The sequence below is a fragment of the Shewanella indica genome, from assembly GCF_002836975.1.
Taxonomy (GTDB): domain Bacteria; phylum Pseudomonadota; class Gammaproteobacteria; order Enterobacterales; family Shewanellaceae; genus Shewanella; species Shewanella indica.
Genome location: NZ_NIJK01000052.1, coordinates 57,672 through 113,362, shown reverse-complemented (window position 1 = coordinate 113,362; position 55,691 = coordinate 57,672). Strand labels below are relative to the sequence as shown.

General features: G+C 51.6%; 47 protein-coding genes and 1 pseudogene (1 of these 48 only partly in view). 32 read left to right on the top strand and 16 right to left on the bottom strand.

All coding sequences use genetic code 11. The annotated features are described in order from the left end of the window. Positions 1-662: 662 nt before the first annotated feature. The gene (locus CX650_RS18565; RefSeq protein ID WP_101096690.1) at positions 663-3,506 is read right to left on the bottom strand and encodes a TonB-dependent receptor; all 2,844 of its coding nucleotides are present in this window, start codon (positions 3,504-3,506) and stop codon (positions 663-665) included. A gap of 337 nt (positions 3,507-3,843) precedes the next feature. On the opposite strand from CX650_RS18565, the gene agaR reads away from it, so the two are divergent. From agaR to CX650_RS18530, 7 genes are all read left to right on the top strand, one after another. Continuing rightward, complete coding sequence (gene agaR / locus CX650_RS18560) at positions 3,844-4,626, top strand: transcriptional repressor AgaR (protein ID WP_025009833.1); 783 nt, start codon at positions 3,844-3,846, stop codon at positions 4,624-4,626. A 14-nt stretch (positions 4,627-4,640) separates the two neighbouring features. Continuing rightward, positions 4,641-6,011 carry a Gfo/Idh/MocA family protein gene (locus tag CX650_RS18555; protein ID WP_028780309.1) on the top strand — a complete coding sequence of 457 codons (1,371 nt, stop codon included), beginning with the start codon at positions 4,641-4,643 and terminating at the stop codon, positions 6,009-6,011. A 7-nt stretch (positions 6,012-6,018) separates the two neighbouring features. Further along, on the top strand, positions 6,019-7,293 hold the full coding sequence (locus CX650_RS18550; RefSeq protein ID WP_101096689.1) for a class II D-tagatose-bisphosphate aldolase, non-catalytic subunit: 1,275 nt from the start codon (positions 6,019-6,021) through the stop codon (positions 7,291-7,293). Positions 7,294-7,297: 4 nt separating this feature from the next. Beyond that, entirely contained in the window at positions 7,298-8,503 is a 1,206-nt protein-coding gene (locus CX650_RS18545; protein WP_101096688.1) for an SIS domain-containing protein, read from the top strand. A gap of 3 nt (positions 8,504-8,506) precedes the next feature. Then, complete coding sequence (locus CX650_RS18540) at positions 8,507-9,514, top strand: ROK family protein (protein ID WP_101096687.1); 1,008 nt, start codon at positions 8,507-8,509, stop codon at positions 9,512-9,514. Between the two features lie 49 nt (positions 9,515-9,563). Further along, positions 9,564-10,685 (top strand): N-acetylglucosamine-6-phosphate deacetylase, encoded by a 1,122-nt coding sequence (nagA, locus tag CX650_RS18535; RefSeq protein ID WP_373297502.1) that lies wholly within the window; start codon positions 9,564-9,566, stop codon positions 10,683-10,685. 88 nt (positions 10,686-10,773) lie between these two features. Next, entirely contained in the window at positions 10,774-12,141 is a 1,368-nt protein-coding gene (locus tag CX650_RS18530) for an MFS transporter (protein ID WP_101096685.1), read from the top strand. A gap of 4 nt (positions 12,142-12,145) precedes the next feature. Here CX650_RS18530 and CX650_RS18525 read toward each other — a convergent pair whose 3' ends face one another. Beyond that, the gene (locus CX650_RS18525) at positions 12,146-12,448 is read right to left on the bottom strand and encodes an AzlD domain-containing protein (RefSeq protein WP_025009838.1); all 303 of its coding nucleotides are present in this window, start codon (positions 12,446-12,448) and stop codon (positions 12,146-12,148) included. Next, entirely contained in the window at positions 12,445-13,215 is a 771-nt protein-coding gene (locus CX650_RS18520) for an AzlC family ABC transporter permease (protein ID WP_264184811.1), read from the bottom strand. Before CX650_RS18520 ends, CX650_RS18525 begins: the two co-directional genes overlap by 4 nt. A 234-nt stretch (positions 13,216-13,449) precedes the next feature. Between CX650_RS18520 and CX650_RS18515 the strand changes: the two genes are divergently transcribed. Next, positions 13,450-15,264 carry a DUF6538 domain-containing protein gene (locus CX650_RS18515; RefSeq protein WP_101096683.1) on the top strand — a complete coding sequence of 605 codons (1,815 nt, stop codon included), beginning with the start codon at positions 13,450-13,452 and terminating at the stop codon, positions 15,262-15,264. Between the two features lie 57 nt (positions 15,265-15,321). Here CX650_RS18515 and CX650_RS18510 read toward each other — a convergent pair whose 3' ends face one another. Next, entirely contained in the window at positions 15,322-17,994 is a 2,673-nt protein-coding gene (locus CX650_RS18510) for a phage/plasmid primase, P4 family (RefSeq protein WP_101096682.1), read from the bottom strand. 142 nt (positions 17,995-18,136) lie between these two features. Beyond that, on the bottom strand, positions 18,137-18,454 hold the full coding sequence (locus CX650_RS18505) for a helix-turn-helix domain-containing protein (protein WP_101096681.1): 318 nt from the start codon (positions 18,452-18,454) through the stop codon (positions 18,137-18,139). Between the two features lie 593 nt (positions 18,455-19,047). Between CX650_RS18505 and CX650_RS18500 the strand changes: the two genes are divergently transcribed. The 14 genes from CX650_RS18500 (at position 19,048) to CX650_RS18435 (ending at position 31,807) form a co-directional block, all read left to right on the top strand. Continuing rightward, positions 19,048-21,048: a type I restriction-modification system subunit M gene (locus CX650_RS18500; protein ID WP_101096680.1), complete on the top strand. Its 2,001-nt coding sequence runs from the start codon at positions 19,048-19,050 to the stop codon at positions 21,046-21,048. Next, complete coding sequence (locus tag CX650_RS18495) at positions 21,048-22,418, top strand: restriction endonuclease subunit S (protein WP_101096679.1); 1,371 nt, start codon at positions 21,048-21,050, stop codon at positions 22,416-22,418. The genes CX650_RS18500 and CX650_RS18495 overlap by 1 nt, the downstream gene beginning before the upstream one ends. Then, positions 22,400-23,140 carry an FRG domain-containing protein gene (locus CX650_RS18490; RefSeq protein ID WP_101096678.1) on the top strand — a complete coding sequence of 247 codons (741 nt, stop codon included), beginning with the start codon at positions 22,400-22,402 and terminating at the stop codon, positions 23,138-23,140. Before CX650_RS18495 ends, CX650_RS18490 begins: the two co-directional genes overlap by 19 nt. Then, positions 23,137-24,081 (top strand): DUF5655 domain-containing protein, encoded by a 945-nt coding sequence (locus CX650_RS18485; RefSeq protein WP_101096677.1) that lies wholly within the window; start codon positions 23,137-23,139, stop codon positions 24,079-24,081. Before CX650_RS18490 ends, CX650_RS18485 begins: the two co-directional genes overlap by 4 nt. After that, on the top strand, positions 24,081-27,260 hold the full coding sequence (locus tag CX650_RS18480; RefSeq protein WP_229799958.1) for a type I restriction endonuclease subunit R: 3,180 nt from the start codon (positions 24,081-24,083) through the stop codon (positions 27,258-27,260). Before CX650_RS18485 ends, CX650_RS18480 begins: the two co-directional genes overlap by 1 nt. Before the next feature lie 112 nt (positions 27,261-27,372). Further along, on the top strand, positions 27,373-27,540 hold the full coding sequence (locus CX650_RS20190) for a hypothetical protein (protein ID WP_167388660.1): 168 nt from the start codon (positions 27,373-27,375) through the stop codon (positions 27,538-27,540). A gap of 83 nt (positions 27,541-27,623) precedes the next feature. Then, positions 27,624-28,076 (top strand): acetyltransferase, encoded by a 453-nt coding sequence (locus CX650_RS18475; RefSeq protein ID WP_229799960.1) that lies wholly within the window; start codon positions 27,624-27,626, stop codon positions 28,074-28,076. A 48-nt stretch (positions 28,077-28,124) separates the two neighbouring features. Beyond that, on the top strand, positions 28,125-28,298 hold the full coding sequence (locus CX650_RS18470; protein WP_157823086.1) for a hypothetical protein: 174 nt from the start codon (positions 28,125-28,127) through the stop codon (positions 28,296-28,298). A 688-nt stretch (positions 28,299-28,986) separates the two neighbouring features. Beyond that, on the top strand, positions 28,987-29,481 hold the full coding sequence (radC, locus tag CX650_RS18460) for a RadC family protein (RefSeq protein ID WP_229799961.1): 495 nt from the start codon (positions 28,987-28,989) through the stop codon (positions 29,479-29,481). Beyond that, positions 29,478-29,915, top strand: coding sequence for a DUF2787 domain-containing protein (locus tag CX650_RS18455; protein WP_101096674.1), 438 nt, complete (start codon positions 29,478-29,480; stop codon positions 29,913-29,915). Before radC ends, CX650_RS18455 begins: the two co-directional genes overlap by 4 nt. A 59-nt stretch (positions 29,916-29,974) precedes the next feature. After that, positions 29,975-30,166, top strand: a complete 192-nt coding sequence (locus CX650_RS18450; protein WP_025886710.1) for a hypothetical protein — start codon at positions 29,975-29,977, stop codon at positions 30,164-30,166. Between the two features lie 134 nt (positions 30,167-30,300). Then, on the top strand, positions 30,301-30,846 hold the full coding sequence (locus CX650_RS18445; protein ID WP_025009846.1) for a recombinase family protein: 546 nt from the start codon (positions 30,301-30,303) through the stop codon (positions 30,844-30,846). 8 nt (positions 30,847-30,854) lie between these two features. Further along, positions 30,855-31,385 (top strand): hypothetical protein, encoded by a 531-nt coding sequence (locus CX650_RS18440; protein ID WP_101096673.1) that lies wholly within the window; start codon positions 30,855-30,857, stop codon positions 31,383-31,385. A 71-nt stretch (positions 31,386-31,456) separates the two neighbouring features. After that, positions 31,457-31,807 carry a hypothetical protein gene (locus CX650_RS18435; protein ID WP_157823084.1) on the top strand — a complete coding sequence of 117 codons (351 nt, stop codon included), beginning with the start codon at positions 31,457-31,459 and terminating at the stop codon, positions 31,805-31,807. Positions 31,808-31,852: 45 nt separating this feature from the next. Here the strand turns inward: CX650_RS18435 and CX650_RS18430 are convergent, their stop codons facing one another. From CX650_RS18430 to CX650_RS18395, 5 genes and pseudogenes are all read right to left on the bottom strand, one after another. Then, complete coding sequence (locus CX650_RS18430) at positions 31,853-32,458, bottom strand: GIY-YIG nuclease family protein (RefSeq protein WP_101096671.1); 606 nt, start codon at positions 32,456-32,458, stop codon at positions 31,853-31,855. Positions 32,459-32,995: 537 nt separating this feature from the next. Then, positions 32,996-34,034, bottom strand: a pseudogene (locus CX650_RS18420) (IS630 family transposase). Positions 34,035-35,641: 1,607 nt separating this feature from the next. Further along, positions 35,642-36,649, bottom strand: a complete 1,008-nt coding sequence (locus tag CX650_RS18405) for an ArsA family ATPase (RefSeq protein ID WP_101096670.1) — start codon at positions 36,647-36,649, stop codon at positions 35,642-35,644. A 26-nt stretch (positions 36,650-36,675) separates the two neighbouring features. Continuing rightward, positions 36,676-36,948, bottom strand: a complete 273-nt coding sequence (locus CX650_RS18400) for a cory-CC-star protein (RefSeq protein WP_025009799.1) — start codon at positions 36,946-36,948, stop codon at positions 36,676-36,678. Continuing rightward, positions 36,948-38,627 (bottom strand): carbon starvation CstA family protein, encoded by a 1,680-nt coding sequence (locus CX650_RS18395; protein WP_039033918.1) that lies wholly within the window; start codon positions 38,625-38,627, stop codon positions 36,948-36,950. The genes CX650_RS18400 and CX650_RS18395 overlap by 1 nt, the downstream gene beginning before the upstream one ends. Positions 38,628-39,023: 396 nt before the next feature. Here CX650_RS18395 and CX650_RS18390 point away from each other — a divergent pair, with 396 nt between their 5' ends. Next, positions 39,024-39,995 carry a nucleoside hydrolase gene (locus CX650_RS18390; protein WP_101096669.1) on the top strand — a complete coding sequence of 324 codons (972 nt, stop codon included), beginning with the start codon at positions 39,024-39,026 and terminating at the stop codon, positions 39,993-39,995. A 79-nt stretch (positions 39,996-40,074) separates the two neighbouring features. Here the strand turns inward: CX650_RS18390 and CX650_RS18385 are convergent, their stop codons facing one another. From CX650_RS18385 to CX650_RS18375, 3 genes are all read right to left on the bottom strand, one after another. Then, the gene (locus CX650_RS18385) at positions 40,075-40,644 is read right to left on the bottom strand and encodes a DUF1415 domain-containing protein (RefSeq protein ID WP_093982697.1); all 570 of its coding nucleotides are present in this window, start codon (positions 40,642-40,644) and stop codon (positions 40,075-40,077) included. A gap of 138 nt (positions 40,645-40,782) precedes the next feature. Continuing rightward, positions 40,783-41,601: a DUF2797 domain-containing protein gene (locus CX650_RS18380; RefSeq protein WP_101096668.1), complete on the bottom strand. Its 819-nt coding sequence runs from the start codon at positions 41,599-41,601 to the stop codon at positions 40,783-40,785. 130 nt (positions 41,602-41,731) lie between these two features. Then, positions 41,732-42,235 (bottom strand): glycine cleavage system transcriptional repressor, encoded by a 504-nt coding sequence (locus CX650_RS18375; protein WP_101096667.1) that lies wholly within the window; start codon positions 42,233-42,235, stop codon positions 41,732-41,734. A gap of 175 nt (positions 42,236-42,410) precedes the next feature. On the opposite strand from CX650_RS18375, the gene CX650_RS18370 reads away from it, so the two are divergent. The 4 genes from CX650_RS18370 (at position 42,411) to phoU (ending at position 47,973) form a co-directional block, all read left to right on the top strand. Continuing rightward, positions 42,411-44,669, top strand: coding sequence for an ABC transporter permease subunit (locus CX650_RS18370; protein ID WP_101096666.1), 2,259 nt, complete (start codon positions 42,411-42,413; stop codon positions 44,667-44,669). Positions 44,670-44,731: 62 nt separating this feature from the next. Next, positions 44,732-46,387 carry a phosphate ABC transporter permease PstA gene (gene pstA / locus CX650_RS18365; protein WP_101096665.1) on the top strand — a complete coding sequence of 552 codons (1,656 nt, stop codon included), beginning with the start codon at positions 44,732-44,734 and terminating at the stop codon, positions 46,385-46,387. Positions 46,388-46,419: 32 nt separating this feature from the next. Then, positions 46,420-47,238 (top strand): phosphate ABC transporter ATP-binding protein PstB, encoded by an 819-nt coding sequence (gene pstB / locus CX650_RS18360; RefSeq protein WP_025009812.1) that lies wholly within the window; start codon positions 46,420-46,422, stop codon positions 47,236-47,238. 30 nt (positions 47,239-47,268) lie between these two features. Then, positions 47,269-47,973, top strand: coding sequence for a phosphate signaling complex protein PhoU (phoU, locus tag CX650_RS18355; RefSeq protein WP_101096664.1), 705 nt, complete (start codon positions 47,269-47,271; stop codon positions 47,971-47,973). A 155-nt stretch (positions 47,974-48,128) separates the two neighbouring features. On the opposite strand, the gene CX650_RS18350 is transcribed toward phoU, so the two are convergent. Then, entirely contained in the window at positions 48,129-48,512 is a 384-nt protein-coding gene (locus CX650_RS18350) for a VOC family protein (RefSeq protein WP_101096663.1), read from the bottom strand. Positions 48,513-48,701: 189 nt separating this feature from the next. On the opposite strand from CX650_RS18350, the gene CX650_RS18345 reads away from it, so the two are divergent. The 4 genes from CX650_RS18345 to CX650_RS18330 all read left to right on the top strand — a co-directional run bounded on the left by CX650_RS18345 (position 48,702) and on the right by CX650_RS18330 (position 53,898). Next, positions 48,702-49,295, top strand: coding sequence for a DUF502 domain-containing protein (locus CX650_RS18345; RefSeq protein ID WP_101096662.1), 594 nt, complete (start codon positions 48,702-48,704; stop codon positions 49,293-49,295). A 351-nt stretch (positions 49,296-49,646) separates the two neighbouring features. Then, positions 49,647-51,632 (top strand): BCCT family transporter, encoded by a 1,986-nt coding sequence (locus CX650_RS18340; protein WP_101096661.1) that lies wholly within the window; start codon positions 49,647-49,649, stop codon positions 51,630-51,632. 24 nt (positions 51,633-51,656) lie between these two features. Continuing rightward, positions 51,657-52,016 carry a YajD family HNH nuclease gene (locus CX650_RS18335; RefSeq protein WP_101096660.1) on the top strand — a complete coding sequence of 120 codons (360 nt, stop codon included), beginning with the start codon at positions 51,657-51,659 and terminating at the stop codon, positions 52,014-52,016. A gap of 355 nt (positions 52,017-52,371) precedes the next feature. Then, positions 52,372-53,898, top strand: a complete 1,527-nt coding sequence (locus CX650_RS18330; protein ID WP_039033932.1) for a peptide MFS transporter — start codon at positions 52,372-52,374, stop codon at positions 53,896-53,898. A gap of 90 nt (positions 53,899-53,988) precedes the next feature. Here CX650_RS18330 and CX650_RS18325 read toward each other — a convergent pair whose 3' ends face one another. Together CX650_RS18325 and CX650_RS20185 are read right to left on the bottom strand one after the other, a co-directional pair. After that, on the bottom strand, positions 53,989-54,243 hold the full coding sequence (locus tag CX650_RS18325; protein WP_101096692.1) for a DUF1289 domain-containing protein: 255 nt from the start codon (positions 54,241-54,243) through the stop codon (positions 53,989-53,991). 313 nt (positions 54,244-54,556) lie between these two features. Continuing rightward, entirely contained in the window at positions 54,557-54,736 is a 180-nt protein-coding gene (locus CX650_RS20185) for a hypothetical protein (RefSeq protein ID WP_101096659.1), read from the bottom strand. A gap of 27 nt (positions 54,737-54,763) precedes the next feature. On the opposite strand from CX650_RS20185, the gene CX650_RS18315 reads away from it, so the two are divergent. Then, positions 54,764-55,691, top strand: the 5' portion of a protein-coding gene (locus CX650_RS18315; RefSeq protein ID WP_226684639.1) for a class I SAM-dependent methyltransferase. It continues 374 nt past the right edge of the window; only the first 928 of its 1,302 coding nucleotides appear in the window; its start codon is at positions 54,764-54,766; its stop codon lies off the right edge, out of view.

The window sequence follows — 55,691 nt, the reverse complement described above, 5'->3', positions numbered from 1 at the left end:
GGTTGTCGTGTTTATCAAACTCAGTTTGATGCGACAAACGAACGCGCAGAGCTTGCTCGAAGCTGGCCATCGCCAGACGCCACTTTGGTTTTCACTTTTTACTCTTTATCAAAGAAATGAGTGAAGACAAAACAGTAACAAAAGGGCCCTAGCTAAATGCTAGGGCTTTTTTGTTTGTCTCGCTTCCAGCGAGCACGACTTAACATGCAGCCCAAAGCTGCTGGCANAAGGGCCCTAGCTAAATGCTAGGGCTTTTTTGTTTGTCTCGCTTCCAGCGAGCACGACTTAACATGCAGCCCAAAGCTGCTGGCACAGTGTGTGCCCCTCAGCTCGCAGCCAAGCTGCTTCGCGCTACAGCCATCTATCAAGCTGTGCTTGATGAGCAGATGTCTTTCGCCCCCATGTGAGATGCTGCTGTGGATATGTTGAGAATGGCTCGACCCGTTTATCTGGTCAGATTTATCGGGGGGATTACCTATCCAGTCTCTGGAGCACAGTGACTTCATCTGACCACTATCCTCAATAAAGGTATTCGAGACTCAAGCAGAGAAGCCACCTGAATCAGGTGGCTTTCTGTATTTGGAACGAGTTTATACCCACCTTGGGTTTAGTGCAGCTTGATTCAGTCAGATGGTTACTTATGGGGATCCATTTGGCTCTGTTTAGAAGCTGCCGCGAATACCCACGGCTATCTGGGTACCGAAGCGTTCCAGATAATTCACCTGATCTTCGCGCTTGACGTAACCGGAGTAGCGGTTGTTGGTCAGGTTGGAGGCTTCACTGAACAGGGTCAAGTTGTCTGTGATGTCGTAGCTGATGCTGGCATCCAATTGGCCGTAGTCGTCTATCCAGGCCGGGCCGCCCCAGGCATCCGGATCCACCAGGAACTTGCTGCGCCAGTTATAGGCAAGGCGCGCCTGCAAACCATACTGCTCATAGTAGAGCACGGCATTGTAGGAGTTCTCGGACATCCCCTTGAAGGGCAGATCCTTGGCTTTCAGCTCAGGATCGTCATAACTGCTGTCCACATAGGTGTAGTTAAGCTGCCAGCCAAAGCCGTTGAATGGCTCAGGCAACCACTGTTCGAGGGATTGTTGCCAGGCAATTTCAAAGCCCTGCACTTTGGCACCGTACTGACCGGAAACCGGCTGGCTTACCAGGTAACGGTTGCCATCGACCTCCATGGGGGTCTTTTCATCAGAGATAAAGGAGTCGATATCCTTGATGAATAGGGCGCCGCTCAGTGAACTGCTGTCGCCGTAATACCATTCCAGCGCTAGATCCGCCTGTTTGGCCTGCTCGGGTTCAACCCCGGGATTACCGCGCACCAGAGTTGGTAAGCCCTGCTCCTGACTGGTGAAGTTGGGCGCGGCCCAGACTCTGAGCGAGTAGAGTGATGGGCGGCTCAATACTTCGGCGGCCGAGATACGCAGCAGCAGATCGTCCTGCAGGTTCAGCTTGAAGTTGAGGCTTGGCAATATATTGGTATAGCTGTCGCTGTAGTTTACCGGGCTGACGGTGCGCCAGTCATCGTTGAGCGGCTGACCGGCATCATCCAGCACTACTTTGCTCAAGTCATAGCCAAAACCTTCGGAATCGACTTCGGTGCGACTGGCCCTGACCCCCAGATTGAGCATATAGGGCAGATCGAACAGCAGCTCTTCAATCGTTATCTGCACATAGGCCGAGGTCACAGCCTCGCTTACCTCATAAGTACCGGCCTGATTGGCACTGGCTACTATGGCCTCATTGGCGGCATCGGCGTTGATGGAGCGGTAGTATTCCAGCAACTTGTCATAGTCAAAGCTGGGCCAGGGATCCGGTGAGATGCTGTTTTCGCCGTCGAGGAAGTTATCGAAGTTGGCGGGAACAAACACATTGCCCGGAATTTGGAACAGCTCAAACTCGCCTTGAGTGAAGACTCCCGAGCCGTCAAAAGCATAACCGTCGCGGGTTAGATAGTAGCCGCCGCGACTGAATTGGCTGGGGTTTTTCGATCTGAACTCATTCTGGCTCTTGACCTGCTTGACATAGTTTATCCCGGCATCCAGCTTGCTGATAAAGCCGCTTTCCGGCAAATACTGGGTCATCAGCTTAAGATCCGTTACCTTGTCATCCACGCCAGTGCCACTGTTTAGGCTGTAGTGGGCACCATAGGTCTGCTCGCTGGTGAGTCCCGGGCCTATCACCACATCCGGCAGCATCTGACCATTGGTGTAGTCGATATCTATGCTGTCGACAAAGCCGCGGGCGACGATGAAGCGATTGTCGCCCTTGTTCTTGTTTTTGGCGGCCGAGTAGGCAAGATCGGCGGTGACCGACCAATTGGGGGTGATAAACAGCGCCGTATTCAGTGCCAGTTGGTAGGTGTCTGTCTTGCGCGGTGTGCTCAGGTTAAGCAGCTCCACCATAGTGTTGTCGCCCTGCTGACGCATGGAAACCACTCGCCCCAGCTCATCGAACTGCGCATCGCTGAACAGCGGGGTACCCGGTGTCCACTCCTCGTCATAGTTGACAAACCCTATCTGGTATTTGTGTCCATCGGTATTGTAGCGAGAGTAGAGGGCGTCGAAATTGACATCCAGATTATCCAGAGGCCGCCATTGCAGCGCCAGGGTGCCACCGATGCGTTCGCGTACGTCCTGGGCGTTGGCATAGTACATGTAACTGGGTATTTTGGAGGCGTAGATTTCGCCTTCATCAATCACACCATTGCCGTTGGTGTCTACCGGTACCCCGGCGCTGTCGACACCCCAGCCTTCCTCTTCATCGAAAAAACCATCGGCGGAATAGGTGTCGGCCCTGAGGGTTTTCTTGGAGTAAACGGCGGAAAACAGAGCGCCGAAACTGTCGTCATCGGACTTGTCGCCTATGATGAGAGATGCGTGCGGGTGCAGGTCTTCGGTGCGCGACTCATAGATACCCTTGGCCGAGGCCTGCAGGGTAAAACCGTCCAAATCCAAAGGCTTGCGGGTCTGAATATCCACAATTTCCCCTATACCTCCTTCGGTGAGCCGTGCTTCGGGAGACTTGTAAACCGCCAGCACATTGACCAGCTCCGAGGCTATGGTGTCAAAGTTGAAGTCCCGCCCGGCATTGTCCGACGCCAGCTTGCGGCCATTGAGGGTGGTGATGTTGTAGCCGTCCCCCAGGCCGCGGATCAGTATGTTCTGTCCCTCGCCGCCGTTGCGGGTAATGGTCACCCCGGGAATACGTTGCAGTGCTTCGGCCAGGTTTTCATCCGGAAACTTGCCTATGTCATCGGCCACCACAAGATCCACCACTGCGGTGGCATTCTGTTTCAGAAACAGCGACTCCTTAATGGCTGAGCGGATACCCGTTACCTGGATCCTTTCCAGCTCAGCATCCTGCTGTTGAGCTGAGTTTTGTTGTGTTTGAGCCTTGTTTTCCTTGTCGGACTCGTCATTGGCCGTAACCGGCTGTGTTGCCAGCGCACTGGCAACTGCCAGGGCAATTAGGGCTGGTTGGGTGGCTAAGAGCTTCATGGGTTCCCCGCTGTTTGTTTTTATCAGGCTTAATGCCTTTCGCTTTTGTTGTTTTTCGAAAGCATTGGAAACAGCGAAATACTTTCGATTGCTTATTTATAGCGTTAAAAACTCTGGGTGATCAATAAAAAAATGTAAAATGTCTTTTAATTGTTTTCGGTTTGGTGCATAGTTTAGCTAGTTGAAAGTGAAAATTTGTTGTTGGTTTTGGCTTAAGTCGTTGTGGTATAAGAATTGTTGTTATGATTTGACGACGTTGCTAGTAGATTGAAAGCTTTCGAAAGCCAGTGCAGGTTCACCTGCTCCAGAGCGCAACAAACAAAACAGGAAGAGTGCAGTGAATAATCTCAACACTATTGAGAGGCAGCAGGAGATAGTCCGGCTGACCCAGCAACAGGGAAAGGTGTCGGTCACCGAGCTGGCAAATCGCTTCGGGGTCTCGGAAGTCACCATACGCTCGGATCTGGCGGTATTGGATCAAAAGCAATTGTTGGTGCGCTCCCGCGGTGGCGCCATGGTCAACTCCGACCTTATTCGTGAACTGTCACTGAAAGAGAAGGGCCACTGCTACTCGGCACTGAAGCAGGAGCTGGGCAAGGTGGCGGCCTCTTTGGTTAATGATGGCGACCGCTTGTTGCTGGACTCGGGCACCACTACCCAGCAAGTTGCGGCCAACCTCCTTGAACATCAAGATCTTATCGTGATGACCAACGGCCTTAACATAGCCACTGAGCTGGCGCGTTCCGACGACGTTGAGGTGATGCTCACCGGCGGCTTGCTGCGTAAGAAGTCGATGTCTTTCTATGGTTCCATCGCCGAGAAGAGCCTCAGGGATTACAACTTCAACAAGCTGATCCTCGGGGTGGATGGTTTTGATCTCAAGGCAGGTCTCACCACCCATTTTGAGAAGGAAGCCAGTCTCAACCGCATGATGTGTGAGATTGCCAGCGAGATCATAGTGGTTACCGATTCATCCAAATTCGACCAACAGGCGTTTCATGTCATTTGTGCCAGTCGGCAGATCCAGCAACTGGTGACCGACAGCGGCATTCCCGAGCGCTATGTGGAAGAACTCACCAAGCAAGGGGTGCAGCTGCACCTGATAGATAAAAATAAATAACAAGGGGAGAAGTTATGTCTGGTTTTGATCGTCGTTCCTTTCTGAAAGCTTCGGTGGCCACAGCTGCTGCCTCGGCGCTGGCTGGCTGCGCCGCCAATGCCGGTTCATCTGCGCTGGCACCCAAGGCCAGTGGCCGATCTGTCATGGGGCTGGTGGTTCCGAAAATGGCTGAAGTGCGGGTGGGGCTAATCGGCGTCGGTGAGCGAGGTGTGGGGTTCATTCACCATTTCAACAACATAGAGGGCGCCAGGGTAACAGCTATCTGCGATACCGATCCCCTGGTCATAGAACGCGCCAAGAAGGTGATGAGTGACGCAGGCTTGGCCCAGCCCGGTTATTATTCCCAGGGCAAACACGCCTATCGTGAATTGTTGGCACGCCAGGATGTGGACATAGTGGTCATTGCCACACCTTGGGAATGGCACCACCCCATGGCCAAAGAGGCTATGCTGGCCGGCAAACACGCCTTTGTTGAAGTGCCTATGGGGATCACCATGGAGCAGCTCTGGGATCTGGTGGACACAGCCGAGCAAACCCAGCGCAACTGCATGATGATGGAAAACGTCTGCTACGGTCGCGACGAGCTGATGGTGCTCAACATGGTACGCCAGGGGCTGTTCGGCGAATTGCTGCACGGTGAGGCCGCTTATATTCACGAGCTGCGCTGGCAGATGAAGGAGATAGATCGCAAGACGGGCTCCTGGCGCACCAAGTATCACGCCTTGATTGACGGTAACCTGTATCCTACCCATGGCTTGGGGCCTGTGTCCCAGTACATGAATATCAACCGCGGGGACAGGTTCGACTATCTCACTTCCATGAGCTCTCCGTCGCTTGGGCGCGCAGCCTATGCCAAGCGTGAATTCCCCGCCGACCATGCCCGCAACAAGCTCAACTATATCTGCGGCGATATCAATACCAGTCTTATCAAGACGGTTAAAGGCCGAACCATCATGGTGCAACACGACACCACAACGCCGCGTCCTTACAGCCGCCATAACCTGATTCAGGGCACCAATGGGGTGTTTGCCGGTTTCCCCAACCGCATAGCGCTGGAGCAGGGCGGCAGTGGCAGCTTCCACCATTGGGACCAGGATATGACCCAGTGGTATGCCAAGTATGACCATCCGCTGTGGTTGCAGATGGGAGAGGCGGCCGAAAAGAACGGCGGTCATGGCGGCATGGACTTTTTAATGTGCTGGCGGATGATCTACTGCCTGCGTAACGGCGAGCCGCTGGATCAGGATGTGTATGATGGTGCGGCCTGGTCGGCGGTGCAGCCTCTGTCGGCGGCTTCAGTGGCCGATCGCGGTAACTCCAAGGACTTCCCCGACTTTACCCGTGGTGTGTGGCAGAGCGCCAAACCGCTTGGCATTGTAGGTTGAGGTAAGCATGTCTGCACTCAAATCCATTATTGAGGCCAACAAGGCCGGGCAGCAGGCGGGGATTTATTCCGTCTGTTCGGCCCAGCCGCTGGTACTGCGCGCCGCTCTGCGTCATGCGGCGCGGCAACGGACGCCCTTGCTGATTGAGGCTACGGCCAACCAGGTCAATCAGCACGGCGGCTATACAGGCATGACCCCCGCCGATTTTATCGCCTTTGTAAAGAGCCTGGCCCAAAGTGAAGGTGTTGCCGAAGCGCAGTTGCTGTTCGGCGGCGATCACTTGGGGCCGGTGGCCTGGAAGCACCTGACTGCAGAGCAGGCGATGGCTGAGGCCGAAGCCATGGTGCGGGCCTATGTCGAGGCGGGATTTTGTAAAATTCATCTGGATGCCAGCATGGCTTGTCATCAGGAACAAACGCCCCTTGCCGATGAGGTGATTGCCGCGCGCGCCGCCAGACTGTGCCGCGCCGCAGAAGCGGCCAAGGCGCCGGGGCAACAGCTCTGTTATGTGATAGGCACTGAAGTACCCGCTCCCGGTGGTGTCAGTTCGCTGGAGGAGGGGCTGCAGGTCACCCCGGTCGCGGCGATGAAACACACCATTAGCGCCCACAAACAGGCCTTTGCCGCCGAAGGGCTTGGGGCAGAGGTTTGGCAGCGGGTGATTGCGCTGGTGGTGCAGCCGGGGGTGGAGTTCGGCAATGCCCGGGTACATCAGTATGATGATACGCTCACCAAGGAGCAGAGCCGCTTTATTCGCGAGCAGCCCAACCTGGTGTTTGAAGCCCACTCCACAGATTATCAATTGCCGGAGCATTACGCCCAGTTGGTGGCCGGCCATTTTGCCATTCTCAAGGTGGGGCCGCAGTTGACTTTTGCCCTGCGCGAGGGGCTGTTTGCCCTGGATCATATCGAGGCCTTGCTGGTGCCGGCGGCGAAACGCTCAGGGCTTAGAGCACTGTGTGAGCAGAAGATGCTATCTGAGCCCAAATACTGGCAGTCGTTCTATACAGATCCTGCGCTGCGGGATTGGCAACTGGGATTCAGTTACAGTGACAGGATCCGCTACTATTGGCCCGAATTGTCACTGACCATAGACAAGCTGCTGGCCAATCTGGCAAACCCCATTCCCGAGCCCCTTATCAGCCAATATCTGCCGCTGGCCTATCCGGCCGTGATCAGAGGCGAGCTGCCTGCCACGGCGATTGAGCTGGTACTCCATCATATCGGCCTGGTGCTTAGCCGTTATGCCAGCGCCTGTCAGCCTGCTGCCATCGAAGGATAAATCAATGCAAGTCAGTGACCTATCAAAGACCCACTTGTATCCAAAATCTGTCGCCAACCCGCTTTGGCACGCGCCGGAGAGTGGTAAATGGACGGCGACCGAGATAGCCCAGCAGCCAACTCTCTGGCGCGAATTACAGGCCGATTTCAAACACAGGGAAGCGCAGCTCAGCGCTTTTCTCAATCCCTTGCTGGCCAAGGACAATCTGCGGATTATTCTCACCGGCGCGGGTACTTCGGCTTATATCGGCGAGGCGTTGGCAGCCTTTTTACAGCGGCAACTCAGATTGCCGGGCCAGAGGGTGGAAGCCTTGTCCAGCACGGATATTGTTTCTCACCCCAGGCTGCATCTCAACCCATTGCAGCCGACTCTGATAGTCTCCTATGGCCGCTCGGGAAACAGCCCTGAATCCCTGGCTGTGCTGGCGTTGGCCGATGAGTTGCTGACAGATGTCAGTCATCTGCTGCTGACCTGTAACCCTGAGGGAGCTTTGGCCAGCTATGCGGCCGAACACAGTCACAAGGCTTGTTTGTGGTTGATGCCTCAAGATAGCCACGACCGCAGCTTTGCCATGACCAGCAGCTTCAGTTGTATGTATCTGGCGACCCTGCTGTTGTTTGCCGAGGAAGACAAATCGCTATCCAGGGTGCTGACACTGACGGAGCAACTGCTCGAAACCCGGCTCGACGGGGTGCAGCAAACCGCGGGCCATTGCTGCAAGCGGATAGTGTTCCTCGGCGCCGGGCCGCTCAAGGCGGCGGCTCAGGAGGCGGCGCTCAAGTACCTTGAACTGACGGCCGGTATAGTGATCAGCAGTTTTGAGAGTCCGCTGGGGTTTCGTCACGGCCCCAAGTCACTGGTAAATGAAGATACCCAGATAGTGCTGCTCGGCAGCTCTGAGCCCTATGCCAGAGCCTACGATCTGGATCTTCTGGCAGAGCTGCGCGCCGATAAGCGGGCGCTGGATATCTGTTATCTGAGTGAAGAGGCTCTGGCGCAAGATGGTCAGGCCAGTCTGGAAGAGGCTTGGTTGACACTGCCCTTTATTGTTTACTGTCAGCTACTTGCATTTTACAAGGCGTTGGAGCTTGGGGTGTCACCGGATAATCCCTGTCCCAGCGGCCAGGTCAATAGAGTGGTGCAGGGGGTGAAGCTGCATTCGCTTGCGGTTTATACTCGGCCAGGCAGCCTGGATAACACAGAGGATTGAGCCATGTACTACGGTGTGGATATCGGTGGTACCAAGATAGAACTGGCGGTGTTCAGTCCACAATTGCGTCTGTTGGATAAATGGCGCATTGCGACTCAGGGTGACGATTATCAGAGCTTTCTGGCCTCACTCGCCTTGCAGATAAGCGAGGCCGACAGGCGCTGGCCGGCCGAGTCCGGCATCCCGGGCACTGTGGGGATAGCCCTGCCCGGGGTGATCCGCGCCGATGGCACTGTGGTCTCCAGCAATGTACCTTGCCTCAATCAGCGTAAAGTGGCCGAAGATCTGGGGGTCTTGTTGTCGCGTCCTGTGGCTCTTGGCAATGATTGCCGTTGTTTCGCCCTGTCCGAAGCCTTACTGGGAGCCGGGAAAGATCATGCCAGAGTTCTTGGGATCATACTCGGTACCGGGCTTGGCGGCGGGATCTGTATCGAAGGGCGACTGATCACCGGCGCCCACTGTCTGGCCGGTGAGTTCGGCCATCAGGGCATGGCGGCCAGCGTGCTGCTGCGCCATGGCTTGCCGCTTTATGATTGCGGCTGTGGCCTCAAAGGCTGCGCCGAAACCTATGTCTCTGGCACTGGCCTTGGTCGTATCTACCGGGCGTTTGGCGGCGAGGGTGATACATACGCTTGGCTGGCGGCGCTGCGCGCCGGTGATGCCATAGCCAAACGCAGTTTCGATGCTTATCTGGATGCCCTGGGCAGTGTGTTGGCCGGGCAGATCCTCAGTCTGGATCCGGACATCTTTGTCTTCGGCGGCGGCTTGAGCGAAGTGCCGGAAATTTTGGCGGCGCTGCCGCAGGCTACCGCCAGGCATATGTTCAATGGGGTGCAGTTGCCCGAGTTTTGCGCCGCTCAATTCGGCGCCGCCAGTGGTGTTCGCGGCGCCGCCATGCTGGGAAAGGCGCTGGCGACTAGAGTGGAACAGAGCAATAGCGTGAGCGCCAACGAGCAGGTAGCGGATATGGATACCCTGTTAACCGGAGGTTGGCATGAACAGCAACATTGACAAGGCCCCGTTCTGGATTGGTGCCGATGGTGCCCTGCTCGGGCCGCAAATGAGCCGCAGTAGTGAGGTTTGGCTGCGGATAGTCGATGGCCGTATTCATACCATTGCCAAGGCGCCCAAGGAAGGTGAGGCGGCAACTCACTATGCAGGCCTTCTGGTTCCCGGTTTTGTCGACACTCAGGTCAACGGTGGTGGTGGCCGCATGTTCAACCGGCAGGCCAGCGTTGAGACGCTTAAGCTGATGTTGGACGCCCATGGCCGTTTCGGCACCACCAGCATGTTGCCGACGCTTATCAGCGACGATATCAGCGTAATGCAAGCGGCACTTGCGGCGGCCATCAGCGCCAAGGAAGCCGGTCTTGACGGCATAGCCGGGATCCATTTTGAGGGGCCGCATCTGTCACTGGAGCGCAAGGGTTGCCACAGTGAAGCCCGCTTAAGAGAGCTTGGCGATATTGAGTTGGCGCTCTACGCCGAGGCTGTGTCCCAACTGGGTGTTTGTGTGGTGACTCTGGCTCCCGAGAGGGTAGGGCCTGAAGATGTTCGCCGCCTGGTGGCGCTCGGTGTCAGAGTGTCGTTGGGGCATTCCAATGCCAACGCCGAAACCGTGATGGCGGCGCTGGATGCCGGAGCCAGCGGCTTTACCCATCTTTATAACGGTATGTCACAGCTGGAGTCGCGTGCCCCCGGCATGGTGGGAACGGCGCTCAGTGACCCAAGGGCATTTTGCGGCATTATTCTCGACGGTCATCATCTGCACCCGGTCAGCGCCACTCTCGCCTGGCGTGCCAAGGGGAGTCGACGTTTGATGCTGGTGACAGATGCCATGTCGCCAGTGGGCTCTGAAGAGCAGGAGTTTGAATTTTTCGGCGGTAAAGTTGTGCGCCGCGGTACTGAGCTCAGGGATCTCAACGGCTCTTTGGCCGGCTCAGTATTGGAGATGACAACGGCGGTTCGCTATGCCGTCAAGGTGCTGGAGATCCCGCTGGAGCAAGCTGTTGCCATGGCCAGCAGTACTCCAGCGGCTTTTGCCGGGCTGAATGACAGAGGCATGTTGGCCGAAGGCATGCGGGCTGACTTGCTGCTGCTTGACGATGCCCTGTATCAGTCAAAGCGCTGGCAAGGCGGCAGGCTCGCAGCGGGCGCCGAAGTTCGCAGCAAAAGCGTTTGAAAAATAAGTAGCTTCAAGGGACATCTGTCCTTGGCAGCAGCTGGATAATCATTGACAGAGAATAACAATAACAGAGGAGATGCCGACAATGGACAATAACACCCTGAATAAAGGAGGCGGCACTTTACTGCCCATGGTGCTGATTGGAATACTCTTTTTTGTATTCGGCTTCGTAACCTGGCTCAATGGTGCACTGATCCCTTTTCTGAAAATCGCCTGTGAACTCAATGAGCTACAAGCCTATCTGGTGGCCTTTGTATTCTACATCGCTTACTTCGTGATGGCCTTGCCTATGTCCGGGCTGTTGACCCGTTTCGGTTACCGTGCCGGGCTACAGATTGGCCTTGGGGTAATGGCGAGTGGCGCACTGCTGTTTATCCCGGCGGCGCTGAGCCACACCTTTGGCCTGTTTTTACTGGCGTTGTTTGTTCTGGGAACCGGCCTTACCATACTGCAAACCGCGGCCAATCCATACATTGTTTGCATTGGTCCGCGAGAAAGCGCCGCCATGCGCATCAGCTGTATGGGTGTGGTCAACAAGGGCGCCGGTTTTATTGTTCCTCTAGTGTTCAGTGCCTGGGTGCTGACAGGTATGGATGCTTTTACGCCGGAAGCGCTGGCACAGCTCAGTGAGCTTGAGCGCACTGCGGCATTGGAGCAACTGTCTGCCCGCTTGGTGCAGCCTTACCTGGCGATGGCGGTTGTCTTGGCTCTGTTGCTGCTGTATGTGCGATTTTCGCCTCTGCCCGAACTGCAACTTGAACAGGACAGCCAGGCCAAAAGCTGTGACAGCTTGGTACCGAGAACGGATTGGCGCGCCATTCTGGCCTATCCCCAGGCTATTCTCGGAGCACTGACACTCTTTATGTATATAGGTGCCGAAGTGATTGCCGGTGACAGCATAGGCCTCTATGGCCAGCATCTTAAAGTGGCCGAATTTGGCATTCTGACCTCCTACACCATGGGATTTATGGTGCTTGGCTATTTGCTCGGCATACTCTTGATCCCAAGAGTAATGAGTCAGCGCAGCGCCTTGGTGGGCTCGGCACTGGCTGGGTTGGTGTTTACTTTGGGGATCATGCTTGGAGATGAAACCAGCACGCAGCTGTCGAGTCTCTTGCTCGAACCTTTGGGGATAATGCCGCTGCCGGATCCCTTGCTTTACCTTGCGCTACTCGGCTTTGCCAACGCCTTGGTCTGGCCCGCTGTCTGGCCGCTGGCGCTGGAAGGGCTCGGCCGCCTGACTGCTGTGGCCTCGGCACTGCTCATCATGGGCATAGCCGGTGGTGCCTTGCTGCCCTTGCTCTATGGCGCCTTGGTGCACCAGGGTGTGCCCCATCAAAGCGCCTACGGGATCCTCCTTCCCTGTTATGGGATGATCCTTTATTACGCCGTTGCCGGCCACAAGCTGCGGGCCTGGTCGGGAGCGACCGCCACCAAAGCCGTGATTGACTGAGACCTCAGTAGATCCAGAAAAATACCGCCATGCTGACGATAGTGGTCAGCAGGGTGTTGCGGGTCAACAGTGCCAGTAAGGCCGCCAGCAGGGCGCAGCTGAGGTAGGGATTGCTCAGGCTCAGTTGCAACTCGCCGTCTCGCAGAAACACTATGGGGGCGAAGATGGCGCTTAATACCGCTGGCGCCGAAAAGCCAAGGAAAGCCTGGGTTTTCTTGCCAAGTCGTATCGGTAGCCCGGGCTCAAGCAGTAAATAACGGCTGAGTATCACCAACAGCGCCATGGTCAGTATGGTTAACCAAATCATGCCTGCTCCTTGCCTTTATCTTGCGTTGTCTCAAGCGGTTTAACTGGACTGCCGCCCAAGAGGCTTTGATAGAGATACCCCACAGCCATGGCGGTTACGGCGGCGATCAGCAGGCCACCCGGGATAGCCAGCGCTTCACACAGGACGCTCAGCAACATGGCCGTGAGCACACATAAGGCGGTGGCAATATTGACTATCCTCGGCACCACCAAAGCGATAAAGGTGGCTGCGATGGCAAAATCCAGTCCCAGAGAGCCGAGATTATCCATAGAGCTGCCGGCGAGAATTCCGGCCAGGGTTGCCAGATTCCAGCCAAGATAAAAACTCAAACCAGCTCCCAGGGCGTACCAGGGCCTAAGGGTACTTTCCTTGCTTTGATTGGCTACCGCAAAGAGTTCATCCGTGAGCAGAAAACCCAGTGTCAGGCGCCAGCGCAGTGGCAAGGGGCTGATGGCTGGACGCATCGCCATGGCATACAGCAGATGACGCGAGGTGATCAATGCCGTGGTAACCAAAATGGCCAGTAGGCTTGAACCTGCCTTTATCATTCCGAGGGCGACCAATTGCGCCGAGCCTGCGAAAACAAACAGGCTCATGGCTTGGCTCTCTAAGGCGCTGAGGCCGGTTTCCAGTGCCAGCGAACCGGCCAATATTCCCCAAGGGATAACAGCTAAAGTCAGCGGCATTACCGCCAGGGTACCCCGTAAAAATTCGCGGCTCCGGTTAAGTTCCTGAATGCGTGATGATTGCTGATTGTGAATGGTCAATCTTGACTCCATCTTGATGATTTTTCTGTTTTAACAAATTGGCCCGGAGTGGTGCCGAATGCCCGTTTGAATTGACGGTTCGAATACATCCGTCATTGCCAAGTCTAAAGACTCTGATCTTATGGTTAGGTTTTTGCTTTTATAATCATAACACTTTGAATTATAGTGGATGAATAAGTCAATGTTCCCAACCTTTGGCACCTTGGGGTGGTACAAAAAGGTGGTACAAAAGAGATGGCATTTATGATTCAACCTAAGCCCGATCCTAAGACCGGTGTATACAAGGTCAGGAAGGTCATTCCCGTCGAACTCAGACCCTTCCTTGAAGGTAAATCAGAGTTAAAACGCAGTCTCAATACCAAGGATGCCAAAGAAGCAAAGCAAAGGGCATCTGCAGTAGTTGCGGAATTTGAAGCGTTGGTTGCAATGGCGAGGATCAGGCTTGCTAACCAAGAGCAAGAATGCACCATCAGTAATAGCGACTTAGATGCTATCGTATCTCGTTGGGCGACTTATGAAGCCTCTAGGCTTCACCAGCCCGAGATATTGGCCCGTTACATCAGGGAGACTGATGAAGGAGTTGAGTACAATCATGACTTGTTTGAGGAGCTTGAAGAAGCAGCTCTCAGCAATTACTACGGACATGACAGGGAAGCCGTAGAGAAGAAATTTGTTGAACATATGGCATCATTCATCGATGAAGCCCTGATGTTATCTGGGCTCAGTCTATCTGCTTTCAAACCGAGGTTCTACCTTGCCAAGGCTCTTGCAAAGCAATGTAAAACGCTTTGTAGTTCGGCTTTTGATAGGGAAGGGGTGGCACGTCGTGATGCAATACGAGGCTTGCCCTATCGGGGACCTTTCACTCAAACATACGCTGTTTCTAACCAGTCGACTCTGCTAAAAGGTATTCATCAAGAATTGGCCGACATGGGATTTACGGTCCTTTCTGATGCAAACGAGTCATACCGAGCTCAAGTAGATAGTCCAGAGGGGGCTATCTCTAACCAGTCAACCCTCCGTCAACTGTTTGAATGGGTTAACACCCAAAAGGGAATGACTTTTGATGGTTTCAAGTTACACAGATGGTTGCAAGATAGGACGCAACCTTGTAATCGAGCAGTTGAGTTCTTCGGTGATAAACCTATAGGTAGCATTGGCAAGCTTGAGCTCCGGAGCTTCTTTACCTTTATCATTACATGCCCAGTAAAGCCTAAAGCAGATATCAGAAGGTTGCCTTTTGCAGAGCAAGCCAAAGCAGCCAAAGCTCAAGGGCTGGCTACGATCACAGTTGCTACGGCTAAGAAAGAGTTAAATCTGATTTCAGGATACTTCCAAGAGGCGGTGAGGTTAGACGTTATCCCTTCCAATCCGTGCCATGGTGTATCCCCTAAGCCCCAAACCAAGTCATCATTGAGAGAGCGAGGCTATTCAGAATCCGAGGTGGCCAGGATCTTCTCCTTATCCATGTTTCGTGAGCTTGAACCTAAAACACTGGCTCGATATGGTGCAGCACCTTATTGGTTACCCGTTCTATTAGCCTACACGGGTGCTAGAGCTGAAGAAATCGCACAGCTATACGTTCGTGATATCGAGCAACTAGAGGCTAATAACTCGTTTTGGTACATCCACATTCGTGACGCTAGAGAAGGGCAGTCAGTGAAAAATAATGAAGCGAGAAAGGTGCCGATATGTGATGCATTGATTGAACTCGGTTTCATTCGGTACGTTAAATCACTTCCGCCAAATGGTCGCCTGTTCCCGCTCTTGAAAGCAAATGCGGCTGGTAAGCTTCACAATGGGGTCGCGGTGTACTTAAAGCGGAAGTTTCAGGAAGCCAACATCGAATTGTTTGAAGAGCTTAAGCCTTTGCATGCGTTTCGCCACCGATTTATTACCCAGGCCCGTCAAGTTATGCGGGAGGATATTCAGAATGCAATCACAGGTCACTCCAATGCCGGTAATGTTGGTAGAAGATATGGAAGCTACGCAGATCTACACACCGCCATCAATAAGATGCCCCGTATAGCAATCCCTCAAATGTATTAGGAATACTAAGTGCTGTCAGGGGGCCTTCCCCCCTGACGTACACTTTATTACCAATCTTTAGGCATGGTATTTAGGCTCAGGTGCAGTAACAACAGAGCTGTAGAAGTCATGGTTACCTTCCATCCTGGGTTTTAACATCAATCCCTGAATACAGGCCTTGTTCTGCTTCCTAACCTTGGTAAACCCTTTATCCTTTAGCCGTTTAGTCATGATGTTGCGAGTCATCTTCCAGTCACTATCTCTCTCTGCCCAACGACGGAAGGCGTCGTATAGCTCATCTGTTGCGATATAGCTCTCCGGCTCGTTTATGGTCATTTCTTCCAAGAAGTTTGCAAGCAGATCTGACTCATGACGATACTCATCAATTCCTGCTTGAATACTTGCTGGTAATGAGCCCTTAATGCTTCGCTCAAGCCACATTTGTACTCCCTTAATGGCCCAGTTGAGGATGCCCGGCAGCTCTGCGTAGAGCTTTTCCATAAGCTTTGGGTCTAACTGGTTACCAGTAAAGCTGGCGTTAAAGGGGAGCAAAATCATCCGTCGCCACATCCCAGGACTGGTATCACGGATAACCGGTTTGTGGTTACCGATTATCATCAGGGTGAACATGGGTCTGTACTCCAGCTCATGCTTGGCGTAGAGGTGCCTGGCAACAATGATGTCATCCCCAGTCATGGACTTAACCAAGTTCTCATCCATACGAGAGCCTTCAGGGAGCTCGTTGGCCACCACCAGCCGACTACCCACCAGCTTGGCAAGGGATGGATTGGGACCTTTACCACTGCCATTGGTTTGCAATAGCACATCACTGCTTATCTGGTGGTAGTAACTCCCCATCAGTCGTTGCAAGATGTTCATAAAGGTGCTCTTGCCGTTACAGCCATGGCCATGCAAGAAGAACATCACTTGCTCATCAGTACGGCCGGTTAAAGTGTAACCAACAATCCGTTGCAGTAGCTGGCCATACTCCTTATCCCCACAGGTAATCTCATCGATAAACTGCTCCCAACGAGGGCAGATAGCCGATTCGTCATAGCTGACCTCGCTACAGCGGCTAATATACATCTCTGGGCTTGGTGCCAAGGGTTTTGCTGTATTGAGGTCTATGACACCATTCCGGACACCAAACTTCATTGGATCACAGTTAAAAGTACTCGCTTTGATCTGGTGGCTCGATTTGTATATCTCCAGCATATCCGCCAGCTTCTTACGCTCTAGGCTTTTGCGTCCAAACTGAATGTATTTATCGGCGAGTTTGAAAGCCTCCTCCTCATTGGCTGCTGCCGCTGCACACTTTTCCATCATACCGTGCTTGATGATATTGTTTCCTACCTCGCTGGCTGCCTGTAATTCAGAATCCATTGTAGGTTCCCAGATGTGGTGCTTGAAGCGATACATCTGACCAAACTCAGTAACAAAAGCAACGACGCGACCCCATAAAGTACTGAGCCGTTTGGCATTGCCAACGTCATTGAAGGTGTTTGGGTCTATGGAGTCCCAAATACTTGCAGTGGCTGCTGGTGTATCTTCAGCCTCAGCCGACGCTTCCTCTGGGCTGGCTTCCGCTGGTGGATAATGCGTACCGCACGTGCTGACTAACTCTTCAAGACTCAACGGGCTCTCGCCGCGAAGGTATTCATCGATATCCTTGCCATGGCCTTCTGGCAAGGTCACTTGGATTAAGGATGGCAACCCTAGAGCGGCGACTCGTTCTCGATACTTGTTACCGGCATCATCATTATCGAAGAAGGTAACCAGTTGCCGATCTTTTAGTCGTTCAGCGAGCCAATTCAGTTGTGACTGACCCAACTGGCCATTGGTTGCCAGCACAGGACCTTGCCAGGCATGCTCTACCAAAGCCAGTAGGTCATGTTCACCTTCAACCAAGGCAACACAGCCCGAGCGGTCCATTGTATCTTGCCCATAAAACTGGATGTCGTTCAGCCAGTACTTCTTGGGCAATTGAAACTGCTTGGCTTTAGTAGGATCCTTAAAGGTAAAGCGGCAAATGTGTTTCTGCTCATCATAGTGAGGGAAGATGTAGACATCCTTGGGGAAGTAGTCCCTGGGGCTAAATTGGCCTTTTTGCACCAGTCCAGAATCATAGAGCTCATCAAGATCGTATCCTTTAGCTGTTAGATGGCGCCAGAGTTCACCGCGGCTGTATCCAATTCCTAGGTCAATCAAAGTGTCTGAACTCAGCTTTCGCTTAGCCATCAGCCACGATAACGGCTTGCTGTCTTTCTCAATCATGGGTTCCCAATAGTACTCCCATGCATCCTCCAGCAACGCCTGACGTTGCTCCAACTGCTCCGGGGTCAACTGAGGCACGTTTTGAACTGCTCTGGTGGTTTGTGGGCGGGGCTGGGTGTTGATGGTAACCCCTTTAATCTCACCACTTAGCAGCTTGTTGGCGGCATCATAGGCATTTTTAGCGAGCTTACAGGTTACTAAAAAGCCAAAGATGTCCCCATGCTTATTACATGAATAGCAGTGGTAGTGCTGCTCTTCAGAGTCGGTATGGTAAATCTTAAAGCAGCCTTTATGACCACAGAAGGGGCATACATCGTCGTCAAGTTGGCAGTAGTCGGATTGCGTTGGCTTGATCTCACTGCCAGTTAACTGGCAAATCAGTTCTGGCAGATCGAACATGGCCTTAATGCCATCATATCCGTGCTCTTTCAGCATCAGAGGGGTGTTGCTAGGGTTAACTTTATATAGTGATGTCATAAGGACATCTCCTTGGAAATAAGGCCAGCAGATTAAAATAGTTATTGAGAAAACCTGCTTTTTTGTGGCCTTCGAGCCTTGTTTGGGCTCTTCCCCGGCAGGATCACCTTCCTAGGTTGCCTGCTGGGGCATTTACACCTCATCAATCGAATCTACGTTGATAAAGGTTAACCGACTGCATTCCGGCAGCGGTGATACTAGCCTGTCTGGTGATTAAGCCAGCCAGTTCCAAACGCCTGATATGACGCCTGGCAGTTCTTAGTGAGTATCCACAACGCCTGGCCAACAGTTTGGCGAGGCTGATATTGCCGGTTTGCAGTAATCCACTTTGGACTGGCAATCGGCTAACCTCGAAGAGGGTCTTTCCCAACTGGTTCTTCAACAGCTCAAAGGGCACTTTGAAGTTATCAGTTGTATTACCTTGTACCGACACCTCCTTGCTAACATCTTGATTAAACATAGTGATCTCCCAGAGGGCATTTTGTGTCACCCCCTTGTTACTTATAGTTTTAATCGATTTTGACAAGCCATGAAAGCCCCTAAATGACGTTTACAGGAGGATTCGGCAAAACCGCAAGCTAGACTTGGAGATTTGCTTATATGAAATTTATTCATGAATATGAAGCATGATTTTCGAAATGGTTATAACGCAGGTATCACAATGGGTTAGCGGAGTTGTAGGTCAGTTGATGTCATACCTTACTCAGCCATCCTGACCCTCTGCTGAAAAATCGGCAATCTGACTAAAGTATTCTTATCTTTATTCCCTTAGGGACTTTTAAGAAATCATTAGAAAATCGGCAGAGCAATGCCCTAAATCCTTCAAAATGCTGACTACTCTTGGGTTTTGGGGGAACAGGCTCCAAAGCAAAATCGGCATAGGCTGACTTGGGGAGATTGCGGGGAGAAGTGAGATGTGTCCATAGGGAAAATCTGTGAAATAACAACTGGTCAGCAAAAGGGGCTATTGGTAGACTTCCCGGTTAACATTGTCGTTAGAATGCTGCTCCCGGTGTCACCACATACACTGGTAGAGCTGTCAGCAGGAACTCCATGGAACACACAAGCATTAGCTCATTGGCCAGTTTTATCTGGTCAGTTGCCGACCTTCTTCGCGGTGACTTCAAACAATCACAGTATGGCCGCATCATCTTACCCTTTACCGTTCTCCGGCGTTTGGAGTGTGTGCTGGAGACAAACAAGGAAAAGGTACTGGCTCAGTTTGAAGCTACTAAAGATATGGCGGAGCTTGCTCGGGAAAAGCTACTGCTAAATGCCTCTGGTCAGTCTTTCTACAACGTCTCCAAGATGGATCTGACTAAGCTTGGTGAAACCAACACAGGTGATAACCTCGATGCCTATGTCAGAGCCTTCTCCAAAGATGCCCGTGAAATCTTCGAGCACTTCAACTTTGTCAATACTATCTATGCCCTTGATGATGCCAACCTGTTGTATCAGGTAGTGAAGAAGTTTCGAGGAATAGACCTGTCTCCGGACAAGATAACCAACTACCAAATGGGATTGGTGTTTGAAGAGCTTATCCGCCGCTTTGCAGAGAGTTCCAATGAGACGGCCGGGGAGCACTTTACCCCCAGAGACATAGTAAGACTCACCACTTCTCTGGTTTTCAGTGCCGATGATGAGGCCCTTACTAAACCCGGGGCGGTTCGTTCTATCTATGACCCTACAGCAGGTACTGGCGGCTTTCTGTCATCCGGTATGGAGTACCTCAATGAAATCAATGGTTCAGCCCGTTTGGCTACTTTTGGGCAGGAACTGAACCCTGAGTCCTACGCTATCTGTAAGGCGGATATGCTCATCAAGGGACAGGAGATCAGTAATATCAAGCTGGGTAATACCCTGTCAGATGACCAACTCAGGTTCGAGCGGTTTGATTACTGCCTCTCTAACCCACCATTCGGAGTAGATTGGAAAAAGGTTGAGAAGCAGGTTAACGATGAGCACAAGCTCAAGGGACATGAAGGCCGTTTTGGTCCGGGTCTGCCAAGAGTGTCCGATGGCTCTCTCTTGTTCCTGATGCACCTCATCAGCAAGATGAAGCCAGTATCCGATAATAGCCCGGGAAGCCGCATAGGCATTATTCTTAACGGCTCGCCGCTGTTTACCGGCGGGGCAGGTAGTGGTGAGAGCGAAATCCGTCGTTATATCCTTGAGCGTGACCTCTTGGATGCCATAGTCGCACTGCCCACTGACATGTTCTACAACACAGGTATTGCCACCTACATCTGGGTGCTGTCCAACCACAAACCGGCTGAGCGTAAGGGTAAGGTGCTGCTGATTAACGCCAGTGACATGCATTCAAGTATGCGAAAGTCGCTTGGCAGCAAGCGTAAGTTCCTTGATGATGCAGCCATTAGCACCATTGTCGAGCTCTACAGCCGTTACGATGGCAAGGCGGTCGATAGTGCAATCGCCAAGGTGTTTAACACCACCGACTTCGGTTATCGCCGGATTACTGTGGAGCGGCCTCTTAAGCTTGCCATCTACCCCAAGGATGCAGTGAAACTAGAGACCTTACAACAAAGTAAAGCCTGGGAAAAGCTCGATGAAACCCTAAAAGCTACGGTACTTGAGGTGCTCTCAAGCCTCTCCAATGATAAGTTCCTCTGCCGTGAGGAATTCAAAAAGGTCTTCACCAAGGCGTTCAGTGCCATGTCAGCCGACAAGCTGCCAGCGGCAGTGCTTAAGCTGCTGTACTCAAGCCTGGGTGAACAGGATGACGCAGCCAAGGTCTGCCTTGCTAAAGGGGCTCCAGAGCCAGCCTCTGAGCTAAGAGATAACGAAAATGTGCCCCTGAATGAGGATATCAACGCTTATTTTGAGCGTGAAGTGTTGCCCCATGTGCCCGACGCCTGGATAGACACTAGCAAGACCGACCCGCTCGATGGCAAGGTGGGTATGGTTGGCTACGAGATCCCCTTTAATCGTCATTTCTACCAGTACCAGCCACCAAGGTCGCTACAAGAGATTGATGCTGATTTGGATACGGTGGCGAAGGAGATAATGAAGCTGCTCGCCGAGGTGCACTCATAATGGGAAAGCATAAAGCGTACCCTGAATATAAGGGCTCGGGGGTAGAGTGGATCGGTCAAGTACCTAACCATTGGGATATCCATTCTCTAAAACGGACAGTCAAAGGCTGTGTTAATGGTATCTGGGGGTCAGAACCAGATGGTGAATCTGATCTCATAGTTCTGCGTGTAGCAGACTTTGATCGAGTAAAACTTGATATTCGAGATGACAAACTTACATATCGTAGTATCCCAGCTAAGGATAGGAAGTCTCGTCTACTGAAATCGGGTGATCTTCTTATCGAAAAGTCAGGGGGCGGTGAGAAGACACTGGTTGGTTGTGTTGTCCGTTTCGATAAAGACTATCCGGCTGTAACCTCTAATTTTGTGGCAAAAATGTCGCCGTTGACTGGATACGACAGTGCATTCCTAAATTATGCGTTTGCCCACTTGTATTCAGGCAGGGTTAATTATCCCGCGATAAAGCAAACTACTGGTATCCAAAATTTAGACTCTGACGCCTATCTGATGGAGCGGTTTGCATTTCCGAGCTCAGAAGAACAACGCACCATAGCCGCCTTCCTTGACTACGAAACCGCCCGGATAGACAGCTTGATTGACAAGCAGCAGCGGCTGATTGAATTACTCAAGGAGAAACGTCAGGCGGTCATCTCCCACGCCGTCACCAAGGGCCTCAACCCCGATGCCCCCATGAAAGACTCCGGCGTCGAGTGGCTCGGCCAAGTGCCTGAGCATTGGGTTGTGGGACCCTTAAAATATCGCATAACTTCAATGGATCAAGGCTGGTCTCCACAGTGTGAGGCTAGATTGGCAGAGGAAGGCGAGTTCGGGGTATTGAAGGTTGGTGCTGTTAATGGTGGCATTTTTAAACCAATGGAACACAAGGCGTTGCCTTCAGAGTTAGAGCCCAAACTTCGATATCGGGTTACAAAGGGAGTTCTACTTATTTCTCGTGCTAATACCCGAGAGCTTGTGGGGAGTGCCGCTGTTGTAAATGACGATTACGATAACCTACTCGTATGTGACAAACTATATCGTCTGACTCTAAATCAAGACACTGATGCTGAATTTGTGGCGTTAGTGTTAGGAGTCCCGGCTTACCGTGAGCAAATAGAGTTATCCGCTACCGGAGCAAGTGACTCTATGCAGAATATTGGTCAGGGAACGATTCGAGAGTTAATTATAGCCATGCCATCCAAGCAAGAGGCGAAAGTGATTGTTGAATCGGTAGTGTTGATTAGTGAGAAATACTCTCGATTGATTGAATCAGCCTGTAAACAAATCGTGCTGTTAAATGAACGCCGTACAGCACTTATTTCCGCTGCTGTGACTGGCAAGATTGATCTGCGTGAATGGGTGAAGCCGACATGAGTTCGATTACATCAACCGTGAAGAGTGTTTCTGAGTATCTGGAATGGACAAGAGACAGTAAGCGAAAGACTGTCCATGTATTGTACAGGGGGCAACGGAAGCCTTGGAAAATGCTTCCAAGCATCTCGCGTATTGGAATGCCATCGGCCCTTCTAGAACACGAGAAGACATTATTGGAATGTTTTAAACGAGAGGCGGCTCGGTGTTTACACAAAGTCCCTGATAATGATTGGGATTGGTTGGTAGTAGCCCAACACCATGGGTTACCAACCCGTTTACTCGATTGGACGAGCGATCCCAAAGTCGCTCTGTGGTTTGCGTTGGAAAAGACTCAGGTAATCCCAGATTCAGAGCCGGTAGTGTGGCAACTCTGCCCGGATGCAAAGGATTATGTTACCAATCAGGCCAGCGGACGACCATTCCACGGAAAGCGAACCAAGCTATTTGAGACCACTTTTGATATCCCAAGAGTTCGTGCCCAGCAAGGATACTTTTCCCTTTCTAAACACAGTACTAAATGGAAATCAGGTTTTGTTGCATTGGAAGAGAATCGCTATTTGAAGGACATGCTGACTGGGGTTAGGGTTTCCTTAAAGTACGCCAGTTCGATGCTTTCTGAATTAGAGTCAGAGGGGTATACGAGGAATAAGATTTATCCTCCTCGAGTTGATGCAATTGCAAAAATGGTTAAAAACCATGTGATTAAGGGATTGGTCCAATGAGTGATATTAAGCTGTTTAAGTACCACTCAAGTGGGGTAACTGAATTAGAAGGCAAGGCAGCTGTGGTCGAGAGAGACTTACAGCAACTGATTGAGAGCAACATGGAAGCCTTCCTGGGTGTACGATTTCTCGCTAAAGAGTACAACACAGGTAAGACTCATAGGGGGCGTATCGATTCGCTGGGGCTCGATGAAAATGGCTGCCCGGTGATTATCGAGTACAAACGCCACACCAACGAGAACGTCATCAATCAGGGGCTGTTTTACCTGGATTGGTTGCTGGATCATCAGGCTGAATTCCAGTTATTAGTGATGAAGACGCTGGGGAATGAGGCTGCCGAGAGCATAGAATGGGAAGGCACCCGCCTTTTATGTATCGCCGGGGACTTTACCAAATACGATGAACATGCGGTGCAGCAGATAAACCGCAACATTGAACTGCTTAGGTACAAGCTGTTTGCCGATGACTTGCTGATGCTGGAACTGGTGAACGTGGTGGCTGTGTCGGGCCAGTCAGTTAAACCTCAGATAGGATTAACTGGTACTGACGCTGCTTTCGCCAAACCCAAATCCTCCTCCGTGATGAAAACTCACCTCGAACAGTTGGAGCTGGCTTCTGTGTCATTAAAGCAGCTCTATGACGGCGTAATCGACTATACGGCAAGCCTTGGGGATGACGTTCACTACAAGCAATTAAAGCTCTACGGTGCCTTCAGACGCCTTAAAAACTTTGTGTGCATCATAGTGCTGCCTAAGCAAGACCCCAAGTTGCAATTGCTGGTGCGGCTCGATCCCAAAACCGTGGATATGGAAGAGGGGTTCAGCCGTGATGTGAGTGAGATTGGCCATTGGGGGACAGGCGATTTGGAACTGACAATTCGCACAGTAGATGACTTGGAGAAGGCCAAGCCATTAATCAAACGAGCCGCTGAGGAAAACTGATGAGTATGGAAGCCAAGGCCAGGGAGCTGGCGTTTCAGAACTACATTATCGATGCACTGGCCACCCAGGGTTGGCTGGTGGGCGAGTCGGCCAGCTCTGATGGTGGAAAGTATGATAAAGAAAGGGCTCTGTACCCAGAGGACTTGCTGGCCTACGTAAAAGAGAGCCAGCCTGCTGCCTGGGAGGGCTTTTGTCGCATCTATCCCCAAGATACCGACAAGCACCTTTTGAATGCCGTTGTAAGGCATTTGGAACACCCAGACAAGGGCACCCTGTGGCTGCTGCGTAACCCATTGGAAGACCGAGGGGCGAGGCTCCGGCTTGCCACCTTTAAGCCCGACCATGGGCTCAATCAAGAGCTTATTAATCGCTATCAGGCTAACCGCTTAAGGGTCGTACCAGAGCTGATTTATAGCCCCAACGGTTACGATGGTCGCATAGATTTAACCCTGTTCTTGAATGGTTTGCCGGTAGCTACACTGGAGCTGAAGTCCTGCTTTAAGCAAAGCCTGGAGAATGCTAAACAGCAGTATCGTAAGGACAGGCTTCCCAAGACTGGCAACAAAGACGAGCCGCTGCTGAAGTTCCGCAGGGGGGCACTGGTGCATTTTGCGGTGAATCAGTTTGAAGTGGCGATGACCACCAAGCTTGCCGGTGACAGCACCTTCTTTTTACCGTTTAACCGAGGTACTAAGGCGGGTGGGGCGGGGAATGACCTGCCTGATGAAGGGGCGGGCTTTGCTACCAGTTATCTGTGGGATGAAATCCTCACGCCTGATAATTGGCTTAAGATCCTTGGCCGCTTTATCCACCTTGAGGTGAAAAAGCAGGAAGATGCCCTTGGTCGTATCCACAAGAAAGAAACCCTGATCTTCCCCCGTTATCACCAGTGGCAGGTGGTCACCAAGCTGCTTGCCAAGGTGCAGGAGGAAGGCACTGGCCATAAGTACCTTATCCAGCACTCGGCAGGCTCGGGTAAGTCCAACTCCATTGCCTGGCTGACCCACCAGTTGGCCTCACTCTACGATGCCAATGGCGATAAGTGGTTTAAGTCGGTGATTGTGATTACCGACCGCACAGTACTCGACAGTCAACTACAGGAAACCATCTCCCAGTTTGAGCATGCCGAAGGAGTGATAAGCCGGATTAACCGGGATGAGGGCGAGGGCAGCAAGTCGGCCCAGCTGACGGCCGCACTGGCTATCGGTACACCCATCATTGTGGTGACCATTCAGACCTTCCCTCATGTGCTGAAGGCGATTCAGGAGTCCACCAGCCTGAAAGACCATACCTTTGCGGTAATTGCCGATGAGGCCCACTCGAGCCAGAGCGGCAGTACCGCACGGCAGCTGCGGGAAGTGTTGATGGCTGAGCAACTGGATGAAAACGAGGAGCTGACCGCCGAGGATGTGATGAACATGACTCTAGCGGCCCGCCTTGGCAGTAATCACATCAGCTACTTCGCCTTTACCGCCACCCCCAAGGGCAAAACGCTGGAGCTGTTTGGCCGGCCAGATAACCCGGCAATGCCCCTAAGTGACGACAATAAGCCCAAGCCCTTTGATGTGTACAGCATGCGTCAGGCCATTGAGGAGGGGTATATCCTCGATGTGCTGCAAAACTATACTAGCTATGGTTTGGCCTACAAGATGGCTATAGCTGGAGCCAAGGCGGAGCAGGAAGTAGACAGCAAGAAAGCCAAAAAGACTCTCGGTAAGTGGTTCAGGCTGCACCCCCATAACATTGGCCAGAAGGTGCAGGTGATAGTGGAGCACTTTAAGGCCAATGTGGCACATTTGCTGAACCAGCAGGCGAAGGCGATGGTGGTCACCAGCAGCCGTTTGGAGGCCGCCAAGTATAAACTCGCGTTCGATAAGTACGTGGCCGAGCAGGGCTATGGCAACATCAGGGCCATGGTGGCCTTCTCAGGTGAAGTGACAGATCCGGACACCGAGATTGCCCACACTGAACGCAGCATGAACCCCGACCTTCATGGTCAGGACATGCGAAAGGCATTCGATACCGACAGCTACCAGTTGATGCTGGTGGCCAATAAGTTCCAGACCGGTTTTGACCAGCCGAAACTGTGTGCCATGTACGTGGACAAGAAGCTCACCGGCGTGGACTGCATCCAGACGCTCTCGCGGCTTAACCGTACCTATCCGGGCAAGGACCGTACCTTTGTGCTGGACTTTGTAAACAAGCCCGAGGACGTGCTGGAAGAGTTCCAGAAGTACTTTGAAACCGCTACCCTGGAAACCGCCTCCGACCCCAATCTGGTGTATGACCTGAAGCACAAGCTGGTGAATGAGGGTATCTTCCTGTGGAGCGAAGTGGAGGCCTTTGCGGCATCTTACTTTGACCCCAAGCGGGGCACCGAGGGCTTACTCCATTACCTGGCACCGGGGCGAGACCGCTTCCTCAAACGCTATCAGTTGGCCATGGATACCCTAAGGGCTGCCAAACGTCAGTTCAATGAGATTAAGATGCATGGCTCCGAGGTGGAAAAGAGCAATGCCGAGGAGCGAATTGCTGCCGCTGAAGAGGCCCGTAACCAGTTGGTGATGTTCAAGAAGGATTTGAACAGTTTTATCCGCTTCTATGAGTTCGCCTCGCAGATCACCCCATTTAATGCCGTTGATCTGGAACAGCTCAGTACCTACGCCAAACACCTGCTGCCCCTGCTACGGGAAGAGGTGCTCGAAGATGATGATATCGACCTCGACGGGCTAGTGCTGAGCCACTACAAGCTAAAAGAGAAACGCACCCAGGACTTGCAGTTAAGGGAAGGTAGGGGAGATGGGCTTTATGGTGTTACTGGGGTTGGTTCAGCCAAGCCCAAGCAGGATAAAAAGGACTTTCTGTCAGAGATCCTCGCCAAAATGAATGAAGTCTTTGGTGAAGGAGTGACTGAAGGCGATAAGCTTGATTGGTTACAGGGGATGGCGAGCAAGATAGCCGAGAACGAAGCTGTGATGGCCCAAATCCATAACAACGACCGCAAGGCCATTATGCAAGGTGACTTTCCCAAGGCTGTTGATGAAGCTGTAATCAGTCGTATGGGGACTCAGGAAGAGATGTCGATGGATTACCTGTCACGTCCTGATACTGCGAAGATACTGCAAAACCTGCTGCTGGATCTTCTGTTGAAGGGGCTTGGCCGGGAGCTTAGAGGGTAACATCGCATTGCAACTAAAGATTTGCTGCGATATGCTGAAAACATATTGACGGTCTGGTCAGTATAGGGAAGTTAGGCTATGATATGCAGCCGTTCAACTGAGGAGGTTCATCATGTCTACTACTTCATTTGACAGAGCCTTTGTTGTTGCCGATAGCGATGCCATTGCACACTTAAAGAGTGACATGCAATCACCCAGGAAAGTTAAGGTGAAGCATCGCGATCATAAGAAAGATGCCGAGAAAGGTATTAGGCTATTAAAACAACGCTTGTCAAAATAAGTGACCTATTAAACACCGAGGAGCTCTCTGAAGCAGATGTCAGAGAGCTGCTTAGTTCCTTTACGTGTCCCAAAAATGCTGATGTGGAGTCGTTCCTTCACAATAAGGCAATCGATTTTGAACGTAGGGATGCGGCCAGGACTTATCTTTTAGTCAGCCAAAATGGTGATATCTTGGCCTATTTCTCCCTGTCATTTAAAGAGTTGCAACTTAACGGCACCTCGTTGTCAGGGGCTCAAGTGAAGAAGCTCGATGGCTTTAGTAAACTGGCAGAGAGAGTCAAAGCTTATTTGATCGGTCAGATCGGCAAGAATTATTCTGTTGTGCCTAACCCTATAAACTTAGAATGTATACTCGATGAAGTATATATGGTCATTGATGAGGCTAGAGCTTTGCTTGGTGGTCGAGCTATCATTCTTGAATGCGAAAACACCCGTCGATTGATCGAGTTATATCAAACCCAAGGCTTCAAACTGATACATACAACTAGCAACGAGAAAGGGTTAGTTACGATGTACACGGTCGTGTCTGGATGAATAGGGTATGGAACGATGCCTGAAGTCCAACATCAGAAGAGAGGATATGTGATTAACAAGTTTCTCAACAAGTCCACAGAGGCGGCCCCTAAAAGCAGTAAACTGTCGGACTTTGTACTGCATGCTTCTTCCAGAGACAAGAAGAAGGTGTTTACACAAGTACTGAAAGCATCCTCTGCAGAGCAGCGAAAAGTGATTGAACGAGCTGCTGCCATGCAGTGAGGATGTTTGATTACACATCGCAAAGGTAGCCTCAGGGCTGCCTTTTCTTTTATGTGGCTCTTATTGATCCGGATAGTCGTGATACCAGTACAGTATGTTTAGCCACTCACCTGTAGCCTGAAAGTGGATAAGCAACCTTACAACCCAGTGCATGAACGGTAGATGTTCCTTTGGGTGAGTAGCGTAAAGCGTTCCACCCGTAATCTTGATTGACTCAGGGTTAAAGCCTTTGTCAATAAGGAATTGCTCAACTTCACCCGGTTCCCTGAAGCCTCCGCCAGGTATTGTCCCCTTGAGATGCATCTTCTTTTGTCGGGTACCATAGTTATCTGGGATTATCTCGGTTTCAAACCTAGGTAACCTCGCTTTCCGTGCTCCCTTGACTTGATGCCTTCGCTCAGTATCACTGAAACGACCCAGAACCAGCAATGGTTGATAATCCAATACGACCTCTTCAGGCCAGCGAATGTCTCCTCTACGAGTATTGGATGGTGATGCCAGATATCTGGCAGGTGTACTAGATGTAAATGTCATAATGGCCTCATTGAGATTGGTGGGGCAGAATATGTCACCCCTGTTATTACTAGTTTAATGCGAGCTGGCGGTCTCCAAGCTTCTTATACCGTTAATTAATCGCACCCCTTTGAGGCATAAGAAACCTGAAATAAATCAATAGGAAGGGTTTGCTATGCAACTGACAATGAAACCGGGAGCCTCTAATGAAGGCAATGGTGAATACCAAGAGAGGGTCATTCGGGAGGCGATAAGTATCCTGGAGTCCCGATATCAGGACCACAATGTCAAAACAGCGGTGTTTACCTCTCCGCCTCTGGTAAAGGATTACCTTAAGCTCCGGATGGCGGGGTACGAGAGAGAGGTGTTTGCCGTTCTGCTACTGGACAGCCAACACCGATTGATTGCTTGTGAAGAGCTGTTCTTTGGCACTATAGACGCCGCTGCTGTATATCCCAGAGAGGTGGTTAAGTTGACTCTTTCACGGAACGCCGCAGCGGTTATATTTGCCCATAATCATCCTTCGGGTATACCTGAGCCTTCCTCAGCCGACAGACGTATTACAGAGCGTCTGGTGAACGCTCTGGCCACTGTGGATGTGCCGGTACTGGATCATCTGGTTATCGGCCAGGTGGATGTGGAGTCGTTTGCAGAGAGGGGCTGGTTATGATTGACAGTAAGCATATCGATTTGACCGAAGCTCGCCGGTGGCTACCCGTAACAGTCACTCTGAGTGGCATCTTACGGAGAACACTGGAGGAACACCCTAATGAGCGATGTTCTGACGGCGTAACCCTCAATTTCCGAGACCCCAATTACTCAGTGGAGCATGGGGGCTATCACCCGGTTGAAATTCGACTGGAACGCTCTGACTCGGCTTCTGGATGGCGTTTGGTGTATATCACTGACTTTGCCTTCTTTGGCCAGGTTTATCCTGAGTTGGAGAAAGAGTTGGACTTCAATCTATCAAATGGAACAGGGTATCAGGCTTACACGGGGGAGTATCCGCTAAACAACTTCCGAGGCCTTTACCGGATTTGGGAGTCCAACTTCCGCTACTACCTCGGGTTAGGTGTCTATCAACTAACCGTCACTTGGGACTAAGCCTAAGACGTCCCTAACAACCAAATTGCAGTCAATTCGTCACTACATGGACCCATGTGGTGAGCCTTTGGCTGCCTGTTATCAACCCTCAAAAGGAGAACATCATTAACGAACTACTCAGACGGGTCGCTAAAGCCGCACTACTGACCATAGTGCCGATACTTATCCAGGCCTTCACCGAACGCTATTTGTCCGACGAGGAAGCTTGGGAAGAGCCTCTTGATGAAGGAGATCAAGAGAACCGTAACTAACTGTATGCAAAGTCATTAAACCAAGCCTATGTGACACGGTGGTAGAAGGACCCTTTCCCCGTGTCACATGGGTCCCTTTGCACCTTCTGAAGGGCTTGGTCAGTGTACCTTGCCCTATTGAACAGGAGTTATCTATGGCCGAAATAGGGTACGCCCGTGTATCGACTACGGGACAAAGCCTAGACGCACAACTGAAGGCATTGGCTGACTGCGACAAGGTATTTCAGGAGAAGGTTAGTGGAGCAGAGGGCGACCGACCTCAGTTAAAGCTGATGTTGGAGTTTGTCCGAGAAGGTGACGTCGTGATAGTCACCAAGTTGGATCGACTTGCACGGAACACTAAGCATCTACTGGAGATAGCAGAGCTCTTGGAGAAGAAGAGAGTCTCCCTTCAAATCCAGAATCTGGGAATTGATACAGGGACCCCAACAGGAAAGCTAATGCTGACGATGGTTGGTGCTATCGCCACCTTTGAACGCGAACTGATGCTGGAGAGACAAGCAGAGGGGATTGCCTTGGCCAAACAACGAGGCAAGTACAAGGGACGAAAGCCAACAGCCATGCTTAAACGAAACCAAGTCATACCGTTGTTAGAGGAGGGACTGCCGAAGCCTGAAATAGCCAAGCGTGTCGGTATATCTCTGTCGAGTGTGCAACGGATAGCAAGAGAACAGCAATAGAGGTTGTTATGACGAGAAAGAAGAAAGTGATTATTGGGTTGATAGCGTTTATGGCGTTCAACATATACATCTATAAGGGGGCTCATGACGTCCCGACTGGTAAGATGCGAGGGCTTAGTGATGAGTGCCAACTATTGGTTGGGCCTCCCTCACGAAAGTATCCGTTTGCAACATACTACATAGCCAGCAAAGACGATTTTGTAAAGGAACTGCGAAACCTGAATATTGTTATTCAGACAGATCTTCAGTGTAAACGTGATGATGCTGAATGCTTCTTTGCAACTTACTGGAATTCATCCAAAGCTGTCGCTTCGGTAAAGACAACTGTCATAGATGGGATGAAAATCGCCTTGGCCAGAGATAGACCAGTCAATGGGATACAAGAGTACTCAGATCGTTGCCTGGAACATCTAAGAGACATTAGTTCGAGCAATGCTCGAAGATTGGAGTCTGATGCTTATGCTAGAAAAGAGGGGTATGGGTGGCGGAACGTGTTCCCACCATTCCACTGGTACTATGAGACATTCCTAAAATGGTAAGAGCAATTAGACTATTCCTCTTTCTTGTTCTTGTTATTGTTCAATCATCTCCAAGCTATGCGAACGATTGGATGGAACAGCTCAAGCGTGTTTATGCCTGGAGGGAGGTGGCTAGCCTGTGTCTTGATAAGGCTCCTAAATATCAAGAAGACTGGTCTCTCATGGTTCAGCTCCATGACAAACAGATCATCATTTGGCAACGTATGATTAGGGATGAGCTCAGAGCCGCTTTGGCTCCAGAGCAAAGAGCAACGTTTTGGTTTGAACAACTGGAAAACCTTGCCCAGGTCTGGGCACCAACGCAAGTGAGAGGTATGGATTGCGGCCCAAGTGATCTCGAGTTTCTGGCAAACCGGATGACTCAAGACCCGACATTCTTCACAGCCATGGAGTTGGTCAAGCAAGAAAGAGGAGGGCGCTAGGCCCTTCTTTTTACCCATCGTAAGGTTTAGTAAGGATTAGGCGTTCTAGCGGCCATTCCCCCCTGCAGTTTTATTAAGATAAGGGGAGTGCCTCCTTATTTGCTCTTTTTCAGCGATGAACAACTGGATGATGCTTGCTTCCCTCTTGGCAGTTAGGACTTCAAAGCTCTCGCTATGTTCATTGAACAACCCTCTGCGAGAATGCTCTTGGCAACGCCGACGCATATCGATGGTTTTACCAATGTACTTATAGGCACCTTCAGTGTCTCTGATACGATATATACCGATCAGTCCTTTCTTTATGGACTCACAAGACGAATGTTGACAGGGCCTGCCTGGTTTAAGTGCTGAGCCGACTAAAGGTGTTGGAATAGTCTCCGAAATAATGTCGACGCTGGGTATTTGAAGGGATTGTTCTTTGCACTTGTAAACATTCTTCTGACTTGCTTTACAGCAGGCTGGTTTTTTTTGGGGTCTAGAAGCAACGCCATTAACAAGTCCAGAACCCACCGCTCCAAGTATACGCAGTAAGTATGGCGTTATAACGTATATAGTACCAGCTACAACTAATACACTCCCAACGGCTATAGCAGTTGCCGTTATTGGATGTTCTTTACCCCAATTAAGAAGTTGTTTTAATGAGCTAGCCATTCTAACTCCAGACACTTAAGATAGGTTATGTCAGTATAGTTCTTCTGTTGTTCACTGTTGGTTATAGGGTGGTACAAATACAGGGTACATACTGCACAAGTAAAGGTGTGTAACACTATGATTCAAAAGAGTTTATTTTTTGATTGATGAATTGACGGTTCAAATGGCTTTGGTCGCAAAATCCTCAGTCCTGTGCCACCTGGATGGGGAAGCGCCCAGCCGCAACAACGTTCGCGCCAGAATTAATCTTGCCTGGGTTTGAGCCAAATTGTGCCCTGAACTGCCTGAGTAACACAAAAGGCGCAGTTGTACCAGACTGGCCAGTTCCTGGAGTGAGGTGTTACTGCTGCAACTGTGTTCCAGAAACTGTCTGGCCCTATTCAGCTGGGGGGCTGCCTGGACAGCTGCAGCGGGCTTCAGCCGACCGTGACGCAGCATCAACAGGCTGAGGTTAAGGCATTCAACAAAGTCATAAGACTGGGTATGCCTGTTCGCCAGAAAATCTCGTAAAGCAGCTGAAAGCCTAAATAAGTGTTCCTAATTGTGCTCCACTTTCATGAGACCATGCCCGCCACCAGGGAATGGTGAAGCATGATCCATAAAATACTTAACCCGCTCCATCAACTTCCAGATGTTTTTGCACTGATGGTTTCGGGTAACGGTTTCATGTAGTGCGTGCCACAACTGCTCTATTTTGTTGACCCAAGGTGAGTAAACCGGCTGAAACAACAAGATAAACTTTGGGTTTTACTTGAGCCAAGCTTGAGTCTTTTTACTCTTGTGGATGATGTAGTTATCGATAATGAGCGTAATCGTTTGGGCTCGTCTGTACTGTCTTTTGAGCAATTTCAGCATTGAAAGAAATAGCATAGAATCTTTGCTGGAACTGGCGACATAACTGACTTTCCCCGTTCCTGTGTGTAGCGCACCTGCCAAGTATCGTTTGCTATTCTGTCCCGGCGTTGTCACTCGTTTTTGATGGCCTTTATGCATCCATTCTGCGCCGATTTTTGGATTGAGATGGATATCAACTTCATCTTCATAAAATACGGGATGGTTTATATTGCAACGCTTCAAAGCTGCCTTAATTTCCGCAAGCTTCTCATCTTTATGAGGATCTTTGATATGCAAGGCGGGAGCGGCTCTACGCCAAACAACGCCAAGTTTAGGCAACCACCGCCGAATCGTTGAGGGATGAACCTGCAGCGAAAATAAGCGGTTAACCTCAAGAGCTATTAATTCAGTACTCCAGCGGGAACGTTGGTATCCAAGCTCTTGGGGACAATTGAAGCAGTAGTTTGATTACACTCGTTATTTGTTGGAAAGGAAGCACACAGGAACGGCCTCTGGTTGAAGACTCCAGCCCCTCAATGCCACATTCAGTGTACCAACTGACCCATCTGTTGATTGAAGAACGCGCCGCAGCTATCAAGCCTGATACTTCAGTAACAGTACGTCCAGATGCCAACAAGAGAATGGCATTCAGGCGACGGCACTCGTCTTTATCTCTGGTTTTATACATCTTTTTTTGTATTCGACGTCTTTCAGAGCGGGTTGGTAATGTTAGAATCATGATCTCGGCTCGGTTTGTGTGAGTTGGTTGGTTTGGCGATTGATCAGATCGCTTGAATCGAGCCGAGTTCCTTCTATTTTCGAAACTCAGTGATCTACATTTAGGAACAGCTATTTAGTACTTCCATTATGGGAGGAACTATTGGGGTAATCGCTGGAGGAATTTTTGGGCCTGCAGGTATGGTTGCTGGAGGTTTTTTTGGTGCTACAACAGGGCAAAGGTTCGGTTTGGCAATGTGTTCGATGTTATAAGAGGGGAAGAGAAAAATGCAAGAATTAACAGTTAAAGATACAGAGATAGTGAATGGTGGAATAAATTCTGGAGTATGTTCAGCTGCAATTGTCTCAGGCTCTGCACTTGCCGGCGGCATAGCTGCTGGATACTTCTCTCTGGGTCTAGGGTTCACTGGTGGGGCATCGGCTGGTGCCTTTTTCGGAGGATTTGTAGCAGCTGCGGTGTGCTATAGATAATCTTATGGGAAGGGGGGAACCCCTTCCATTAACAGATAAAGTTAATTATGAAAGATATAAACTTATATATTATATTAGCGTATGTTTTACTTGTTTTTATTTTGATTTTCCCAATTGGCACTCTTTCTAAGATTGTAATTTTTATTGTAGGGCACGTTGTTATCTTGCTAGCTTACATTTTTAAAAGAGGTAAGTAGAAATTATGTTCTAGGATTTGCTAGTTTTTTAATGTTTTTATATATTGAGTTTTCTATAGCTTTAGGATTTTAGTATTCCTCTTGCGATATTTCAGTTTTTGAAAAAGTTAATGTTAGCTGTCGTTGTTATCCATTATTTCATAGGTTGTTTTTATTGGTAATATTAGTAATTGTTTTAGCCAGAGTTTACATGTCATACATTATTGAGTGTTGGAGGTGGAAATGAAGTGGTTAAGTAAAGTGAAGGTAGAAGATCTATTCCCTACAGAGTACGCTTTGGTGGATTCATTTGGGTTGAGCATAATTTTTAAGTTAATCATTTTTGTGGTAGCATTTTCTTGGCTTGGTTTTATTCTTTTTGTTATTGTAAAGTTGTTTTTAAATTAATATGATTACTGCTGAAGTTGAATTCGCGGTGGGTTCTATCACGAAAGGAAACGCTTATTCTCAGTAATGCAACGATTAAATTAGTTAGCGGAGGAGGACTCTCCTCAGCAGGATATAAGATGTTAAAATTTATTTTAATCGGGTTTGTAGTGGTAGGTTTAACTATAATAGGCTTTAGGCATAAACTAGATTTTAGAACGAACACAAAAGGTTTATTTTTAGGGTTTTTATTTATTTCCATTGGATTAACTTTAATACTAAATAACTGATCCTATTTGTGCTGCATCTTGCTGAACTATTGTGGCGCAAGAGTTTCCGGATATGTGATCCTGAAGCCCACCTCATTAGGCTGGTGTTCTAACTGCGTCAAGTTACTACTTGGAGACGATATCGGTTCAGTGATCTACTTTTGGAGCAGTTATTTAGTTTGTTAGTGTTTTTTCTTTGTGGATTTCTTCATAAATTAACCATCATCTGTTGCCAATAGAAATTCTCGATTTAGGAAAGGGAACAGGCAAAGCTTTGGAGGCAAGTTTGGTTGAACAAATAAGAGAATTTACAGCCCGGCTTTGGCCAGTTCGGTCGCCATCTGTTCAAGGCCGCTCAGGCCCTGGATATCGGTTTCCTTGAGTGGCAGTCGAAAGCGGCGCAGTTTGCTAAAGTTTGCGTCTATCTCTTCGAGGTGCACGGCTTCCTGCTGACGGCGTTTGGCAAGAAAGCTGCCGTCGGCTTCGGGTGGCAGCAACCGATTGATTACCAAACCTGCCAGCGGTAACTGCTCGGCCTGCAAACTGGCCACGGCGCGGCGGGTTTCCAGAATAGGCAGCTTTTCTGCGGTCAGGACAAACAGCAGCCCTGTTTGCTGCGGATCTTTAATCAGCTCACGGGTGCGCTGCAGCAGCCGTTGGCGGGCCAGTAAGGTTTCTGCTATGGCCTTGTTGCGCGGCGCCATTCCGGCTGTGGCGTGCTCGGCCGGATCGTCGAAGGGGTTATCGACATCACGGCCCCGCCCGGGTGTCAGATGCGACAGCATGGCGCCGAGCTTTTCTGATTTCTGATTGGCGCTCAGCATACCTTGGGTCCAGGCGGCCATCGCCTCAGGAAGGCTCAGTAGCCTAAGCGTATGGCCGGTGGGCGCGGTATCAAAAATGATCAGATCGTATTCACCGAGGCCGCTTTCCAGGGTCTTGGCAATCCGCTCCAGCAAGGCGGCTTCCTGGGCACCGGGAGACTGTCGGGTGAGACGCATCTGCCGCTCAATTTCAGCAAACATCTCCGGGCGGGTAAAACTTTTCAACTGTTGGCTGACCCGGTCGAGATGTTGGCGCACTTCCTCATCCGGGTCGATTTCCAGTGCATCCAGATTGGGTGCCAGCCGGGTGTAGTGATCGCCTATCTGCTTGGCAAAGGCATCGCTCAGGCTGTGGGCCGGATCTGTGGACACCAAAAGGACTTTCTTGCCGCGTCCGGCCGCCAACAGGGCCAGTGAGGAGGAGACAGTGGTCTTGCCGACACCGCCTTTGCCACCCACCCACAGAATACGTTTGTCGGTCAGCTGCGCCATAGCCCGTCCTTAATTAACATCTTGTTTCAACAGCATCTGAACTGATCCAGCGGTGAGTGGGGCATACCCATACGCAGGTGCCAGTCATGGAACTTTTCCAGCATCAAGGGCTGCAGCTCCAGAGTGTAGTAACTGGCCGGGTTGGGTACCCCCATCATTTCGGAGAAGATCAGCAGCATAAAGAGATCGTCCTGCTCCCTGCGGGCGCGGGCGACTGCCGAGCGAAAAGGGGCGTTATACGCCTCTTCCGCCAGGTGGCTCAGGTCTTTGACCAATGCCTTGATCTTCGCCAGCTTCATCAGTCGTTCTCCGCTGCGGTTTTACGCGCCTTGAGCGAGCGGCTCAACGTGGCACTGCACTCCAGTGAAATGACTATGGCGGCGATCAGTACCACCAAGTCCAGAGTGAACAGGAACCAATCCTGCTTGTCGTAGAAGCCCTTGAGCTGAATAAGTAGGCCCATGGTGGTCATCACCAGCAGGAAGATAAGCGGAGCCAGGGTATACCACATGGGGCGACCCAGTTTCACCAGCATCACTGTGATTACCAGCAGTGTCAGGCCAGCCAGCAACTGGTTGGTGGTGCCAAACAGCGGCCAGATCAGCATGCCACCCGAGCCGTCACCGCCGGCACCGAAGGCCAGCAGCAAGCAGGTACCCACGGCCAGCAGAGTGGCGACGGCGCCATTTTGCATCCAGTTGAGGTTATAGATGCTGCCCCATTCCTGGAAGATGTAACGCTGTAGCCGTAAGCCTGTGTCCATAGTGGTACCGGCAAACAGCACTACCATTACTGTCAGCAGGGTTTGCGCCATGGTTTCATCCATGCCTATCCCGGATTCGAGGATATTGGCTCCGCCCTTGATAAAGGCACTGACGCCCCCTTGACCAAAGGCGTGATAGATGGCCTGCCAGTCGGCCAGAGTCGCAAAACCCGCAGTGGCGGCTATGATGGCGGCCAGTGCCAGAGAGCCTTCGCCTATGGCGCCAAAGTAGCCGACAAAACGCACATCCGGCTCTTTATCCAGTTGTTTTGAGGTGGTTCCGCTGGAAACCAGGCCGTGGAAGCCGGAAATCGCACCGCAGGCAATGGTGACGAACAGCAGCGGCACCAAGGATGGAGTGCCTTCGGGTACATCGGTATTAAAGGCCGGCGCCACTATATCAGGCGCGCCCAGAAGCACGGCGCCGTAGAGCAAGCCTAAGCCGATAAACAGCTGAATACCATTGATATAGTCCCGCGGTTGCAGCAGCATCCATACCGGCAGCAGCGAGGCGATGGCGGCATAGACAAACAGCAGGATGATCCAGCTCTGGTTATCCGACAGCGGCCCCAGGGTTTCCGGCAATGCCAGCGGCATGGACGGGCCGATATAAATGAGTGCGTACAGTGCCGCCACGCCGATAATGGACACCACCAAGAGGTTGATAAGACGGCGGTAGATTAGCTGACCTATGATGAGAGCCACCACAATGGCGCCCCAAACCGGCAGGGTGGCGCTGGGGAAGTTGATCAGCTGCTTGGCAATGACAACGGCAAACACGGCGTTAACCATGAGCAACACTAAAAATATCACCACCATAAAGATGCTGCGGGCCCGCTCGCCGATAACATCACCCGTGACCGCACCTATGGATTTGGCTTTGTTGCGGTTACTGGCCCAGATGGCGCCGGCATCGTGCACCCCGGCAAAGAAGATGGTGCCGAACACCACCCAGAGGAAGGCCGGCACCCAGCCCCAGATAACGGCAATGGCCGGGCCGATAATCGGCGCAGCTCCGGCCACTGAGGTGAAGTGGTGGCCCCAAAGCACATATTTATTGGTGGGCACATAGTCGATACCATCCTGCATCTCATGTGCAGGTGTCACGAAGTTGGGATCGACTTTGAAGATTTTTTCGCAGATGAATTTTGAATAGACAAAATAGCCGGCCGCCATCGCGCCCAGGCCCATTAACATCAACAGCACAGCATTCATGGGACACCTCTTGTTGTTGTTTTGATGTATTGATGTTAATGGAAGGTGGTTGTTGCTGATATCAGACTAAAGTCCTATTTGGTCGCGGCTGTCAATAACAGCATTTTTGCTGTAGGCGTTTGTCTGCAAAGTAATAATTGCCCGTAATATCGCGGTAGTTCTTGTTTCTTTATTGCGTGTTTCGCTGCTTACAAGGACTTTCAAGCTTATCCGGATGAGAGCCAAATAGGGTAGTGATTACCTTAAGTGAACAGATACTGTTCTTTCTCTACCGTTTTTGCTATTTCGCGTGGCATTATGGAGCGCATAGCGCCAGATTTGGCGCTAGAATGGCTCGGTGCTACCGGTTGGTTGTGGCACAGATAATATCAATAACATCGCAAAGGAAGCTGGATTGTGACGAAGAAAATTATCCTGGATACAGATCCCGGTATTGATGATGCTATGGCAATTCTGTTTGCCGAAGGCCATGCAGCTGTGGATCTTATCGGTATCACCACAATATTTGGCAACGCCACCATTGAAAACAGCACTAGTAATGCACTGTATCTGAAACAGAAATATGGCATGAAGGCAGACGTGTCCATGGGAGCGGATAAGCCGTTGTCGCGCCCTCCTGTTGGCCCTACCACTATAGTTCATGGTGAAACCGGTTTTGGCGATCTGCAAGTCAATGCCGCCGATGTCAGTCTGAGCGCCGATCCCCGTCCGGCTTGGCAATATATTGTCGAGCAGCTCAAGGCGCAACCGGGGGAGATCACTCTGGTGGCTGTTGGGCCTCTGACCAATCTGGCACTGGCACTGCAGCATGAACCCGGGATCACCAAATTGGTAAAGGAAGTGGTGGTCATGGGTGGAGCCTTCGGGGTTAATGGCCATCAGGGCAATGTCAGTCCTTTCGCCGAAGCCAATATCCATGATGATCCTGAAGCGGCCGATATCGTATTTACCGCCGACTGGCCCGTGGTGATTATCGGTCTGGATGTGACCCATGAGAGTTTCTTTACGCCCGAGTATCTGGATAAGCTGCGCGATGAAGCCGGTGAGCCGGGACGCTTTATTCACCAGATAAGCCGTTTCTATCTCGACTTTTACCAGCGTAGCCTGGGGATTTCCGGCTGCCACGTGCATGACCCCTCGGCCATTGCCTATGTGATTGACCCCAGTCTGTTTACCCTGAGAAAGGGGCCTGTACGGGTGGTTTGCTCCGGACCGGCCATTGGTCACACAATGCAGAAAACCTATGAGCGGCGCCATCCCCACGATGATTGGAGTGATATGCCGCCGCAGAGTGTTGGGGTAGGGGTACGCGATGAGGCTTTGCTTGAGCTTTATCGCAACACTCTGATAGATTTCGGTCGTCGGTAATTATCTTCCAGGATCACCGTTTCGGCTTATTTGTGCAATTTGGCCGAAACGGTACCCCTGGGCATTTATTCTTTACCACTCATGGCTTGCGGCTCAGGCAGTTTTGCAGCAGTTTGGCGAAGAATTCGCTGCCCTTGCGGCGGGCAAAGGCGATGTTGCGCTCGGGAATCGACTCAGGATCATCATATTCGGCCAGGGCCTGTTCCATACTGGCTTCACGTATGATGTGCAGAGTTGGATAGGGCGCTCTGTTGGTATAGTTGGCGGCATCATCCTGGGCCTCCCCTTCGAAACAATAGTCGGGGTGAAAGCTGGCCAACTGGTAAACCCCTTCATAACCTTCTTCGAATAACAGCTGCTCGGCAAAGGCCAACAGATCCAGATAGAGGTGAAAGCCTTCAAAGCCCCTCGGCAGAATGAACAGGCTGGTTTCCGCTTGTGGGTGCTCATCCAGATATTGGCACTCGTCCAGCAACGCCTGCAAGGCAGTATCCATGCGGCTTTCTTCGCAAACTGTGTAACGAATCGAGTCGCGCTCGACTTCCCGTCTGGCGAAGGGGCAGATGTTGTACTTCATGATCACCTCCTTGACCCAAGCCTGGGTCTGGGCGGCGATAGTCTGGGATCCCATCATGGAGTCTGTGGCCATATTCTGCTCTGTCTCTGTGTAAGGGCGTTATTGGCGGCCATCATAGGCAGCCTCTGGGGTACTGGCAAGCACCAAAGGTACTGAGCAATCAAACGGCGCCCATTCCAGCGGCGCCGTTTGTTTGCTCAAATTAAAAAATCAGTAGCTGACTTCCACTTCATAAGAGGTAAATTTGCGGATATTGATTACTCCGGTATCGAAAAGCAGGTACTGCCCCTTGATGCCCATCAGAGTGCCGCTGACAACGGCTTCTTTATCAAAGTTATGGGACTTGATCTTCTTGGGAAACTCACTGACCGGGTAGTGAATTTGCGTCTCTGTCTCGGTCAATCTCTCTATCTTGTAATCACCGCGGCTCATTGCCAGCTCGTGCAAGCGGGTTTCGATACTCGGCAATAGCGTTTCGGCCTTGGCCTTGAGATCTATCTCGTTGTTGTTGCCCTTGAGCATCGCCTGCCAGTTGGTCTTGTCGGCAATCAGTTTGGCCAGTTCGACTTCGATAAGGCCGGAAAGCTGCCTGCTGCTGACCTTGAATATCGGCAGCCCCTGGGTGGCTCCCTGATCCAGCCAGCGGGTGGGCAACTGGGTGTGGCGGGTAATGCCGACCTTTATTCCCGAGGTATTGGACAGGTAAACATAGTGGGGCACCATGCAATGGGTGTCACCCCATTCGGGTTCGCGGCAGGTTCCCTGATCATAGTGGCAGGTTTCCGGTTTCATCACGCAGAGATCGCAGCTGGCGAGTTTCTGCATACAGACATAACAGTGGCCCTGGGAGTAACTCTTCTTGGTCTTCTTACCGCAGTTGCAGCAGAAGATGTTACCCGTGTGACTCAGGGTTAAACTCTTGCCTATCAAAGGGTTCAACGCCAGGCGCTGTTCAGCCACTCTGAGGGTGTATTGTGCCAGATGGTTCTCGTCTAGGGCGACGGCCATCTTATCCAGTGTTCCAAGCATAACGACAAAACTCTGTTCTTGTGATTTTCGCCAGTGTATCAGTTTTCCTAACAGGAATTATCGATTGCACATCGGTTGCTGCTTTTGCAGGCACTCAAGAGTCAGAGGTCGGGTAGCTGCGGTATCGGGCTCAGGTCAGATTCAGCTTATCCAGTACCAGATCATCACCTATGCAGTAGAGGGATTCGGTCAGGCGCTCCTCCTGCATAGGGTCGGTCAATCCCAGGCTGATGGTGGCCCGAAACAGGGCGATGCCGGTATGGCCCGCGGTTTCAAACTTGCTGCTGAATTGCTCGATATTGATGCCCAGGGCATTGATCCTGTTGGAAATGTCCAGCACCAGCCCGGGCCTGTCGTAGGCCACCAGGTTAAAACTCAGGCGTTTGATATATTTCTGCTGCTGGCCGGCCCTGGCACTGGTGAGCGCCATACCATCTATGCACTCCAGGGCATCGAGCAGGTCATCCCAGTGTTCGCTGGGAACCTCAAGCAGCAAAATAGCGGCAAAAATCCCGTCTATATGACGTAATTCCGAGTCGAGCCAATTGCCGCCGTGGCGGCTGACCGCATGGGCAATCTGCTCAACCAATCCTTTTCTGTCAGGGACTTGCAGTGTGATAAGGTAACGAAGCATGGTAGACAGACTCCTGAATAATGTTAAAAAAAGCTATGTAACACTATTGTCATTTTTGCGTCATATAATCCCAGCCACTCGATAAGAGATGGTCTTACCTGGGTTGGCCGAAACGCAATAACGTACGGTTAATTCGGTAAAAAAGCCTAACAGCTATTAATAATAGAGGTTCTTAATGGAAAGTCAGGTCATTCAGCCTGCTTCTGCGTCGAAAGATCTGTTGGTGAGCAAGGGCTCCGGCCGCAGAGCCTTCAAGGATAAGGCCGCGCAGATAGGGGTAACAGTGGGCGGAACCATGGTGTTCGTCGCCCTTTTGTTGATCTTTTTCTATCTGCTTTACGTGATTAAGCCGGTGTTTGACGGCGCCAGTGTTGAACCCGTCACCGAAGTGAGCCTGCCGGCCAGTTCAGACAAGACGCTGATGGTGGGCAGTGACGAGCAAAATGAACTGCTCTATCGGGTCGGTGACCAAGGCGTGGTGGATTTCTTCAGGGTCAAAGGCGAACAGCAGCACCAACAGGTGAAACTGCCTGTGCCAGATTCGAGCAAAGTGGTCAGCAGCGCAGTCAGTGCCCCAAGCCAGCAGTTGTTTGCCCTCGGACTGGATAACGGTCAACTCTTATTGGCCGGGGTCGAGTTTGGTGTCAGCTATCCCAATAACCAGCGCCTGATCACTCCCAAGGTTAAGTATCCACTGGGGGAGTCGGCACTGACGGTTGCCGAGGATGGCTCGCCACTCAAGAATCTCGCCTTCGGCTATAGCTCGGAGAGCATGAGCTTTGCCTACCAGGACAGCCAGAATCGCTGGCAGCTGACCAAGATGGTCGGCGAAGAGAACATGATGACAGAGGAAGTGGAGTGGAACACACAAACCATGCCACTGCCGGATGCGCCTTCCCGTACTGAACATCAACTCATGACCCCGGATCAGCGCCAACTGCTGCTGCAGTCCGGCAGCAAAATTTTTGTCTACAACATTCAATATGTGGATGAAATCTCGCTGCAACAGGTGATAGATGTCGAGAAAGCCAAGGCCAAGGTCACCAGTTTGAGCCTGCTGGCGGGCGCCAGTTCACTGCTGGTAGGCTACGACAGCGGTGTGGTGGCCCAGTATTTTCAGGTGGCCAGCGACCGCGGACGTGTCTATCAGGAGATCCGCGAGTTTAGCGGTTTGGGTAAGGTGGACACCATAGCCTCTGAGTTCTACCGTAAGAGCTTTGCCACAGTAAGCCCCGAGGGTGAACTGTCTTTGCTTTACACCACGAGTGAGCGCGAGCTGTTCGACAAGAAGTTCGATCTCAAGGCGCCGGGTGTTATGGGCTTCAGCCCCCGCTCCAATGCCTTAATCATTGAAGATGGTAGCAAGCTGCACCTGTACGCGGTTGATAACGACCACCCGGAAGTTTCCTGGAGCGCCCTGTGGAACAAGGTATGGTATGAAGGTTACCCTGAGCCGCAGTTTGTCTGGCAGTCCACTTCCGGCTCGGATGATTTTGAAGCCAAGCTCAGCCTGATGCCGCTGGCATTCGGTACGCTCAAGGCGGCGTTCTATGCCATGCTGTTTGCCGTTCCTCTGGCGATTGCCGGCGCCATCTATACCGCCTATTTCATGTCGCCCAAGGTGCGCAGCATAGTCAAGCCTACCATTGAAATCATGGAAGCCCTGCCCACAGTGATCCTCGGTTTCCTGGCCGGTCTCTGGCTGGCACCGCTGATTGAAGAGCATCTGCCCGGCATTCTGGCCTTGCTGCTGCTGTTGCCGATAAGCATAGTGACCAGTGCCTATGCCTGGTCCAAGCTGCCGGGTCGCATCAAGGCGATACTGCCGGAAACCTATCAGGAACTGATGCTGATCCCGGTTATCTGTTTTGTCGGTTGGTTCTCTTTTACCATCAGCCCGGCAATCGAAGTGGCCTTCTTCCACGGCGACACCCGCCAGTTCATCACCAATGAGCTGGGGATCACCTTCGATCAGCGTAATGCGCTGGTGGTGGGAATTGCCATGGGCTTTGCCGTCATTCCAACCATCTTCTCCATTGCCGAAGACGCCATCTTCTCTGTGCCGCGTCACCTGTCGAACGGCAGCCTGGCCTTGGGAGCGACCCCCTGGCAGACCCTGACCCGGGTAGTGCTGCTGACCGCAAGCCCGGGGATATTCTCGGCAGTCATGATGGGCCTTGGCCGCGCCGTGGGTGAAACCATGATTGTACTCATGGCCACGGGGAACACCGCCATCATGGAGTGGAGCGTGTTTGAAGGGATGCGGACCCTGGCGGCCAATATCGCGGTGGAAATGCCGGAGTCGGCCATCGGCAGCTCCCATTACCGGGTATTGTTCCTCGCAGCCTTTGTGCTCTTTATCTTTACCTTCCTGTTCAACACTGTGGCCGAAGTGGTACGTCAGCGTCTGCGCGACCGCTACAGCTCACTGTAACGGGAGATAAATTATGAATAGAACACTAGATGTTTCGCCAATCACCTTAAGGGGTTTGTGCAATGGGTAAGTGGTTTAAATCAGGCTCTCCCTGGATCTGGATGACAGGGGGCGCCGTTAGCCTGAGTTTGATTGCGGTGTTGGGGCTATTGTTACTCATCGCCTGGCGTGGCCTGAGCTATTTCTGGCCCGCGGATATCTATCAGTGGGAGATGCAGGATGACAAAGGCCAGCGCTACACCCTGATAGGAGAGCTGTACGACAGAGAAGAAGTGCCGACCGAGCGGTTGAAATCCGCCGGTTATCACTTCAACTCAGAGCCGGGTGAGTTTGTGACCCGTTATCTGGTCAAGACGGGTAACCGTGAGTTTGTCGGCCTGGATTTCCGCTGGATTCTGGAGACAGATATTGTGTCGCGCTCCACCCCGGAAGGCTTGGCCATGATAGAGCGTACCAAGAACGGTAACTTCTACGGCTACCCTGTGGCCGTGATTGAGAAGGGCCAGCGGCTGGAGCTCGGCGGCGATGTGCAGAACTCACTCGAGGAGCATATCGAGCGCGCAGTGGACCTGGCCGATCAGGCGATGACACTGCAGAAGCAGGATATAGGCGCGGTTAACTATGAGCTCGAACGTCTGCGCCTTAAAGAGCGTGGCTATGAGCTTGACAATGCCCTGACGCCTGAGCGCAAGGCCGAGCTTGAGTCCAAGCGTCAACAACTGGATCAGCATTATCAAGGGTTGGAAAAGCAGCTGTTTTCTCTGCGTGAGCAAGCCGGGCGCGACTCTGTGATAGTACGCGACATGCGCGGCGAAGAAGTGACCCTCAGCTTGGATTCGGTGCTCGATGTCAGCTATGTCAACCGCATGGGCTTTATCGACAAGGTTGGCCACTGGTTTGTTGGTCTGGGACGCTTTATCAGTGACGATCCCCGCGAAGCCAACACAGAGGGCGGGGTGTTTCCGGCGATTTTCGGCACAGTATTCATGGTGTTGTTGATGGCCGTGATAGTGACACCATTCGGTGTGGTGGCCGCCATCTATCTGCACGAATACGCCAAGAAAGGGCCGATCACCAAGATGATACGTATCGCGGTGATCAACCTCGCCGGTGTGCCTTCGATTGTGTACGGGGTGTTTGGTCTGGGCTTCTTTGTCTATATGTTGGGGGGCTCGCTGGATCAGCTGTTCTATCCAGAGGCGTTGCCGTCGCCCACCTTTGGCTCTCCCGGGGTTATCTGGTCGGCACTGACTTTGGCGATTCTGACCCTGCCTGTGGTGATAGTTTCCACCGAAGAAGGCTTGTCACGTATTCCAAGCTCAGTGCGTCAAGGCAGCCTGGCACTGGGGGCCACCAAGGCCGAAACCCTGTGGCGGATTATTATCCCCATGGCCAGCCCGGCGATTATGACAGGGCTTATTCTGGCTGTTGCCCGCGCCGCCGGCGAAGTGGCACCCTTGATGCTGGTGGGGGTGGTCAAGTTGGCGCCTACCTTGCCTGTGGATATGAATTTCCCCTTCGTGCATCTTGAGCGTAAGTTCATGCACCTCGGGTTCCATATTTATGATGTCGGTTTCCAGAGCCCCAACGTAGAAGCTGCCAGGCCTTTGGTCTATGCCACCTCGTTCCTTTTGGTCTCTGTGATCGTGGCACTCAACCTGACGGCTATCAGCGTGCGCAACCATCTGCGTGAAAAGTACCGCTCGCTTGAACACTAATTGACGATTATCCTGAAGTGATAGGACAGAATATGATTTCGATAGACTCATCGGTAATGAATACTGAGACGCTGGATCTGGCGAACCTGCCTGCCGAAGAGACGGCGCTGGAGATCCGTAACCTGGATTTGCGCTATGGTGACAAGCAGGCGCTGTTTGATGTTTCCATGAAGATCCCCAAGAAGAAGGTCACCGCCTTCATCGGCCCCAGTGGTTGCGGTAAGTCCACCTTGCTGCGCTGTATCAACCGGATGAACGATCTGGTGGATAACTGCCATATCGACGGGGAGATTTTGCTCCATGGCCAAAATATCTACGACAAGAAAGTCGATGTCGCGGCGCTGAGACGCAATGTGGGCATGGTGTTCCAGCGTCCCAATCCTTTCCCCAAGTCCATTTATGAAAATGTCGTCTATGGCCTGCGCCTGCAGGGCGTGAGTAACCGCCGTGAGCTGGATGAGGCCTGTGAACGTTCACTGCGCGGCGCCGCCATCTGGGACGAGGTGAAAGACAGATTGCATGACAACGCCTTCGGGCTATCCGGTGGTCAGCAGCAGCGTCTGGTGATTGCCCGGGCGATAGCCATTGAGCCTGAAGTCTTGCTGCTCGATGAGCCAACTTCGGCACTGGATCCTATCTCGACCCTGACTATCGAAGAGCTGATCACCGAGCTCAAGTCCAAGTACACAGTGGTGATAGTGACGCACAACATGCAGCAGGCGGCCAGGGTATCGGATCAGACTGCCTTTATGTATATGGGCGAGCTGATCGAGTACTCGGATACCAACACTATCTTTACCACGCCAAAACAGAGTAAGACCGAAGATTATATTACCGGCCGCTACGGTTGATAAACGCTGCGTCCGAGCAAGGGGAAGCAAATGGAAAACAAGAACCTGAATAAACATATCTCAGGCCAGTTCAATGCCGAGCTGGAAGATATCCGCAACCGGGTGCTGGCCATGGGCGGTATGGTGGAGCGGCAGTTGGAACAGGCGCTGGATGCCCTGGGCAGCCTGGATACCGAGTTGGCGCAGAAGGTGATCGAGGGCGATCACAAGGTCAACGGCATGGAGGTGATGATAGATGAAGAGTGTACTCGCATCATTGCCAAGCGCCAGCCGGCGGCCAGCGACTTGCGTCTGGTGATAGCCATCTCCAAGACGATTGCCGATCTTGAGCGCATCGGCGATGCCTGTGTGCGTATCGCCAAGGCGGCACAGGAGAAGCGCAGCAATAATCAGCAGCCGCTGCTGGTCAGCATTGAGTCCATGGGGCGTCATGCCACCCGCATGTTGAATTCGACCCTGGATGCGCTGGCGCGGATGGACGCCGAGTCGGCGTTGGAGCTGCATAAGGAAGATGCCAAGTTGGACAAGGAATATGAAGGCATCATTCGCCAACTGATGACTTATATGATGGAAGACCCCCGCTCTATCCCCGGCGTGCTGGATGTGCTCTGGGCTGCCCGTGCAGTTGAACGGGTAGGGGACCGCTGCAAAAACATCTGTGAGTACGTGATTTATTACGTAAAAGGCAAAGACGTACGTCATGTCTCCTACGAGGAGATGGAAAAAGAGCTGTAAGCTCTTATCCGGAAGACTCTGTGAAAGCCGCTTACATTCAAGCGGCTTTTTTGTCGCTGTTTGGGGCGGTGCAGCCCGGTAGGCTGCACCGCGCGGTCAACAGAGCACTTAGTCAACGGAGCTCTTGGTCAACCCCTGCTTAGTCAAAACGCAGCCTAGTCAACGCGATATTCTGCCAGCTCGATCAGGTTACCGTCAGGATCGCGAATATAGACTGAATCTATCGGGCCTGTGGCGCCGGTACGGGCGACGGGACCTTCTTCGATGTCAATTCCCACGGCACTGAGATGTGCCATAGTATCCATGAGTGAACCACAGGTGATAAAACACAAGTCCGCCGAACCACTTTGGGCTTTGGCGGCATTGGGGTAATATTCGCGGCCAAGTTGGTGCAGGTTGATTTTCTGATCGCCAAATTGCAGCGCCGTTCTGTTATCGGCAAAGGTTTGGCGTTTCATGCCCAATTTTTGGTAGAAGGCGACACTCTGCTCTATGTCGCGGACGGTCAACACCAGGTGGTCCAGTCGGGTTACGCGCATGCTGTTATTCTCCTTATCGCGCCCGAGAGACCCTGCGGCCTTTCGGGGTAATGCACAACATTTTGCTATCGATTTGCGTCTCTGTCAGGATACAGAGTTGAGCGCCTGTTGGGGAAGGGGCAGCCGAGAAACCTTCCTTTGAGCCTCTGTCCTGTGCCTTATACAGTTTTAAATATCAAGAGGAATTCAATGAAACAAACCCTGATCCGCGGCTTGCTTAATCTGCTGCCCATGGCGCTTAGTCTCTGGCTGTTCTGGTCCCTGTTTGAATCTCTCGACAGCCTGGGCAAGTTACTCTTTTCTTTGCTGGGCATGGACACTGTATTTACCGGAGCCGGTTTTATATTGGTCACAGCCTTGGTGTTTATTGCCGGGTTACTGTTTTCTGTCAGCCCCATCGTCTGGCTCTGGAGCTGGATTGAACGGCAGTTGATGCGCTTTCCTCTGTTCAAGTCTGTCTATGGCAGTATCCGCGATATCGCTTCTTTGATGAACCGTGATGGCAGTAAGCCCAAGTCGCAGCAGACGGTATTGGTGCGTCAGGCCAACGGCGGTTTTGTGGTTGGCTTTATCATGACAGACAAGCCACCTCAGCCGCTGCTCGATGCCTTGCCCGAAGGGGACTGGGTGCCTGTGCTGTTTCAACTCTCCTATCAGATGGCCGGAGTTACCAGCCTGGTCAAGCGAGAGGATTTGATCATGGTGGATTGGTCATTCGAGGAGGCGATGCGTTTTAATCTGACAGCGGGTATTTCGCAAACACCCAAGGTCGTGAAGGATTAAAGTGATGATTCTTTGAGCGGGAGTTGCTATAGATTCCCCATTTTATTCATTTTTGTGTATAATCAGCGCCGATTGTTGCCAAAAGTAGCAGTTTGTGTCTGAGTCGATTGCCATTCAATATGCCACGGTAATCTTGTCTGTCCCGCCAACACATTGATCCCGGTGGGTCCTATTTCTTCCATTTTTATCAAGCCGAGAGCTTGTCCGCGGAAGGGTGTCACACACTGCACATAAACACCCTATAAGCTTTTGGTGTGGCTTTGGATAAGCGTTGTCCCCGGCCGAGTTCCGCTATAATTTAGGAACTTGCTCGTAAGTGGCGCTATTTATCCGTAAAAAGGAGCGCAAAATTTGATTAAGTCGAGTATTAATCCTCCGGTGTTTTTTTCATCACTGATCTGTATCGCTATTCTGGTGTTTGTCGGCGCGGTTTGGCCGAATGAGGCACAGGAATTGTTCAAGGCAGCTCAATCCTGGCTGGAGCTAAAGGCGGGTTGGCTCTACATCATGGGCGTGGCGATTTTTCTGGTATTTATCATCTTTGTGATGGTGAGTCGCTTCGGTGATATCAAACTTGGGCCGGATCATGCCGAGCCGGATTACAGCTACAAGAGCTGGATTGCCATGCTGTTCTCTGCCGGTATGGGAATAGGCTTGATGTTCTTTGGGGTCGGTGAGCCAGTGATGCATTATCTGGCGCCGCCTGACGCCGATCCCCATACAGTTGAAGCCGCCAAAGAGGCGATGAAGATCACCTTCTTTCACTGGGGCATTCACGCCTGGGCCATCTATGCGGTAGTGGCCTTGAGTCTGGCCTACTTCAGTTATCGGCATAAGTTGCCACTGCTGCCACGAAGCGCACTTTATCCTTTGATTGGCGAACGTATTTATGGCCCCATAGGCCATTGCGTCGACACTTTTGCCGTATTGGGTACCATGTTTGGTGTGGCTACCTCTTTGGGTTTCGGGGTATTGCAGGTTAACTCTGGGCTTAATTATCTGTTGGGTGATATATTCCCTATCAATACCGGGGTGCAGGTAGCACTGATCATAGGTATTACTCTTATCGCCACCGGCTCTGTGTTTTCCGGCTTGGATAAGGGCGTAAAGCGCTTAAGTGAGCTCAACCTCGGGCTGGCTTTTTTGCTGATGATGATAGTGCTGCTGTTTGGGCCTACAGTCGCTCTGCTGCAGTCTTTTGTGCAAAACACCGGTAGTTACCTGAGTGAGCTGGTGAGCAAGACCTTTAACCTCTATGCCTACGAGCAGAAGAATGACTGGCTCGGCGGCTGGACTCTGCTTTACTGGGGCTGGTGGATCTCCTGGTCACCTTTTGTGGGTACCTTTATCGCCCGGGTCTCCCGTGGCCGTACCATTCGTGAGTTTCTGGTAGGGATTTTGTTTGTTCCCAGTGGGTTCACCTTCCTGTGGATGACGGTTTTCGGTAACTCGGCGATTGATGCCATCATGAATCATGGCGCTGAATATCTGGCAACGGCGGTTTCCACCGATGTGTCGGTTGCCCTGTTTACTTTCTTTGAGCATTTGCCGCTGTCTAATCTGCTGTCCATTATCGCCGTGTGTCTGGTGGTGACCTTCTTTGTGACTTCGTCGGACTCAGGCTCTTTGGTGATCGATAATCTGACCTCTGGCGGTGATGCCGGCGCACCTGTATGGCAGCGGATTTTCTGGGCCCTGATGCAGGGGGTAGTGGCTTCTGTACTACTGCTCGCCGGTGGCTTGCAGGCGCTGCAAACGGCGGCGATTGCCAGTGCCATGCCGTTCTTGTTGGTGATGCTGCTTATCTGCTTTGGCCTGTTCAAGGCGTTGCAGGATGACTGGCTCAAAATCAACAGTGTGCAGCTGCATACCACCAGTGTGCAGTACGCCAGAACCAGCGTGTCCTGGGAAGACAGGATAGATGTGTTGGTGTCGCATCCCTCCTACGAGCAGGCGCGGCGTTTTGTCGACAACGTGGCGACACCTGCGTTGTCCAAGGTCTCTCAGGGATTTTTATCCCGCGGTATCAATGCCGATCTCCAGTACGATGAAGACAGGGTGAGGCTGGTCATCGAAAATGAAGAGGTGCAGACCTTTGTCTATGGCTTGCGGATCCGTGCCTTTACGCTGCCTGTGACCCATCAAACTCAGGCAGAAGCTGAGGATGAGTCACAAAATAATTACTTCCGGGTTGAAGTCTTCCTCGAACACGGTGGACAGTATTATGATGTGATGGGTTATACGGAAGAGCAGATCCAGGCAGATGTGGTGACTCAATATGAGAAGCACCTGCATTACCTGCATCTGTCCAGCGCAGAATATGTAGAGGGCCCTTAAGGGCCCGTTCACCGGAAAATAAAGATGGCAGAACAGAGTAAATTGGATCGGGTGCTGGCACAGGCCCGTGAGTATCAGGCGAGTCGTGAAAAGGGCTATCGGGAGCAGGCACTCAAGCTGTATCCCTGGGTCTGTGGCCGCTGTGCCAGGGAGTTCACCCACAAGAACTTGCGTGAGTTGACTGTGCATCACAGAGATCACAATCACGACAATAACCCTTCAGATGGCTCTAACTGGGAGCTGTTGTGCCTCTACTGCCATGACAATGAGCATTCCAGGTTTGAAGAACTGGTGCAGTACGGCGACACCAGTGAAGCCAAACAGGCGCCGGCCACTTTCAATCCGTTTGCCGATCTCAAGGCGAGAATGGCAACCAAAGATTGACCGCCTATCTTGCCCGGCCTGATAAGGCGTAGGCTATTCAATGGAAACCGTCCATCCAAGGGCGGTTTTTTTATATCAAAGGCGCTGATAAAAGCGGTTCTGACCTTGGCTTTGCGGTGATTTTGATACTGATAAATATTCTCATTAACCAGTAAAAGACCTTGTTACAGCTAGGTTTGCTCCGTTTTACTCTTTTGAATAACCCAGCATTGTTGAAAAAGTCGCCAATGGAATTTGAGCTGAGTAGGAGAATTGCGACAAAGTGTGTTTTGCCCCAGAGTTTGCGTTGGATTGTGCGGCCTGCAGTTTTATACTCGTCTGACAATTATTTCAAATCAAGATGGAAGCAAGCAAAATGACATTAGGGTCTCCTAAGGTAAGTAAGACACATTCTTTTATGACTGTGTCACTTATCGAGCTATGGGAACGTTTCGGTTATTACGGTATGCAGGCGCTTATCGTGTACTTCATGGTACAGCGTCTAGGGTTTGAGGACAGTCGCGCCAACCTGGTATGGAGTGCCTGTGCCGCATTGATTTATGTGTCGCCGGCGATTGGTGGTTGGGTCGGGGATAAGATCCTCGGTACCAAGCGCACCATGTTGCTCGGTGCCGGTATTCTGTCTCTGGGTTATGCCCTGATGACAGTGCCAACCGAAAACACCTGGTTCCTGTTTTCGGCTCTGGGGGTAATTGTTGTCGGTAACGGTTTGTTCAAACCCAATGCCGGTAACCTGGTGCGTAAAATCTATGAGGGGGACGACTCCAAGATAGACAGCGCCTTTACCATCTACTACATGGCGGTGAATGTAGGTTCTACTTTCTCCATGTTGTTGACTCCCTGGATTAAAGATTACGTCAACGCTAACTATGGCAACGAGTTCGGTTGGCACGCGGCTTTTGCCGTTTGCTGCGTGGGCTTGCTGGTGGGACTGGGCAACTACGCCATGATGCGTAAAACTCTGGCCAACTATGGCTCAGAGCCGGATACCCGTCCGGTGGAAATGAATAAGCTGTTTGCGGTACTCGGCCTGGCGGCTCTTTCTGTAGTGGCTTCAGCCTTTATCCTTGAATATGAAGATGTGGCCCGCGCCTTTGTTTACACCGCAGGCGCTGCCGTACTCGGTATCTTTATCTACCTGATTAAAAACAGTGAAACCAGTGAGCGGGCCGGTTTGATAGCCGCCTTGGTTCTGACGGTACAAACTGTATTCTTCTTTGTGTTCTACCAGCAGATGTCTACCTCGCTGGCGCTGTTTGCCCTGCGTAACGTCGATTGGAACTTCCAGGCCTTTGGTGTCGATCTGTGGACCTGGTCACCGGCGCAGTTCCAGGCCTTGAACCCTATCTGGATCATGTTGCTCAGCCCTGTGCTGGCCTGGGTTTATGCCTCTGCCGGACGTAACAACAAGGATATTTCCATCGCCGCCAAGTTCGCACTGGGTTTTGCCGTAGTGGCGCTGGGTTTCTTTATCTACAGCTTTGCCGGTATGTTCGCCGTCGATGGCAAGACCTCTTCCTGGGTGATGATCTGGGGTTACGGTGCATACTCACTTGGTGAGCTGCTGGTCAGTGGTTTGGGCTTGGCGATGATTGCCCGTTACGTACCTGAGCGCATGGGTGGCTTTATGATGGGGGCTTATTTTGTCGCCTCGGGCATCTCTCAGTATCTGGGTGGTGTGGTGGCCAACTTCGCCAGTGTGCCGAAGAACATTACAGATCCGCTTGAGACTCTGCCTATCTACACCAGCTTGTTCAACAAGTTGGGGATTGCGGCGCTGGTTTGTACCTTTATCGCGTTGGCGGTATTGCCGCTGATGCGTCGTCTTACAGAAACTCACCATTCCCATAACGGTAATGGCGCTGCCGGCTCAGCGCAGTAATGTCTGAGTGACCCATAAATTCCAAAAAGACCGCAATAGCGGTCTTTTTCTTTATTGAAGGCTTGGTTGCCTTGAACGCTTGAAGTTGTATCACGCTTTTTTTGCTTTGCTCTTGTCGCTGCGTGCAAGCCTGGCCTCTGCCTCGAGGTATTTGGCTCTACTGATAATGCCGCTGTTTTCCATGCCCGAAAAAGCGCGTTTTCGTTCCGGGAGTTTGGCAATAATGGCGCGTTTATCTTCGTCCGGGCAGTGGCTCCAATTGACGATTTCATCTATATGGCGCAGGCAGCCCATACAAAAGTCGTCTTCATTGAGGCCGCAGCGCGCCACACAGGGAGATTGGATCATTCAACATCCTTCTTATCAATATTCTGTTCAGCGGCTGAGTGTAGTGCCGTGAATTGGCGCGATTGATTTCGCTCGACCGATTTCACTCGACCATTTCGTTAGATTGAGTTCGTTCGATTGTTTTGCCAGCTTGAGGGCACCAGTCTATTGTGGCAGATGCCGCGGTAAAAGCTTTGAGCAAATTTATACCTGAAAACAGCGGCGGCAGCTTTCGTTGCCAGGCCGCCAGGAAAAATGATGACTCGGGCTTTAGGCATAGTTTATTGAAATAATTATCCAGTTTTAATCAATTTGTTATGTGAATTTGTCTTTACTGCTGGTATTTCTCTATGACTGTAAAGCTTTCAGCAAGCGGGAGACTCAACCCCAGCTTGCGCAAAGGCTTTGCCCCCAGTTTGCTGCTTTGGAACGCTATTTTCCTCAAAGGCAGCCAGGGGCTATAATGCAGCCCTTTTAAGTTAATCGGGCCAGTAAAATGTGTGACTGCCAACAGAATTCCTCCCGGCAAGCCGAGCCAGTGGCTTACAGGGTTGAAACCCGGCTGACGGCAGTTGATTGCAGCTTGCCCGAGGTGAAATCAGAGCTTCAACAGCTCAGTCAATTGTTGCTCTCAAGCCGCGAGCTTTGGAGTGTCAGAAGTTTCGAGCATCAAAAACTTCCCTGGCAGCAGCGTTTTGCCAAGCTGGCCGCAGCGCTTTGGGCATTGGATGACGATGCGCTCGAGACTGTCGATGCCAGTCAGTCATTGTTGTTGGCAACCCTCTGGCCGGCCTTGGCTGCAGATTTGAGCGAGCAGGAATTGGCCCTGTGGGATAAGAGACACTTTGCCTGGCAGCTCTTTGATTATCCGGCACCTGCAAAGGATAACGACCAACCTAAGCTTTGCGCGGCAACCGAGGCCCGGCTCAGTGCCGGTATCAAGGGCCGAAAATGGCAGCAGATAAGCCGCTTTGCCAATACCATAGCCACCCATAACAACCCCTTTCCTTTATTGGAGTGGTGCGCCGGGAAAGGGCATCTCGGGCGCCTGCTCAGCGCCTTGAGCGGCAAGGCGGTATTGAGCCTGGAGTGGCAAGCATCTTTGTGTGAAGCCGGCGAGCTAGCGGCAAAAAAACGTAACTTGCCGCAGCAATTTGTCTGCGCCGATGCCTTTGCTGCCGAGCCTTGTTATCTTAAGCCCAAACAGCATGCCATTGCGCTGCATGCCTGCGGTGAGCTGCACCTGACGCTGCTGCGCCGCGCAGTTGCAAGTGGTACTGCCGTGGTCTCGGTTTCCCCGTGTTGTTATCATCTCTTGCCCTCCGGCGATATCACTCCCTTGAGTCAAGGCGCCCAAGAGCAGGCGCTGCGACTGGATAAGACGGCGCTGCAACTGCCGCTTAATCACAGTGTTATTGCCAATCAAAAGGCGCGCGCCGACAGGATCAAAGAGGTCAGTTGGCGGC

What these genes read in the sequence shown, in the direction of transcription:
- CX650_RS18490 (WP_101096678.1), top strand. Translation starts at nt 22,400, where the DNA reads ATGGGTGAAGCCGACATGAGTTCGATTACATCAACCGTGAAGAGTGTT.
- CX650_RS18510 (WP_101096682.1), bottom strand. Translation starts at nt 17,994, where the DNA reads ATGACATCACTATATAAAGTTAACCCTAGCAACACCCCTCTGATGCTG.
- CX650_RS18395 (WP_039033918.1), bottom strand. Translation starts at nt 38,627, where the DNA reads ATGAATGCTGTGCTGTTGATGTTAATGGGCCTGGGCGCGATGGCGGCC.
- CX650_RS18500 (WP_101096680.1), top strand. Translation starts at nt 19,048, where the DNA reads ATGGAACACACAAGCATTAGCTCATTGGCCAGTTTTATCTGGTCAGTT.
- CX650_RS18495 (WP_101096679.1), top strand. Translation starts at nt 21,048, where the DNA reads ATGGGAAAGCATAAAGCGTACCCTGAATATAAGGGCTCGGGGGTAGAG.
- CX650_RS18555 (WP_028780309.1), top strand. Translation starts at nt 4,641, where the DNA reads ATGTCTGGTTTTGATCGTCGTTCCTTTCTGAAAGCTTCGGTGGCCACA.
- CX650_RS18440 (WP_101096673.1), top strand. Translation starts at nt 30,855, where the DNA reads ATGACGAGAAAGAAGAAAGTGATTATTGGGTTGATAGCGTTTATGGCG.
- CX650_RS18370 (WP_101096666.1), top strand. Translation starts at nt 42,411, where the DNA reads ATGGAAAGTCAGGTCATTCAGCCTGCTTCTGCGTCGAAAGATCTGTTG.
- phoU (WP_101096664.1), top strand. Translation starts at nt 47,269, where the DNA reads ATGGAAAACAAGAACCTGAATAAACATATCTCAGGCCAGTTCAATGCC.
- CX650_RS18330 (WP_039033932.1), top strand. Translation starts at nt 52,372, where the DNA reads ATGACATTAGGGTCTCCTAAGGTAAGTAAGACACATTCTTTTATGACT.
- CX650_RS18505 (WP_101096681.1), bottom strand. Translation starts at nt 18,454, where the DNA reads ATGTTTAATCAAGATGTTAGCAAGGAGGTGTCGGTACAAGGTAATACA.
- CX650_RS18455 (WP_101096674.1), top strand. Translation starts at nt 29,478, where the DNA reads ATGATTGACAGTAAGCATATCGATTTGACCGAAGCTCGCCGGTGGCTA.
- CX650_RS18480 (WP_229799958.1), top strand. Translation starts at nt 24,081, where the DNA reads ATGAGTATGGAAGCCAAGGCCAGGGAGCTGGCGTTTCAGAACTACATT.
- radC (WP_229799961.1), top strand. Translation starts at nt 28,987, where the DNA reads ATGCAACTGACAATGAAACCGGGAGCCTCTAATGAAGGCAATGGTGAA.
- CX650_RS18400 (WP_025009799.1), bottom strand. Translation starts at nt 36,948, where the DNA reads ATGAAGCTGGCGAAGATCAAGGCATTGGTCAAAGACCTGAGCCACCTG.
- CX650_RS18375 (WP_101096667.1), bottom strand. Translation starts at nt 42,235, where the DNA reads ATGCTTCGTTACCTTATCACACTGCAAGTCCCTGACAGAAAAGGATTG.
- CX650_RS18515 (WP_101096683.1), top strand. Translation starts at nt 13,450, where the DNA reads ATGGCATTTATGATTCAACCTAAGCCCGATCCTAAGACCGGTGTATAC.
- CX650_RS18540 (WP_101096687.1), top strand. Translation starts at nt 8,507, where the DNA reads ATGTACTACGGTGTGGATATCGGTGGTACCAAGATAGAACTGGCGGTG.
- CX650_RS18565 (WP_101096690.1), bottom strand. Translation starts at nt 3,506, where the DNA reads ATGAAGCTCTTAGCCACCCAACCAGCCCTAATTGCCCTGGCAGTTGCC.
- CX650_RS18430 (WP_101096671.1), bottom strand. Translation starts at nt 32,458, where the DNA reads ATGGCTAGCTCATTAAAACAACTTCTTAATTGGGGTAAAGAACATCCA.
- CX650_RS18530 (WP_101096685.1), top strand. Translation starts at nt 10,774, where the DNA reads ATGGACAATAACACCCTGAATAAAGGAGGCGGCACTTTACTGCCCATG.
- CX650_RS18550 (WP_101096689.1), top strand. Translation starts at nt 6,019, where the DNA reads ATGTCTGCACTCAAATCCATTATTGAGGCCAACAAGGCCGGGCAGCAG.
- pstB (WP_025009812.1), top strand. Translation starts at nt 46,420, where the DNA reads ATGATTTCGATAGACTCATCGGTAATGAATACTGAGACGCTGGATCTG.
- CX650_RS18345 (WP_101096662.1), top strand. Translation starts at nt 48,702, where the DNA reads ATGAAACAAACCCTGATCCGCGGCTTGCTTAATCTGCTGCCCATGGCG.
- CX650_RS18525 (WP_025009838.1), bottom strand. Translation starts at nt 12,448, where the DNA reads ATGATTTGGTTAACCATACTGACCATGGCGCTGTTGGTGATACTCAGC.
- pstA (WP_101096665.1), top strand. Translation starts at nt 44,732, where the DNA reads ATGGGTAAGTGGTTTAAATCAGGCTCTCCCTGGATCTGGATGACAGGG.
- CX650_RS20190 (WP_167388660.1), top strand. Translation starts at nt 27,373, where the DNA reads ATGTCTACTACTTCATTTGACAGAGCCTTTGTTGTTGCCGATAGCGAT.
- nagA (WP_373297502.1), top strand. Translation starts at nt 9,564, where the DNA reads ATGAGCCGCAGTAGTGAGGTTTGGCTGCGGATAGTCGATGGCCGTATT.
- CX650_RS18385 (WP_093982697.1), bottom strand. Translation starts at nt 40,644, where the DNA reads ATGGCCACAGACTCCATGATGGGATCCCAGACTATCGCCGCCCAGACC.
- CX650_RS18435 (WP_157823084.1), top strand. Translation starts at nt 31,457, where the DNA reads ATGGAACAGCTCAAGCGTGTTTATGCCTGGAGGGAGGTGGCTAGCCTG.
- CX650_RS18350 (WP_101096663.1), bottom strand. Translation starts at nt 48,512, where the DNA reads ATGCGCGTAACCCGACTGGACCACCTGGTGTTGACCGTCCGCGACATA.
- CX650_RS18445 (WP_025009846.1), top strand. Translation starts at nt 30,301, where the DNA reads ATGGCCGAAATAGGGTACGCCCGTGTATCGACTACGGGACAAAGCCTA.
- CX650_RS18485 (WP_101096677.1), top strand. Translation starts at nt 23,137, where the DNA reads ATGAGTGATATTAAGCTGTTTAAGTACCACTCAAGTGGGGTAACTGAA.
- CX650_RS18545 (WP_101096688.1), top strand. Translation starts at nt 7,298, where the DNA reads ATGCAAGTCAGTGACCTATCAAAGACCCACTTGTATCCAAAATCTGTC.
- CX650_RS18380 (WP_101096668.1), bottom strand. Translation starts at nt 41,601, where the DNA reads ATGCTTGGAACACTGGATAAGATGGCCGTCGCCCTAGACGAGAACCAT.
- CX650_RS18335 (WP_101096660.1), top strand. Translation starts at nt 51,657, where the DNA reads ATGGCAGAACAGAGTAAATTGGATCGGGTGCTGGCACAGGCCCGTGAG.
- CX650_RS18405 (WP_101096670.1), bottom strand. Translation starts at nt 36,649, where the DNA reads ATGGCGCAGCTGACCGACAAACGTATTCTGTGGGTGGGTGGCAAAGGC.